The organism is Mesorhizobium sp. M6A.T.Cr.TU.016.01.1.1, assembly GCF_003952585.1.
Lineage (GTDB): Bacteria > Pseudomonadota > Alphaproteobacteria > Rhizobiales > Rhizobiaceae > Mesorhizobium > Mesorhizobium mediterraneum.
This window is the reverse complement of sequence record NZ_CP034452.1, coordinates 571,437-626,831: the sequence shown is the minus strand read 5'-3', so window position 1 is coordinate 626,831 and position 55,395 is coordinate 571,437. Positions and strand designations below refer to the sequence as shown.

Annotated in this window: 57 protein-coding genes and 1 pseudogene (2 of these 58 running past the window's edge); 43 read left to right on the top strand and 15 right to left on the bottom strand. The window is 63.0% G+C overall.

All coding sequences use genetic code 11. The features are described from left to right. Positions 1–1,573, top strand: partial view of a glycine--tRNA ligase subunit beta gene (gene glyS, locus EJ075_RS02880; protein WP_126103276.1) — the 3' portion only. It extends 773 nt beyond the left edge of the window; 1,573 of the gene's 2,346 nt are visible here — the last part of the coding sequence; the start codon falls outside the window, past its left edge; its stop codon occupies positions 1,571–1,573. A gap of 109 nt (positions 1,574–1,682) precedes the next feature. Further along, entirely contained in the window at positions 1,683–2,024 is a 342-nt protein-coding gene (locus EJ075_RS02875) for a hypothetical protein (protein WP_126103275.1), read from the top strand. A gap of 71 nt (positions 2,025–2,095) precedes the next feature. On the opposite strand, the gene EJ075_RS02870 is transcribed toward EJ075_RS02875, so the two are convergent. Beyond that, positions 2,096–2,542, bottom strand: a complete 447-nt coding sequence (locus EJ075_RS02870) for a hypothetical protein (RefSeq protein WP_126103274.1) — start codon at positions 2,540–2,542, stop codon at positions 2,096–2,098. A 159-nt stretch (positions 2,543–2,701) separates the two neighbouring features. Here EJ075_RS02870 and EJ075_RS02865 point away from each other — a divergent pair, with 159 nt between their 5' ends. The 3 genes from EJ075_RS02865 to EJ075_RS02855 all read left to right on the top strand — a co-directional run bounded on the left by EJ075_RS02865 (position 2,702) and on the right by EJ075_RS02855 (position 5,886). Then, positions 2,702–3,682: an L-threonylcarbamoyladenylate synthase gene (locus EJ075_RS02865; protein ID WP_164547030.1), complete on the top strand. Its 981-nt coding sequence runs from the start codon at positions 2,702–2,704 to the stop codon at positions 3,680–3,682. 18 nt (positions 3,683–3,700) lie between these two features. Beyond that, the gene (locus tag EJ075_RS02860) at positions 3,701–5,131 is read left to right on the top strand and encodes an FAD-binding oxidoreductase (protein WP_126103273.1); all 1,431 of its coding nucleotides are present in this window, start codon (positions 3,701–3,703) and stop codon (positions 5,129–5,131) included. Between the two features lie 185 nt (positions 5,132–5,316). Next, positions 5,317–5,886 (top strand): DUF6101 family protein, encoded by a 570-nt coding sequence (locus tag EJ075_RS02855; RefSeq protein ID WP_095483974.1) that lies wholly within the window; start codon positions 5,317–5,319, stop codon positions 5,884–5,886. A 173-nt stretch (positions 5,887–6,059) separates the two neighbouring features. Here the strand turns inward: EJ075_RS02855 and EJ075_RS02850 are convergent, their stop codons facing one another. After that, positions 6,060–7,046, bottom strand: coding sequence for an IS5 family transposase (locus EJ075_RS02850; protein WP_126103272.1), 987 nt, complete (start codon positions 7,044–7,046; stop codon positions 6,060–6,062). Between the two features lie 212 nt (positions 7,047–7,258). Further along, positions 7,259–8,242, bottom strand: a complete 984-nt coding sequence (gene ubiA / locus EJ075_RS02845; protein WP_095486214.1) for a 4-hydroxybenzoate octaprenyltransferase — start codon at positions 8,240–8,242, stop codon at positions 7,259–7,261. A 216-nt stretch (positions 8,243–8,458) separates the two neighbouring features. Here ubiA and purD point away from each other — a divergent pair, with 216 nt between their 5' ends. Further along, positions 8,459–9,736 carry a phosphoribosylamine--glycine ligase gene (gene purD, locus EJ075_RS02840; protein ID WP_126103271.1) on the top strand — a complete coding sequence of 426 codons (1,278 nt, stop codon included), beginning with the start codon at positions 8,459–8,461 and terminating at the stop codon, positions 9,734–9,736. 20 nt (positions 9,737–9,756) lie between these two features. Here the strand turns inward: purD and EJ075_RS02835 are convergent, their stop codons facing one another. Continuing rightward, a complete protein-coding gene (locus EJ075_RS02835) occupies positions 9,757–10,857 on the bottom strand; it encodes a glycoside hydrolase family 25 protein (RefSeq protein WP_164547252.1) in 1,101 nt (366 codons plus the stop codon). Between the two features lie 175 nt (positions 10,858–11,032). Then, positions 11,033–11,269, bottom strand: a complete 237-nt coding sequence (locus tag EJ075_RS02830) for a hypothetical protein (protein WP_126103269.1) — start codon at positions 11,267–11,269, stop codon at positions 11,033–11,035. Positions 11,270–11,479: 210 nt separating this feature from the next. On the opposite strand from EJ075_RS02830, the gene EJ075_RS02825 reads away from it, so the two are divergent. Together EJ075_RS02825 and EJ075_RS02820 are read left to right on the top strand one after the other, a co-directional pair. After that, positions 11,480–13,258, top strand: a complete 1,779-nt coding sequence (locus EJ075_RS02825; RefSeq protein ID WP_126103268.1) for an acyl-CoA dehydrogenase — start codon at positions 11,480–11,482, stop codon at positions 13,256–13,258. 33 nt (positions 13,259–13,291) lie between these two features. Further along, on the top strand, positions 13,292–14,047 hold the full coding sequence (locus EJ075_RS02820) for a crotonase/enoyl-CoA hydratase family protein (RefSeq protein ID WP_126103267.1): 756 nt from the start codon (positions 13,292–13,294) through the stop codon (positions 14,045–14,047). A 41-nt stretch (positions 14,048–14,088) separates the two neighbouring features. On the opposite strand, the gene EJ075_RS02815 is transcribed toward EJ075_RS02820, so the two are convergent. The 3 genes from EJ075_RS02815 to pdxH all read right to left on the bottom strand — a co-directional run bounded on the left by EJ075_RS02815 (position 14,089) and on the right by pdxH (position 15,425). Continuing rightward, positions 14,089–14,382: a type II toxin-antitoxin system RelE/ParE family toxin gene (locus EJ075_RS02815; protein WP_126103266.1), complete on the bottom strand. Its 294-nt coding sequence runs from the start codon at positions 14,380–14,382 to the stop codon at positions 14,089–14,091. After that, a complete protein-coding gene (locus tag EJ075_RS02810; RefSeq protein WP_126107218.1) occupies positions 14,379–14,624 on the bottom strand; it encodes a CopG family ribbon-helix-helix protein in 246 nt (81 codons plus the stop codon). Before EJ075_RS02810 ends, EJ075_RS02815 begins: the two co-directional genes overlap by 4 nt. A gap of 183 nt (positions 14,625–14,807) precedes the next feature. After that, positions 14,808–15,425 (bottom strand): pyridoxamine 5'-phosphate oxidase, encoded by a 618-nt coding sequence (pdxH, locus tag EJ075_RS02805; protein WP_126103265.1) that lies wholly within the window; start codon positions 15,423–15,425, stop codon positions 14,808–14,810. Positions 15,426–15,465: 40 nt separating this feature from the next. On the opposite strand from pdxH, the gene EJ075_RS02800 reads away from it, so the two are divergent. The 6 genes from EJ075_RS02800 (at position 15,466) to EJ075_RS02770 (ending at position 20,517) form a co-directional block, all read left to right on the top strand. Next, positions 15,466–15,939 carry an RT0821/Lpp0805 family surface protein gene (locus tag EJ075_RS02800; protein WP_126103264.1) on the top strand — a complete coding sequence of 158 codons (474 nt, stop codon included), beginning with the start codon at positions 15,466–15,468 and terminating at the stop codon, positions 15,937–15,939. A 99-nt stretch (positions 15,940–16,038) separates the two neighbouring features. Beyond that, positions 16,039–16,959 (top strand): DnaJ C-terminal domain-containing protein, encoded by a 921-nt coding sequence (locus tag EJ075_RS02795; RefSeq protein WP_126103263.1) that lies wholly within the window; start codon positions 16,039–16,041, stop codon positions 16,957–16,959. Positions 16,960–17,344: 385 nt separating this feature from the next. Continuing rightward, positions 17,345–18,094, top strand: a complete 750-nt coding sequence (locus EJ075_RS02790; RefSeq protein ID WP_126103262.1) for a hypothetical protein — start codon at positions 17,345–17,347, stop codon at positions 18,092–18,094. 328 nt (positions 18,095–18,422) lie between these two features. Then, positions 18,423–18,917, top strand: a complete 495-nt coding sequence (locus tag EJ075_RS02780; protein WP_126103260.1) for a DUF1194 domain-containing protein — start codon at positions 18,423–18,425, stop codon at positions 18,915–18,917. 146 nt (positions 18,918–19,063) lie between these two features. Then, positions 19,064–19,882: an enoyl-ACP reductase FabI gene (gene fabI / locus EJ075_RS02775; protein WP_095486201.1), complete on the top strand. Its 819-nt coding sequence runs from the start codon at positions 19,064–19,066 to the stop codon at positions 19,880–19,882. Positions 19,883–19,929: 47 nt separating this feature from the next. Next, a complete protein-coding gene (locus tag EJ075_RS02770) occupies positions 19,930–20,517 on the top strand; it encodes a histidine phosphatase family protein (RefSeq protein ID WP_126103259.1) in 588 nt (195 codons plus the stop codon). 208 nt (positions 20,518–20,725) lie between these two features. Here the strand turns inward: EJ075_RS02770 and EJ075_RS02765 are convergent, their stop codons facing one another. After that, positions 20,726–21,511 (bottom strand): DUF1194 domain-containing protein, encoded by a 786-nt coding sequence (locus tag EJ075_RS02765; protein ID WP_164547029.1) that lies wholly within the window; start codon positions 21,509–21,511, stop codon positions 20,726–20,728. A gap of 336 nt (positions 21,512–21,847) precedes the next feature. Here EJ075_RS02765 and EJ075_RS02760 point away from each other — a divergent pair, with 336 nt between their 5' ends. The 3 genes from EJ075_RS02760 (at position 21,848) to EJ075_RS02755 (ending at position 24,225) form a co-directional block, all read left to right on the top strand. Beyond that, entirely contained in the window at positions 21,848–22,948 is a 1,101-nt protein-coding gene (locus EJ075_RS02760; RefSeq protein WP_245458094.1) for a helix-turn-helix transcriptional regulator, read from the top strand. A gap of 104 nt (positions 22,949–23,052) precedes the next feature. Beyond that, positions 23,053–23,187, top strand: a complete 135-nt coding sequence (locus tag EJ075_RS33920; RefSeq protein ID WP_281033155.1) for a hypothetical protein — start codon at positions 23,053–23,055, stop codon at positions 23,185–23,187. Positions 23,188–23,304: 117 nt separating this feature from the next. After that, complete coding sequence (locus EJ075_RS02755; RefSeq protein ID WP_245458093.1) at positions 23,305–24,225, top strand: LysR family transcriptional regulator; 921 nt, start codon at positions 23,305–23,307, stop codon at positions 24,223–24,225. A 37-nt stretch (positions 24,226–24,262) separates the two neighbouring features. On the opposite strand, the gene EJ075_RS02750 is transcribed toward EJ075_RS02755, so the two are convergent. Together EJ075_RS02750 and EJ075_RS02745 are read right to left on the bottom strand one after the other, a co-directional pair. Continuing rightward, a complete protein-coding gene (locus EJ075_RS02750; protein ID WP_126103256.1) occupies positions 24,263–25,252 on the bottom strand; it encodes an MBL fold metallo-hydrolase in 990 nt (329 codons plus the stop codon). 378 nt (positions 25,253–25,630) lie between these two features. Beyond that, on the bottom strand, positions 25,631–25,894 hold the full coding sequence (locus EJ075_RS02745) for a DUF1344 domain-containing protein (RefSeq protein ID WP_095486233.1): 264 nt from the start codon (positions 25,892–25,894) through the stop codon (positions 25,631–25,633). Positions 25,895–26,174: 280 nt separating this feature from the next. Between EJ075_RS02745 and aroC the strand changes: the two genes are divergently transcribed. From aroC to EJ075_RS02715, 6 genes are all read left to right on the top strand, one after another. Continuing rightward, positions 26,175–27,284 carry a chorismate synthase gene (gene aroC / locus EJ075_RS02740; RefSeq protein WP_126103255.1) on the top strand — a complete coding sequence of 370 codons (1,110 nt, stop codon included), beginning with the start codon at positions 26,175–26,177 and terminating at the stop codon, positions 27,282–27,284. A gap of 90 nt (positions 27,285–27,374) precedes the next feature. Next, on the top strand, positions 27,375–28,475 hold the full coding sequence (gene ribB / locus EJ075_RS02735; protein ID WP_126103254.1) for a 3,4-dihydroxy-2-butanone-4-phosphate synthase: 1,101 nt from the start codon (positions 27,375–27,377) through the stop codon (positions 28,473–28,475). A 496-nt stretch (positions 28,476–28,971) separates the two neighbouring features. Beyond that, on the top strand, positions 28,972–29,625 hold the full coding sequence (gene paoA / locus EJ075_RS02730; RefSeq protein WP_126103253.1) for an aldehyde dehydrogenase iron-sulfur subunit PaoA: 654 nt from the start codon (positions 28,972–28,974) through the stop codon (positions 29,623–29,625). Further along, a complete protein-coding gene (locus EJ075_RS02725; protein WP_126103252.1) occupies positions 29,622–30,569 on the top strand; it encodes a xanthine dehydrogenase family protein subunit M in 948 nt (315 codons plus the stop codon). Before paoA ends, EJ075_RS02725 begins: the two co-directional genes overlap by 4 nt. A gap of 3 nt (positions 30,570–30,572) precedes the next feature. Beyond that, positions 30,573–32,768 carry an aldehyde oxidoreductase molybdenum-binding subunit PaoC gene (paoC, locus tag EJ075_RS02720; protein WP_126103251.1) on the top strand — a complete coding sequence of 732 codons (2,196 nt, stop codon included), beginning with the start codon at positions 30,573–30,575 and terminating at the stop codon, positions 32,766–32,768. Positions 32,769–32,917: 149 nt separating this feature from the next. Further along, on the top strand, positions 32,918–34,135 hold the full coding sequence (locus tag EJ075_RS02715; RefSeq protein WP_126103250.1) for a carboxymuconolactone decarboxylase family protein: 1,218 nt from the start codon (positions 32,918–32,920) through the stop codon (positions 34,133–34,135). Positions 34,136–34,237: 102 nt separating this feature from the next. Here the strand turns inward: EJ075_RS02715 and EJ075_RS02710 are convergent, their stop codons facing one another. Continuing rightward, on the bottom strand, positions 34,238–35,461 hold the full coding sequence (locus tag EJ075_RS02710) for an MFS transporter (protein WP_095486191.1): 1,224 nt from the start codon (positions 35,459–35,461) through the stop codon (positions 34,238–34,240). 119 nt (positions 35,462–35,580) lie between these two features. Between EJ075_RS02710 and EJ075_RS02705 the strand changes: the two genes are divergently transcribed. The 6 genes from EJ075_RS02705 (at position 35,581) to dxs (ending at position 40,894) form a co-directional block, all read left to right on the top strand. Beyond that, a complete protein-coding gene (locus EJ075_RS02705; protein WP_126103249.1) occupies positions 35,581–36,228 on the top strand; it encodes a TetR/AcrR family transcriptional regulator in 648 nt (215 codons plus the stop codon). 131 nt (positions 36,229–36,359) lie between these two features. Continuing rightward, positions 36,360–37,286, top strand: a complete 927-nt coding sequence (locus EJ075_RS02700; protein WP_126103248.1) for a histone deacetylase family protein — start codon at positions 36,360–36,362, stop codon at positions 37,284–37,286. A gap of 3 nt (positions 37,287–37,289) precedes the next feature. Beyond that, on the top strand, positions 37,290–37,541 hold the full coding sequence (locus EJ075_RS02695; protein ID WP_095486188.1) for an exodeoxyribonuclease VII small subunit: 252 nt from the start codon (positions 37,290–37,292) through the stop codon (positions 37,539–37,541). A 109-nt stretch (positions 37,542–37,650) separates the two neighbouring features. Continuing rightward, complete coding sequence (locus EJ075_RS02690) at positions 37,651–37,917, top strand: DUF2277 domain-containing protein (protein ID WP_126103247.1); 267 nt, start codon at positions 37,651–37,653, stop codon at positions 37,915–37,917. Between the two features lie 9 nt (positions 37,918–37,926). Then, the gene (locus EJ075_RS02685; RefSeq protein ID WP_126103246.1) at positions 37,927–38,847 is read left to right on the top strand and encodes a pirin family protein; all 921 of its coding nucleotides are present in this window, start codon (positions 37,927–37,929) and stop codon (positions 38,845–38,847) included. Positions 38,848–38,953: 106 nt separating this feature from the next. Continuing rightward, complete coding sequence (dxs, locus tag EJ075_RS02680) at positions 38,954–40,894, top strand: 1-deoxy-D-xylulose-5-phosphate synthase (RefSeq protein ID WP_206437530.1); 1,941 nt, start codon at positions 38,954–38,956, stop codon at positions 40,892–40,894. Positions 40,895–41,032: 138 nt separating this feature from the next. On the opposite strand, the pseudogene EJ075_RS02675 reads toward dxs, so the two are convergent. Next, positions 41,033–41,431 (bottom strand): annotated as a pseudogene (locus EJ075_RS02675) (GFA family protein). 171 nt (positions 41,432–41,602) lie between these two features. Here EJ075_RS02675 and EJ075_RS02670 point away from each other — a divergent pair. The 4 genes from EJ075_RS02670 to EJ075_RS02655 all read left to right on the top strand — a co-directional run bounded on the left by EJ075_RS02670 (position 41,603) and on the right by EJ075_RS02655 (position 44,599). Beyond that, positions 41,603–42,397 carry a TlyA family RNA methyltransferase gene (locus EJ075_RS02670; protein WP_126103244.1) on the top strand — a complete coding sequence of 265 codons (795 nt, stop codon included), beginning with the start codon at positions 41,603–41,605 and terminating at the stop codon, positions 42,395–42,397. Beyond that, entirely contained in the window at positions 42,394–43,635 is a 1,242-nt protein-coding gene (locus EJ075_RS02665; protein ID WP_126103243.1) for a class I SAM-dependent RNA methyltransferase, read from the top strand. The genes EJ075_RS02670 and EJ075_RS02665 overlap by 4 nt, the downstream gene beginning before the upstream one ends. Before the next feature lie 96 nt (positions 43,636–43,731). Next, positions 43,732–44,100: an antitoxin Xre/MbcA/ParS toxin-binding domain-containing protein gene (locus EJ075_RS02660; protein WP_126103242.1), complete on the top strand. Its 369-nt coding sequence runs from the start codon at positions 43,732–43,734 to the stop codon at positions 44,098–44,100. Beyond that, positions 44,093–44,599, top strand: a complete 507-nt coding sequence (locus EJ075_RS02655; RefSeq protein WP_126103241.1) for an RES domain-containing protein — start codon at positions 44,093–44,095, stop codon at positions 44,597–44,599. The genes EJ075_RS02660 and EJ075_RS02655 overlap by 8 nt, the downstream gene beginning before the upstream one ends. A gap of 39 nt (positions 44,600–44,638) precedes the next feature. Here the strand turns inward: EJ075_RS02655 and tldD are convergent, their stop codons facing one another. Further along, on the bottom strand, positions 44,639–46,051 hold the full coding sequence (tldD, locus tag EJ075_RS02650) for a metalloprotease TldD (protein WP_126103240.1): 1,413 nt from the start codon (positions 46,049–46,051) through the stop codon (positions 44,639–44,641). A gap of 238 nt (positions 46,052–46,289) precedes the next feature. Beyond that, a complete protein-coding gene (locus EJ075_RS02645) occupies positions 46,290–46,844 on the bottom strand; it encodes an invasion associated locus B family protein (protein WP_095486179.1) in 555 nt (184 codons plus the stop codon). A 364-nt stretch (positions 46,845–47,208) separates the two neighbouring features. Between EJ075_RS02645 and coxB the strand changes: the two genes are divergently transcribed. The 10 genes from coxB to EJ075_RS02595 form a co-directional block, all read left to right on the top strand. After that, positions 47,209–48,090 carry a cytochrome c oxidase subunit II gene (gene coxB / locus EJ075_RS02640; protein ID WP_126103239.1) on the top strand — a complete coding sequence of 294 codons (882 nt, stop codon included), beginning with the start codon at positions 47,209–47,211 and terminating at the stop codon, positions 48,088–48,090. A 37-nt stretch (positions 48,091–48,127) separates the two neighbouring features. Then, positions 48,128–49,780: a cytochrome c oxidase subunit I gene (gene ctaD / locus EJ075_RS02635; RefSeq protein WP_095486177.1), complete on the top strand. Its 1,653-nt coding sequence runs from the start codon at positions 48,128–48,130 to the stop codon at positions 49,778–49,780. A gap of 76 nt (positions 49,781–49,856) precedes the next feature. Further along, on the top strand, positions 49,857–50,801 hold the full coding sequence (locus EJ075_RS02630) for a heme o synthase (RefSeq protein ID WP_126103238.1): 945 nt from the start codon (positions 49,857–49,859) through the stop codon (positions 50,799–50,801). Positions 50,802–50,803: 2 nt separating this feature from the next. After that, positions 50,804–50,965, top strand: a complete 162-nt coding sequence (locus EJ075_RS02625; RefSeq protein ID WP_077381685.1) for a hypothetical protein — start codon at positions 50,804–50,806, stop codon at positions 50,963–50,965. A gap of 8 nt (positions 50,966–50,973) precedes the next feature. Then, the gene (locus EJ075_RS02620; protein WP_126103237.1) at positions 50,974–51,615 is read left to right on the top strand and encodes a cytochrome c oxidase assembly protein; all 642 of its coding nucleotides are present in this window, start codon (positions 50,974–50,976) and stop codon (positions 51,613–51,615) included. A gap of 1 nt (position 51,616) precedes the next feature. Beyond that, a complete protein-coding gene (locus EJ075_RS02615) occupies positions 51,617–52,498 on the top strand; it encodes a cytochrome c oxidase subunit 3 (protein WP_126103236.1) in 882 nt (293 codons plus the stop codon). A gap of 82 nt (positions 52,499–52,580) precedes the next feature. Next, positions 52,581–52,967 (top strand): DUF983 domain-containing protein, encoded by a 387-nt coding sequence (locus EJ075_RS02610; protein WP_126103235.1) that lies wholly within the window; start codon positions 52,581–52,583, stop codon positions 52,965–52,967. Further along, a complete protein-coding gene (locus tag EJ075_RS02605) occupies positions 52,964–53,719 on the top strand; it encodes an SURF1 family protein (RefSeq protein ID WP_164547028.1) in 756 nt (251 codons plus the stop codon). Before EJ075_RS02610 ends, EJ075_RS02605 begins: the two co-directional genes overlap by 4 nt. Before the next feature lie 94 nt (positions 53,720–53,813). Beyond that, positions 53,814–54,824, top strand: a complete 1,011-nt coding sequence (ispH, locus tag EJ075_RS02600) for a 4-hydroxy-3-methylbut-2-enyl diphosphate reductase (RefSeq protein WP_095486173.1) — start codon at positions 53,814–53,816, stop codon at positions 54,822–54,824. Between the two features lie 5 nt (positions 54,825–54,829). Continuing rightward, positions 54,830–55,395, top strand: partial view of a homoserine kinase gene (locus EJ075_RS02595; RefSeq protein WP_126103234.1) — the 5' portion only. The gene runs 397 nt beyond the window's last position; the window shows 566 of its 963 coding nt (coding positions 1–566); its start codon is at positions 54,830–54,832; the stop codon falls past the right edge of the window.

Sequence of the window (55,395 nt, the reverse complement as noted above, 5' to 3'; positions counted from 1 at the left end):
ATGGCCGGTCGTGCTGATGGGCGAATTCGAGCAAGACTTTCTCGCCATTCCGGCCGAGGTGATCCGGCTGACCATCCGGGCCAACCAGAAGTGTTTTGTCACGCGGCCGCCGGGCGCCGGTGAAGAGCTTTCCAACCGCTTCATCCTCACCGCCAACATCGAAGCAAGCGACGGTGGCAAGGAGATCGCCTACGGCAACGGCAAGGTGGTGCGCGCCCGGCTGTCCGACGCGCTCTATTTCTGGAAGACCGATCAGGGCGACCTGCCTGACCTCGACCAGTTACAGGCATCGGCGGAAAAGTTCGGGCTCGATCTCAAAAAGCCGCTCGACCAGCGCATGGCCCGCCTCGACCATCTCGGCGTCACCTTCCACGCCAAGCTGGGCACGCAGGGTGAGCGGGTTGAGCGGATCAAGAGGCTGGCTGAAGAATTGGCGCCGCTCGTGGCGAGTTCGATCTCCCCCCTTGAGGGGGAGATGGCCGGCAGGCCAGAGGGGGTTGCCTCGCGTGAAGCGCCGGCATCCTCTGTCCGCGATAGGGCGTCGCGTCAGGACGAACCGACCCCCTCTATCGCCTTCGGCGACATCTCCCCCTCAAGGGGGGAGATTCCCGCGCTCGCACGCCGCGCCGCAGTGCTGACCAAGGCTGATTTGACAACCGAAGTAGTTGGCGAGTTCCCGGAATTGCAGGGTGCCATGGGCCGCAAATACGCGCTGCTGCAAGGCGAGCACTCTTCTGTCGCCGCCGCGATTGAGGAGCACTACAAGCCGCAGGGTCCATCAGATCGTGTGCCGACCGATCCGGTATCGGTGGCCGTAGCGCTCGCCGACAAGCTCGACACGCTTGTTGGATTCTGGGCGATCGACGAGAAGCCAACAGGGTCGAAAGACCCCTATGCTCTCCGCCGCGCGGCGCTGGGGGTGGTGAGGATTCTGGTCGAGAACGGTATCCGACTGGAGCTCACACCCATCTTCGGAAGCGCCTATGAGTGGGCGAACTATCTCGACAAGAATGCAGTTACAACTCTGGAAAGGAAGGCGGAACAAATCTACCGCTCCGACCTCCTCGCCTTCTTCCACGACCGCCTGAAGGTCTATCTGCGCGATCAGGGTGCGCGGCATGATCTGATCGACGCGGTCATCACGCCGCAGTCCGACGACCTCCTTCAAATCGTTCGCCGAGTCGAGGCGCTCGGCTCGTTCCTCGACACCGAGGACGGCAAGAACCTGCTTGCCGGCACCAAGCGCGCGGCCAATATCCTCGCCGCCGAGGAGAAGAAGAAAACAACGGTCGCCGACCGCGTCGAGCCGGCTCTATTCCGGGAATATGCTGAGAAAACGCTGTTTGCCGCGGTGAATCAGGCCGAGAAGGAAGCCGGCCAAGCGATACACAATGAAGACTTTTCCGCCGCCATGCTGGCGCTTAGCGCGTTGCGCGAACCGGTTGATTCATTCTTTGAACGCGTTCTCGTGAATGATGAGGATCAGGCCGTTCGAGCCAACCGTCTGGCACTGCTGGCGCGCATCCGGGCAGCGACTGACCAGGTCGCGGATTTCTCGAACATCGCCGGCTGAGGCTTGGAAATAATTTGTTCCAATAGCCGATTCGAGCCGGCTTACAGTCATATGACGATGATCTCTGCGTGGCACAAGGAGCATGTTCCCCAAACCCACGGAGGCTTCCATGAATTCCGCTCGCGACATCGAAGTGACAGAAGAAACGCCTGCCGAGACGCTTGAGTCGGCTTCCGAAACGACCCTCGACCAGGCCGCCACCACTGCAGTCGAAGCTGCCGACCTGTCGGACGAGGACAGTGACGACGACGAAAGCGAAGCGACGGTCGAGGAAGGCGCTGAAGACGACAAAGCTGCCACCCTCTCGGATGACGATGAGGAAGACGACGAAGACGAAGAAGATGACGACGAAGACGACAGCGTGAAGGCCGAGGCGCCGGACGCTGAGGAAGAGGAAGAAGAGGAAGAGTCGGACGCCTCCGACGACGCGGACGAAGAGGTCGCGGCCTAGGTTTTTTCAAGCGACGGAGTTTTACTCAGTGAACCGGGGCGGCGCGTGAGCGTCGTCCTGGCCTCGAGCGGCTATCTGGCTTGGTCGATCTCGGGAATGGGCGTCGGCTGTGGCGTTGCCGGCTCGCTGTTCGTTTTCCCTGCCTTTTTGTCGGATTTGGTGTCTGCACCAGGTGCTGCGGCAGCGGTGGTCGCGGCAGGTGCGGAACTTGGAGCCGGTGTTGCGAAGGCGTCGCCGACGATGCCGCCGCGAATGATCATCGGGCTTTGCATGAAATCATGCTTGGGCTGGCTCGGGATCGCAGCAACTTTTTCATAGGCGACATCGGGCACTGGTTCGCCGAGCGCCACGATCGACGGTGTCGAGGAACTCTCAGTCACTTTCACCGGTTCGGGCGCGCCGAGCCTGACGACGGACGGCGTCGAGGATGCTGCACCGAGAACGACGAAGGACGAAGCCTGTGCTCCGCCCGCCGCCAAAGTGAGACCAAGCGCTCCCAGGATACGCACCCAGACCATGATAGTTCCCCTTGCCCAACAAGCCGGCACCATACCGTCGGGGAATTGATGCGGGCTTGCGAGGAAAGATAGCATTTTAGCGATTGGTAATTCGCCAACGCCCGGACTTGCTCCGTAAACGTCACCGTATTACGCACCCACATCTGTGAGGTGATGAGAGTGGCTGAGATACTTGCCGCCGGTGAGGCGATGGAGCGGGCGCTGGCGCTGCTCGAAGGCGGCGATGTCGTCGCCATTCCGACGGAAACCGTCTACGGGCTGGCCGGCGACGCCACCAATGGCGTTGGCGTGGCGCGGATCTTCGAGGTCAAGGGCCGGCCACGCTTCAACCCGCTGATCGCCCATGTCGCCGATCTGGCGATGGCCGAGCGTATCGCGCTGTTCGATCCGCTGTCGAAAAGACTGGCGCAGACATTCTGGCCGGGACCGCTGACGCTGGTGCTGCCGCAGCGGCCGGGCAACGGCATTCATCCGCTGGTCACCGCCGGGTTGGATACGATCGCGCTGCGCATGCCGAAAGGCTTTGGCGGCGAGCTGATCGCCAGGCTCGGCCGTCCGCTTGCGGCGCCTAGCGCCAATTCTTCGGGAAGGATCAGTGCCACGACGGCCGAGGCAGTGGCGGCCGATCTCGGCTCAAAAATCAGGCTCGTGGTCGATGGCGGCGCAACGTCCGTTGGGCTCGAATCGACGATCGTCAAGGTCGAGGGCGGAAAGCTGCGGCTGCTGCGGCCGGGCGGCATTGCCGCCGAGGAGATCGAAGCGGCCGCCGGCGTGAAGCTGTCGCGCGGCGCGGCGGGCATCGAGGCTCCCGGCATGTTGGCCTCGCACTATGCGCCGGGCGCTGCGGTGCGGCTCAACGCCGAGACAATTGCCAAAGGCGAAGCCTTGCTGGCCTTCGGTGATCGCCGTGCCGAGGGTTGGCAGAATGCCGCCGCTTTGCGCAACCTGTCCGAGACCGGCGACCTGCGCGAGGCCGCAGCCAACCTCTTTGCCCACATGCAGGATCTCGATCGCAGCGGCGCCAGGACAATCGCCGTCGAGCCCATCCCATTCGATGGGCTAGGCGAGGCGATCAACGACCGGCTTTCGCGCGCCGCCGCCCCTCGTGACCAGGCCGCCCCGCGTGACAAGATCGATTGAGCACCATAGTTTCCATCCATGAACGACATATCCAGGGATATCGACCCCGCCCTCGTCGACCGCTTTGCGGCCATCGTCGGCGACAAATATGCGCTTCGCGACCAGCAGGATATCGCGCCTTACCTCACGGAGAGACGCGGCCTTTGGCATGGCAGGACGGCGCTGGTGCTGAGGCCCGGCAGCGTCGACGAGGTCAGCCGCATCATGCGGCTGGCGACCGAGACGGGCACGCCCATCGTGCCGCAGAGCGGTAATACCGGGCTGGTCGGCGCGCAGGTGCCAGACACATCCGGCCGCGAGATCGTGCTGTCGCTGTCGCGGCTGAACAGCATCCGCGAGATCGACGTGCTGTCCAACACGGTCACCGTCGAGGCCGGGGTCATCCTGCAGACGCTGCAGGAGGCGGCCGATGCCGCCGACCGGCTGTTTCCGCTGTCGCTTGCCGCGCAAGGCTCCTGCCAGATCGGCGGCAATCTCTCTTCCAATGCCGGCGGCACCGGCGTGCTTGCCTATGGCAATGCGCGTGAGCTCTGCCTCGGCGTCGAGGTGGTGCTGCCGACCGGCGAGGTGTTCGACGATCTGCGCAAGCTGAAAAAGGACAACACCGGCTACGATCTGAAGAACCTGTTTGTCGGTGCGGAAGGCACGCTCGGCATCATCACCGCTGCCGTGCTCAAGCTTTTCCCCAAGCCCAAGGGGCGCGAGGTGGCGTTTGCCGGCCTGTCCTCGCCCGAGGCGGCGCTGTCTCTGCTCAGCCTGGCGATGGATCGTGCCGGGGCCGCGCTCACTGCTTTCGAGCTAATCGGACAGAGGCCCTATGACTTCACGCTTCTGCACGCGCCAGGCGCCGTGCGGCCGCTGGCCGAGGATTGGCCGTGGTATGTGCTGATGCAGATCTCGTCGGGCCGCTCAGCGGAAGATGCAAGGGCCCTGATCGAGGAGGTGCTGTCGGAAGGTCTTGAACAGGAGATCGTCGGCGATGCGGTGATCGCGGCAAGTCTCGCCCAAGGCGATGCCTTCTGGAATTTCCGCGAGGTGCTGCCCGACGCACAGAAGCCCGAAGGCGCCTCGATCAAGCATGACATCTCGGTGCCGGTGGCGGCTATCCCGCAATTCATCGAAAAGGCGGCCGGCGTCGTGCAGTCGGTCAGCCCCGGTGCGCGCGAGGTCTGTTTCGGCCATATGGGCGACGGCAACCTCCACTACAATATTTCCCGGCCGGTCGGCGGCGATGATGAAGCGTTTCTTGCGCTCTACCATGCCATGAACAAGGCCGTGCACGATGTCGTGCGCGGCTTCCACGGCTCGATCTCGGCAGAGCACGGCATTGGCCAGCTGAAGCGGGATGAATTGATCGCGACGGCGCCGCCGATGGCGATCGAGCTGATGCGCAGGGTGAAGACGGCCTTCGATCCGGCCGGCATCATGAATCCCGGTAAGGTTATCTGATCCTTTCGATATCTTGTGCCTGGTCGTATTCCGATAACCATCCCTCCGAGATCAGCAAAATTTAACCGACTTTCTTAAGCGCAGCGATAAGAAGCCCGCGCTAATGTTTCCCCACAACGAGGCTGGAAAAACCGGCCCGGAGACCCGGAAAGACCGGCTCTCAGGAGAGACAGGAAAGGCACAATATGAACACTGGACTGAAGCCAGTCTGGGCCGGGCGCAACATGCGCCTCGACCCATTCCGCCTGCCGCAGGTAGTGAGCTACGCCACGCGCGACGACTATGGCGACGTTACCTTCACCATCGACCACCGTGGCGCCGTCATTCGCCGCATGCTGGAGATGAGCGGCGTGCCGGCAATCATCGCTCTGCCCGCCAACGCGTTTCGCGGCGTGGCCGCCCGCGCGATGGAGGACCCGGATGGCAATGTCACAGTGACCTTGGAGCTTCTGCACAATGATCCGATGCTGTCGGTGCCGTTGCTTGTTGCCGACGATCTCGAGGATGTCGCCGCCGACTGGCGCGCCTGGGCCGACGCTTACCGTCTGCCGATGCTTCTGATCGAATCCGACGGCGTCGCCCGCACGCTGGAGGAATCGCTAGGCGCTGCCATCAAGACATTGCCGGCGCAGGACCGTCGCAAGGGTCGGATCTCGAACACGCGCCGCCCGCGCTTCCTCGCGCGCCGCCGCGCCGGCGATCTCGGCCTCAGGCTGGTCATCGGCGGCCAGGAAATCATTTCGCGCGACGAATAGTGCATCTGCGGCTCTCCCTTCTCCCCTTGTGAGGGCTTTGCACGGGGAGCGAAGTGGATTTCGGTGGTCAGTGAGGGCCTTTTTGAAGGCCGGCAGAGCGGTTTTCCGCGGCCCTTGCGGGGCCTTTGTCAGTTTAGGCAGCCATCCTGCCGGATTGTGGACGCACTCCTCCCTCATGTCCGCCTCTCATCGGGTGGATAGAGGACGCCAATCATGGTGCGCAGATTGTAAGCGCAGGCGGCCAGTATGCACTGCGTGCGGTTGGTGGCGAGGTTGAAGAAGCGCAGGCGTCGCATGCCGTAACGCTCCTTGAACACGGCGAAAGGCCGCTCCACTGCCGCCCGCACCTTGGCGATCAGCCGGTTGCGCAGCTTGTGGCGCGGCGGCAACTCGGGGTGATGCTTGTTGGGCCGCCGCATCAGCCGGTCCTTAATGTTGGCGGCGGCGAGCCGGGCATGGCGGGCGTGGGTGTAATAGGCTTGATCGCCATAGGCCGCCTTCTCGTCGCCGCAGATCAACTGGTCGGCCGGCTCGGTGTCGGTGACCGAGGCGTCGCTCGCCTCGACACGCCGGATCAAGGTGTGCTCCTGGTCGACGCCGATGTGCATCTTGTAGCCGAAGGTGCTCTTCTTGCCCTTCTTGCCCCAACGCGCATCCTTGTCGGCCGACGGCTTGACCGGACCTTGGTGGCCCTTTTTCGGCTGCTTGGGCGGACGGCCACGAGCCTGCAGGAACGTGGCATCGACCAAGGTGCCGCGCTTGACGATCAGGCCCTTCTCCTCCAGCTGACGGTTGATCTCCTCAAAGACCTTGTCGATCAGTCGCTCACGCGTCAGCTCCTCGCGGAAGCGCCACAGTGTCGAATGGTCGGGCGTGCGGTCCGAAAGGCTGAAACCGGCAAAGCGGCGGAACGACAATCGGTCCCGGATCTGCGCCTCAAGCGCCGGATCGCTCAGCCCATGCCACATGCCCAGCAAAAGACAGCGCACCAGCGGTTCCGCCGGATAGCTGGTGTTGCCCGAGCCAGGACCGCTGCGCTGACCCAGCAATGTTCGGATCGGCGCCCAGTCCAGTTCCTTCGATACTAGGTCGAAAATCGTCTCATCCGACGCCGCCAGACCGTCCGCCAGACTCAACTGACCCAAAACACGATCCGCCATCCCGAATCTCCCTGCTCCAACCTTCACCACAGAATCACCGTTCGGCTTCTGTGCAAAGGTCTCACAGGGGGAGAAGGTGGCCGAGCGAAGCTCGGTCGGATGAGGGGTGTTCCAGGGAACGCGAACGCCTCATTCCTTCCAACACCCCTCAACCGTCTCGGCGCTGCGCGCCGATCCACCTTCTCCCACAAGGGGAGAAGGGAACAGGCTCCCTAAACCAGCGGCTTCAGCGCCACCCACACAGCGCCGCCGATCAGGCCAAGGAAGACCAGCCAGCCGACCTGGTTGTTCGACCTGAACAGAAGCATGCACTGGTCCGGATCGTCGATGTCCAGCATGGCGATCTGCCTCGTCATATGGGCGCCGGCGGCGACCAGCCCAGCCAGCGCCGGCACTGGCGCCTGTGCCGACGCGAAGGCGATGGCGAAGCAGACCAGCGCCCCGCCATAGAGCCCGACGAGCCAGGCCTTGGTGTTGTCGCCGAACAGGCGTGCGGTCGAGCGCACGCCGACGATGGCGTCGTCTTCTTTGTCCTGATGCGCATAGATCGTGTCGTAGCCGATCACCCACAGGATGGAGCCGATATAGAGCATGACGGCCGGGCCATCGAGATCGCCGAACTCGACCGCCCATCCCATCAGCGCACCCCAGGAAAAGGCAAGGCCGAGAACCAGTTGCGGCCAATTGGTAAATCGCTTCATGAATGGATAAACAGCAACGATGGCAAGCGAGCAGATGCCGAGCAGGATGGCGAAGCTGTTGAATTGCAAAAGCACAGCGAGGCCGGCCAATGCCTGGATGACGAGAAACGCCCAGGCCTGCCGGCGTGTGACCTTTCCCGCCGGCAGCGGCCGCGAACGCGTGCGCTCCACCTGGTTGTCGATGTCCTGGTCGACCAGGTCGTTATAGGTGCAGCCGGCGCCGCGCATGGCGATGGCACCGATCAGGAACAGCACGAGATACCATGGCGCCGGTAGCAGCGAGAGCAGCGGGTCACCGGGGCGAGGGTAGGCGCTTGCCGCAAGGGCTGCCGACCACCAGCACGGCCACAGCAGCAACTGCCAGCCGATCGGCCGGTCCCATCGCGCAAGCTGCGCATAGGGCCACAGCCAGCGTGGCAGAATGCGGTAGACCCAGTGGCCGCTCGGCGCATCGGCGACGCGGCCCTGGGCTGCTTTCGACTGGACGGGTTCCATTGTGCTGGAGTGGCAGCAGAGGCGAACGCCGTCAAGCATCAAGCCAAATCGTCATGGCGTAAATATCGTAGGCGGCGAACCAGCCTTTCCCCCGATATCGGGCATTGATGCCCGACGTTCCCGTGCGCAATTGGTCCCAAATCATCCAAATGTCTTGACCCATCGTCCGAGGCGCAATAGCGCAGTCCTGATCGTGGAATGGCAAGGGATCTGGGCATGCGTGTTTTGTTGATCGGCTCCGGCGGCCGCGAACATGCCTTGGCCTGGAAGATTGCGGCCTCGCCGCTGCTGACGAAGCTTTACGCGGCCCCCGGCAATCCGGGCATCGGCCGCGAAGCCGAACTGGTGACGCTAGATATTGCCGATCATGCGGCGGTGGCCCGGTTCTGCATGGAGGAAAAGATCGACCTCGTCGTGGTCGGGCCGGAAGGGCCGCTGGTCGCCGGCATTGCCGACGACCTTCGCGCTGAGAACATTCGCGTCTTCGGCCCGTCCAAGGCGGCGGCGCGGCTGGAAGGCTCGAAAGGCTTCACCAAGGACCTTTGCGCGAAATATGATATCCCGACCGCCGCCTATGGCCGTTTCGGCGACCTGGCGTCGGCCAGGGCCTATGTCGAAAAGATGGGTGCGCCGATCGTCATCAAGGCCGACGGCCTCGCCGCCGGCAAGGGCGTCACCGTCGCCATGACGCTGGATGAGGCGCTGGCCGCGCTCGACGCCTGTTTCGACGGGTCTTTCGGACAGGCCGGCGCTGAGGTGGTGGTCGAGGAGTTTCTCACCGGCGAAGAGGCGAGTTTCTTCTGCCTGTGCGACGGCGCGACCGCGCTGCCGTTCGGCACCGCGCAGGACCACAAGCGTGTCGGCGACGGCGACATCGGCCCGAACACCGGCGGCATGGGCGCCTATTCGCCAGCGCCGGTGATGACACCGGAGATGATCGACCGCACGATGCGCGAGATCGTCGAGCCGACCATGCGCGGCATGGCCGAACTTGGCGCGCCGTTTTCCGGCGTGCTGTTCGCCGGGCTGATGATATCAGACAAGGGGCCGAAGCTGATCGAATACAACACCCGTTTCGGCGACCCGGAATGCCAGGTGCTGATGATGCGGCTGAAGGACGATCTCTTGGTCCTCCTCAACGCTTCTGCCGATGGCCAGCTTGCACATATGTCAGCGCGCTGGCGCGACGAGGCGGCGCTCACCGTGGTGATGGCGGCCAGGGGCTATCCCGGCACGCCGGAAAAGGGCTCGGTCATCCGCGGCGTCGAAGAGGCCGCGGGCGATTGCGTCGACATCTTTCATGCCGGCACCGCCATCAACAGCGGCGCGCTGGTCGCCAATGGCGGCCGTGTGCTCGACATCACGGCTGTCGGCGGCACCGTCGGCGAGGCGCAGAGACGAGCCTATGCCGCGCTCGACCGGATCGATTGGCCGCAAGGCTTCTGCCGCCGCGACATTGGTTGGCAGGCTGTGGCGCGCGAGCAGGTGCGCTGACCCTTCAACGGCTTTCAGATTTAGCGCAGCCCACGGTCGAACTCGGTCGATGCGGTGCTGACCGGATCGCTGGCGGCGGGCGCCGCTTCAGAGGCCGATGCAGAGCGCTTCTCCTTCCGCGTCCAGGCCACATATTCGGCAACCCCGCGCGGAAGGCGCGGCGCGGCCTTTACAAAAGGCAGTTGAAAGCTGCTGCGGAATTTGGTCCAGCGTGCGCTAAACGCGGCGGTTATTTCGGCGAAGGTCGGTGGTGCCGCCACGGTCGCGTAGGTGATGGCATTGCCGGCTAGCCCAGCCTCGCGCGAGAGAGGCACCGGTATCGAGGCGAGGTAAACCGGCTGCACGTCGATCAGGCCGCCGAAGGGCCATTGCGCGCGCAATGCGGCGGCATCCATCGGTGCGACATTGACATCGATGTCGTTGGGCGTGCCAGCCACCCGGTAAGGGCAGCGGAACCGCCCGCAATTCGCTTTTGCCGAAAACTGCCAGAGTGCGTAGCCTTGCCAGTTGCCCATCGGGAAATGCACGCCGATGTCGGGCTTGTAGCGCGCATACCAGAGCGGTAGCCGCGACAGGAGCCGGTATTTGTACTTGTTGTCGGCGATGTGCTTGGCGGTCTTGCCGTTGGTGTAGAGCACCGGAAAGCGGCCAATCCGCCGATGCACGTGGCGCGCGAACTCCTCGGCATCCTCGAGCGACATCCATTTCGTGGGGTCATCATCCTCGATGTCGAGAGCAAGCAGGTCATCCGGCCCAGGCTTCGCGAAATTGATGAAATTATTCGCCTGTCCCACGGGATTGCCGGGGCGGGCGAGATGATAAGCGCCCCATTTCAGGCCGAGCGCCTTGGCCACCACCTTGCGCGTCTGGAACAGTTCCTGCGCTACCGCATGGCGCTTCCACAGCGACTTGCAGAGCCTTGTCTCGGTCTCGGCACCGAAACAGAAATAGGGTGGCGGCATCCCGTCGGACGCCTTGTTGATGAAGCCGACGATGCGTTTGTCGGTGGCAAGTTCAGCCCAGTCGATGGAATTGTATTCGTAGGCGTCGATCACCAGCGCCCGGTCGGTGTTCTTCCACGGCTCGGAGAAATCCGAGGCTTGTGCCGGCCCCAACGCCATTGTCATCGCGGCCGCGACGACGAGGAGTCCTAGGCGGCGAAGGGGGTGCGCCGGCGGTTTCAAACAGCAGATCCTTGCTGGCCAAAGCCTGATCCTGAACCGCCATGGTTAAGGAAATGTTTTCGGCGGCCCGCGGCGAATGCCGCAATTCTGCCGGTGGCGGCTTCGCTGGCCATCAACGGCGGGAGAGCGGCTGGATTTGGAATGGGTCGGGCGCCGGCGCTTGCGGCAGCGTTCCCTCGGCCTCGCGTTTGCGATGATGAGCCACCGAGCATTGCGGCGAACACAGAATGCCGCGATCCGACCAATAGGCGGCGCCGTCCTCGACCTTGCCCCGATAGTGCCCAAAACCTGCCGCTCGATAGGGCAGCCCGCATTCGAGACAGCGATAGGCGTCAGGTCTGGCGAGCACGGGCGGTCCGATCCGGTGTTCTTGATCCGTCGCCGGTCGAACTTGTCCGGCTTTTGCCGAATTTAGCCTGTGTCGCAGCAATTGCAAAATCTGCGTGACAAATTTTGACGTTTACGTAAAAAGAAGGTGGGAGAGGCGACCCAAAGGCGGATGGTTTTGTGTCGGCACGGATCTTAAGTTGACCTGCCGGACACAGGAGGAGCGAGCGGCATGTATCGGGCACCAGTCGAGGAAATCGCCTTCACGCTGAAGCACGTGGCCGGCCTGAAGCCGGCGCTCGACGCCGGCACCTTTGGCGACCTTGGCGAAGATCTCGTCGACGCCATTCTGGCGGAAGCCGGCCGCTTCGCCAGCGAGGAAGTGGCGCCGCTCTACAAGATCGGCGACGAGCATGGCGCGGTGCTGAAGGGTGCGGCCGTCACCACGCCGCCTGGCTGGAAGGCGCTTTATCGGCGCTGGATCGACGGCGGCTGGAACGCGCTGTCCGCGCCGGAGGAGTTCGGCGGCCAGGCGCTGCCGACCATGCTGGGCGTCGCTGCGCTCGAAATGTGGAACTCCGCCGCGATGGCCTTCGGCATCGGCCCGACGCTGACTATGGGCGCGGTCGAAGCGCTCGACAAGCACGCATCACAGGCGCTGAAAGCCAAGTACTTGGAAAAGCTCGTCTCCGGCGAATGGATGGGCACGATGAACCTGACCGAGCCGCAGGCGGGCTCGGACCTGAATGCATTGCGCGCCCGCGCCGAGTCAGCCGGCGACGGCACCTATCGCATCTTCGGGCAAAAGATCTTCATCACCTATGGCGAGCACGATTTCACCGACAACATCATCCATCTGGTGCTGGCGCGGCTGCCGGACGCGCCGGCCGGCACACGTGGCCTTTCGCTGTTCCTGGTGCCGAAATTCCTTGTCGGCGACGATGGCGCGCCGGGCGCACGCAACGATGTGTTCTGCTCCGGGCTGGAGCAGAAATTGGGCATCCACGCCTCGCCGACCTGCACCATGATCTATGGCGACGGATTCGAAGGGATGGCGCCCGGCGCGATCGGCTGGCTGATCGGCGAGGAAAACAAGGGCCTCGCCTGCATGTTCACCATGATGAACAATGCGCGACTTGCCGTCGGCATGCAGGGCGTGGCGGTCGCCGAAACCGCCACGCAGATGGCCCTCGCTTATGCCAATGACCGCCGGCAAGGCAAGGCTGCAAGCTATGATGACAACGGCATGGCGCCGATCGTCCATCACCCGGACGTGCAGCGCAATCTCCTGACCATGAAGGCGCTGACCCAGGTTGCGCGCGCCATCAGCTATTCCTGTGCGCATGCCATCGACAACGCGCGGATATCCAGTGGCGATGAAGCCATCCACTGGCAGGAGCGCGCCAATCTGTTGACGCCGCTGGCCAAGGCCTTTTCCACCGATGTCGGCGTCGAGGTCGCCTCGCTCGGGCTGCAGGTGCATGGCGGCATGGGCTTCATCGAAGAGACGGGTGCGGCAGCACTTTATCGCGACGCGCGCATCGCGCCGATCTACGAAGGCACCAACGGCATCCAGGCGATCGATCTGGTGGCGCGCAAGCTGCCGCTCGGTGGCGGCGAGCATGTGCACGGCTACATCGTCGAACTGAAAGCGGTCGCCAATCAGGTGCGGACCTCAAATCTTCAGGGGTTTGGCCGCACCGCCGATGGTCTCGACAAGGCGCTCGACGATGTCAGCGAAGCGACACGTTTCCTGCAAGGGCTGCTGGCCGATGGGCAATCGGACGAGGCGCTGGCCGGTGCGACGCCCTATCTGAGGCTGATCTCGCTTGCGGCAGGCGGCGCTTATCTGGCGCGCGGCGCGCTTGCCGACCAAAGCCGCATCGCCCTTTGCCGTTTCTTCGCCGAAAACCTGGTTGGCGAGGCGGGCGCGCTGAAGGAGCGCGTCATCGGCGGCGCCGAAAGCCTTGCCGCTGCCGGCAAGGCACTGATTTCTGCCGGAACTTCCTGACGTTCACAAGCTCACGTCCACAAGGGCCCGACCATGACAGACCATATCCTCGTCGAGCGCCAGGGCGCCATCCAGATCCTCCGCATCAACCGTCCGGAAAAGAAGAACGCGCTGACGCGCGCCATGTATGCGAAAATGTCCAAAACCCTTGCCGAGGGCGATGCCGATCCGGCGGTCCGCGTTCATGTCTTCCTCGGTGTTTCAGGCGCCTTCTCGTCCGGCAATGATCTTGCCGATTTCATGGTCGTCGCCACCGGCGGCGAGGGCGGCACCGAAGTCTGGGATTTCCTGATGGCGCTGGCCAGGGCGGAAAAGCCCATGGTTTCCGGCGTCGACGGCATTGCGGTCGGCATCGGCACAACGCTCAACCTGCATTGCGACCTGACCTTCGCCACGCCGCGCACAATGTTCCGCACGCCCTTCGTCGATCTCGGCCTGGTTCCCGAGGCGGGATCAAGCCTGCTTGCGCCTGAGATTCTGGGCCGGCAAGGCGCCTTCGCGCTGCTTGGTCTCGGTGAAGGCTTTTCGGCCGAGCGGGCGAAGGCCGCCGGGCTGATCTACGCGGTGGTCGAGGAAAACGAGCTCGAAGCCTCCGTGCTGGCAGCGGCCGGCCAGATCGCAGCCAAGCCGCCGCAAGCGCTGAAGATCGCGCGCGACCTGATGCGCGGCTCGCGTGAAGACCTCGTTGCCCGCATCGGCCAGGAGAGCGAGCATTTCCGCGAGCGGCTCAAATCCGACGAGGCTCGCGCTGCCTTGATGGCCTTCCTGACCAGGAAGAAGGTAGGCTGAAGGCGGTGTGGCCTGATGACGGGGCCATGGTGTTGGCGATTTTACAGGGCCTGCGGCCACCGTTGGGCGGCGTGCATGACGGTGAGGATTTCGACAGTCTCGCCGTTGACGCGATAGGGGACGATATACGGAATATCGACCAAAACGAGCTCCCGCGTCGCCTTGATGCGCCCGATGCGCCCCATGGCCGGTTGCTCGGCGAGATGTTCAGCCGCCGTCACGATGCGCGCAATGACTCGGGCGGCCGCCTCGGGGTTGTCCTTCTCGACGTGTGCGCCGATTTCGTCAAGCCGACGCAGCGCTCGCTTGGTCCAGCGGATTCTTTTGCCGCTCATCCTTGGCGGGCGGACTTGACGTATTTTCCGACAACAGCGGCTACATCACGGTCACTGGCAAAATCGCCGCGCTCGGCTTCGGCCAACCCGGCCTCTATCTCGGCGAGTTGCCATTCCTCACGGGCTACAAAGTCCTCAATGGCCTGCGCAGCCACATAGGAGCGCGAGCGGTCGAGCTTTTCGGCAAGCTGGTCAAGTCTGTTTGCGGTTTCGTCCGGGACGCGCACGGTGAAAGCCGTCATGGTCTTAACTTTCGTTTGGTTCACGATGATTATTGGTGAACCAAGGTGGTTCGTCAAGGATTACCGGGGTCCTCCCGGGGGCCTGGTGCCCCTTACTTCAAGGCGCGCCCACCCTATATCGGCGAGGCCATGTTGTCGCGCGCCCAGTTCTCCCGTTGGTGAAGCTGCTTAAGGGCCACCTTATCAGGGATAAAGTCTTGTCTTGTCCCAGCCGCCCTTGGCGTTGCGGGAAAAGACGACGCGGTCGTGCAGCCGGAAAGGCCGGTCGTGCCAGAACTCGATCGTCTGCGGCACGATCCGGAAGCCAGACCAGTGTTTCGGCCGTGGGATCTCGCCGATCGCATAGCGCGCCGTGTATTCGGCAACTGCTTTTTCCAGTGCGAAGCGGCTCTCCAGCGGCCGCGATTGCTTCGACGCCCAGGCGCCGATGCGGCTGCCGCGCGGGCGCGTCGAATAATAGGCGTCCGCTTCCGCCTCGGTGACGATCTCCACCGGCCCGCGCACGCGCACCTGCCGGCGCAGCGATTTCCAGTGGAAGCACATCGCCGCCTTCATGCTGCCGAGAATCTCACGGCTCTTGGCGCTCTCGAAATTCGTGTAGAACACAAAGCCGCTTTCATCGAACCCCTTGAGCAGCACCATCCGCACATTCGGCATGCCTTCGGCATCGACGGTCGCCAGCGCCACGCCGTTGGGATCGTTGATCTCGCTCTTCGTCGCGTCGTCGAGCCATGCGGCAAAGAGGCGGAATGGCTCGGCAGCCTCGGTAAAGTCACCGCTTGTTAACTCAGTTTCGCTCATAGTTTTTCCAAATTCTATTGCCGGCTGGGGAGATTGCCGATTGTCGCGTATCGCGCAACCTTTTGACAGCAGGCAATGGAGCCTTATTGCTTCGGCCAGTGCCCAGGTTGCGGTAAAGGTCGCAATCATGCTGGTCGTCTTGCCGCTTGCCGGCTGCGGTGCCGGCGGCTTCAGCCTGGAGCAGGCGGAGGTCGACCGTACGATCCTGACCAGCAGCACGCCTGCTTCAGCCTCGCCGATCGATCAGGATCGCGCCTCGGACCAGACGACGATCCGCAACGCGGTGTCTTCCGCCGATATCCAGGAACTTGGCGGGCAGGCCGTTCCCTGGGCGAATTCCGATACCGGTTCGCGCGGCTCGATCACGGAACTGGCAGAGTCTAGGGACAACGGCCAGCTTTGCCGCCGCTTCACCGCCTCGCGCGAAAGCTTCGACGGCGTCGCGCTGTTCAAGGGCGAGGTGTGCCTTGCCGGCGCCGGCGCCTGGCGGATGCAGGACTTCAAAGCGCTCTGATTTTCCGCCATCATATGACCGCGCGCCACTGGAATTTCTTCCTATGCGAGCGCATATAGATGGCAATCGTGGACTCACTCCTTCTCCAGGGCAGGAAGCATGCGCGACCCCTATGAGGTGCTGGGCGTTGCTAAGAACGCATCGGCCAAGGACATAAAATCGGCGTACCGCAAACTCGCCAAGGAGTATCATCCGGACCAGAATCCGGATCCCAAGGCGAAGGAGCGGTTTGCCGCGGCCAACCAGGCTTACGAGATCGTCGGCGACGAGAAGAACCGTGCCGCTTTCGATCGCGGCGAGATCGACGCCGATGGCAAGCCGCGTTTCCAGGGCTTCGAAGGTGCCGCGGGCGGCGCCGATCCGTTCGCCGGCTTCCGTCGGCAGCAAGGACCGGGCGGCTCGCGCTTCGAGTTTCGCTCAAGCCGTCCGGGCGGCGATCCGTTCGACGGCAACAGCGACATCTTCAGCCAGATTTTCGGCGAGACCTTCTCTCGCGGTGCCGGCACGGGCGCCGGCCGGCAGGCGCCGTCCGGCGCCGACCTGAACGTGACGCTCGACGTCACCATCGAGGAAGCGGCGACCGCGGAGAAGGTGACGGCGATGTTCCCCGACGGACGCAAGGTCGCCGTCAAGCTGCCAGCCTATGTCGAGGACGGCCAGACCATCCGGCTGAAAGGCCAGGGCGAGCAAGGGCCGGGGCAGCCGGGCGACGCGCTGGTCAAAATCCGCTTCCGCCGCCATCCGCGCTATCGTGTCGAAGGCCGCGACCTCCATGCCGACTTGGCCGTGGCACTGGCGGATGCCGTGCTGGGTGCCAAGGTGGCGGTCGAAACGCCGACCGGCAAGCTTGCGGTCAATGTCCCCGCCTGGTCGAGCTCGGACAAGGTCCTGCGGCTGAAGGGCAGGGGCCTGCCGGAAAAAGTTGGCGGTCACGGCGATCTCTACGCACATGTGCGGCTGATGCTGCCTGAAGGTGGCGACAGCGATCTCGAAGCGCTGATGCGCAACCGAAAACGCTAGCTTGGCGCGTCAAAGGCGGGCTGCGCCGCAAACGCTCCTGTCTCTCACCTGTCCGTTTTGATCGATTGCAGGACTCAGCCGCATTCCGCGACATCGCTCGATGACGAACGCCCGCCCGGAACACGGCCGGCTCGCGCCAGGCGGGTCAGTCGCTCGTCGCCGACAGCGTTTTCTTTTGCGCGGGCGGAATAAACCCGCGGCCGCCCCGTTTCCAGACCATGCCGGAGGCCGATGAAGTCGCGGTCGAAAACCGCCAGGACCGAGCTCAGCCGAGCGGGCTGAACGTCGAGGGGCGGTCCAAGAGCACGTCTTGCCCCAATCTGGATCTTTTGGTTGACTAACGAAATTGTCCGTCAAACGAGTAGCAACGAAGGAGCGCGTTGGATTGCTGGGTCATGCGTTATCGGGTTTGGAAAGTGCGTTCGGAGAAATCCGGGCGATGTATCGAAACGACAGCCTCAGCAGGGTATTCGCGCTGATAGTGATATGCCTGAATATCTTCGTCATCACCGTTCCATTCGCGATCGAGGCGCTTCGATCTGTCGCAATTTCGCGCTACGATTTGCCTGCGCGTTTCAACATCAGCAGGGATGGATCGCTGCCCGAGATGTTCAACTACGGGCAGGCCGCGCTTTGCGCCCTGTTTCTGTTCGGCGTCTGGGTTCGAACCAGGGAGCATATGTTTCTTGCCTGGTCCCTGATTTTCAGTTTTGTGACGCTCGACGACGCCACCCGTTTCCATGAGCGCGGCGGCCTGCTGCTGGCAGCGACATTCGACCTCGTTTCGCTGCCGGGCATGCGGGCTCGCGACACCGGGGAAATCATCACTTGGTCGGTGGTCGCGCTCGGCCTGCTGGCGCCGCTGTTGTGGTCATTCCGCCAAAGCAGACCCAGGCAACAAGCCCTCGGATCGGTGTTTTTGCTGCTGTTCGCGTGTCTTGTCGGCTTTGCCGTGGTGGTGGACATGCTGCACTTCCTGACGGGCTCGAAGCTCGTTGGTTACGCGGAAGACGGCGGCGAGATGCTGTCGATTGCCGTCGCCTGTTGCTGTGCGTTCATCCTCTATCGCGGGCTGGGGCGTGATGCGGATCTTCAGGCAATGGATCCGAGCCTGCCGTTCTCGAAGCGGACATAACCGAATTGCTGAAACGGCCGCGCGAACAGGAGGAATAAGTTTGGCTCCGGCCCGTTACCCCCGGGAACATTCCTGGAGGGCCAATGCTGTCGCACCTGTTTCCGTCCGTTCCAACGCGCAGGTTCTGGCGCCGTTCAGAACACCAGGAGGTGAAGCCGAAGCCTGCTATGCCGGCGAAACCTTGCCGCTGGCGCGCCCTATACCTCGCCCTGCCATTGATGGTCTTCCTGTGCGGCACGTCGCCAGCGGCCAAGGCGGTCGTGCCGGGCACCGACGCCAATGTCGTCACAGCAATCGACGTATCGGACTCGATCGGCCGATATGAGGAATGGCTCCAGCAGGCCGGGCTCGTGCGGGCGCTCGTCCACCCCGACTTCCTGCGCGCCGCACCGCCGGCCCGCGGCGTCGGATCGGGTTCGCCGTCTTCACATGGTCAAGCGATGGCAAGTTCGACCTGTTGGTGCCGTGGACCGTCATCGGCTCGGCCGAGGACGCCGCGCGCCTGTCTCAGGCGCTCGCTTCGGTGACGCTCATCGACCGGACCCATTACGGAGGCGGCGATATGGAGCAAGACCGCGACGGCGACGCTGATCCCGCGGCGATGCACGATCGTCTGACAGACATGTCGGAGGCGATCGACTTTGCTTCGCTCCTGTTGACGTCATCGCCGCACGCGACGGAGCGCGCGGTCATGAACATCTGCGCCAACGGAACCGACAATTTCGCGGGCGGAACAGAATCCTCGCGAGACGCGGCGCTGGAACTACTCTTGCAGAACTGCTGCATGGCATGGCGTGCCGTCTTTTCGTCAATTTTCGCTTGAGCACGCCACAAGCGCTTCGCCCAGGCAATCGATCCTCCGGGCCGGAAGGTCAGGTGGGCGGGCACTGTCCGTTTTTGAGCGCTTGAAGGGACTCTGTGCCTGTGCGATAGGCACTCCACAAAGCAGAAATTGCGGAGAGCGCTCACATGGCGGGTGGACAAGGCATTATGGCCGGCAAGCGCGGGCTTGTGCTTGGCGTCGCGAACAATCGGTCGATCGCCTTCGGCATAGCCAAGGCCTGCGTCGACCACGGCGCCGAGATCGCGTTGACCTATCAGGGCGAGGCGTTCAAGAAGCGCGTCGAGCCGCTGGCGGCGGAACTCAACGCCCATGTCGCCGGCCATTGCGACGTCACCGATCCGGCAACGCTCGATGCGGTCTTCGACGACATCGCCAAGCATTGGGGCAAGCTCGATTTCCTCGTCCACGCCATCGCCTTTTCCGATAAGGACGAGCTGACGGGCCGCTATGTCGAGACGACGCGTGACAATTTCCTGCGCACTATGGACATTTCGGTGTTTTCTTTCACCACCATCGCCAAGCGCGCCGAGGCGCTGATGACCGATGGCGGCTCGCTGCTGACATTGACCTATTACGGCGCGGAAAAAGTGATGCCGCACTACAACGTCATGGGTGTCGCCAAGGCAGCGCTCGAAGCCAGCGTGCGCTATCTGGCGGTCGACCTCGGCGGGAAGAAGATCCGCGTCAACGCCATCTCCGCCGGTCCGATCAAGACGCTCGCCGCCTCCGGCATCGGCGATTTTCGCTACATACTGAAGTGGAATGAATACAATTCACCGCTGAAGCAGACGGTCACGCAGGAGGAAGTCGGCGATTCAGCGGTCTATTTCCTGTCCAACCTTTCACGCGGCGTCACCGGCGAGATCCACCATGTCGATTCCGGCTATCACGTCGTTGGCATGAAGGCGGTCGACGCGCCTGATATTTCGACCGTCAAGGAATAGACTCTCCTCGAACTCTCCCGCTTCCCGCCTACTCCCCGGATGACCTGATGTATCCGCTCGTCTACATCGCGCGCCACGGCCAGACGGAGTGGAACGCCGAGGCCCGGCTGCAAGGACAGGCCGACACCGACCTCAACGCGCTCGGCCGCGAGCAGGCGACCCGCAACGGTCTTCGGCTGGGCGAATTCGTTCATAACCCTGGAGATTTCGACTTTGTCGCCAGCCCGATGCGGCGGACGCGCGAGACCATGGAGCGCATCCGCGCTGCGATGAAGCTCGATCCGCAAGCTTACCGCACCGATCCTCGCCTTGTCGAAATGAGTTTCGGCGACTGGCAGGGTTTCACCTTTCCCGAACTCGAGGCCCGGCATTTGGGCTCGGCCAGGGAGAGGCGCTTCGACAAATGGAATTTCCTGCCGCCCGGCGAGGGCGCCGAAAGCTATCAAATGCTGCTCGAACGGATAAGGCCGTGGTTCGACGCGCTGGACCGCCAGACGGTCTGCGTGACCCATGGCGGCGTCGTGCGGGCCCTGTTCCGCATGGTGCTGGGAATGCCCGAGAAAGAAGCCGCAAACCTGGATGTGCCGCAGGATCGCTTGCTCAGGCTAGAAGGACGACGCCTGGAGTGGCTCTAAGGGGCGAAATCCAATCATTCGGAACGACCGGGGTTTTACTTCTTCTCGGACATTGATGCCAAGTCGGGGACGACGGAAAGTTGACCCGAAGCAGCCCATTGCCAAGCCAGAATGCCGTCTCAAATGCCGCCATTCTGGGGAAACCGCCGGCGGCGGTTGGTACGGCCTTTGCAAAGGGGGATGCGGTCCCGCTCTGCTATGTCTCAGATCAAGGCCCCCAGGCAAACTTGACATCCTGCACGTGCTCAAGCCGATTGTGCGACAAACCGGCAATCTCCGTGACGATCTTGCGGCGGAGGACAGGAAAATAGTCGTCTATCATACGAGCTGTAGTCGCGAAGCTGTTGGGACCGCCGGTAACGTGGCTGTAGAGATAATCGGTTGGGTGCTGCCACGCTCCTTCGTCTGGGTCGAGGCTGGCGGCTAGGTCCCTAAGTGGTAGCACCGGCGCGGGGATGGCAAGCGCATTGATGATGTGGCCCATGGCCAAGGCATGGTCCCGCGCGGCCTCTGGCGCAGGACCATCATTATTGGGTCCATTCGCTGAGATGTCGATAATCGTGCGGTCGGGTGTGGCGGGGCAGTGGGCCAGGCTCTGAGAGGCGTAGGAAATGGCCCAGCTGAGGCTGGTGTGGCCAAGGCGGTCCTGACCGGGCCGGTTGCCCATATCTCGAATAACGTCAGCTGCCTCTCGTGCGCCGCGCGCATTCTCTATGATGCGCCAAGGCAATATGGTGTGGGCGGTACGATGGCTAGACCACTCGACATAGGTAACGGCGATCCGCCCAGTGCGGGTCACGGCTATGGCGGACACAACGTCGGGATGACTCAACGCCTGGGCGTGACCCTCACGCTGCATATGGGCTGTGCCATTGGCGATGCTGGCCGATATATCAGCTGCCAACACGAGGCACACGTCAACTGCAGCGTCGGCCTTCTGCGCGCGGACGGATGCAGCCGGAATAAAAAAGCTTGTGCAGATGATGGTGCGCATGAACGCTCTCCAAGATTTTGATGCGACTGTGGGGGGCGCCGTAGGAGCGCGGAGAGTTCCGTTGTTAGGGACAATGTCGCCACTGATGTGGATGGTGCGTCCGCCGTGCGTTGCAATTTCAGCCACCGATCCCCCCATTCCCAAAGACACTTTCGACCCAGCGACGTTCGCCCGGCTCCCAAAGGCTGTTCTTATAGAAATCCAAATTCTGCGCATGCCCCAACCGGGTCAGACGAGGTACTAGTCCTGCGTATCAGGTGCCCCTCGGCCGCGGACGACTGGAAGTTTCAAGTTCGCTAATATAAGGTCGGATTTCTTCTCGGATGCGGGATGGAGATGGGCGCGTTCGATCTCGACGCAGTGGGCAATGCCATAGCCGAAGCGGCGGCCGACCCGACGCGCTGGGACGCTGCAATGGATGTGGCTGCGGACGCCACTGGAAGCTTTGGCGCAATGCTTTTCGACGCGAAAGGGCATTTCCCCGGCATACCGAAAAGTCGCCGAATGGGTCCCTCGCTCGAGACATACATCAAGGATGGCTGGATCGACCGGGACGACCGATACAAGCTGTTGCCTCTGTTGGTTCGCAGAGGAGCCGTCAGCGAGCTTGACGTCCTGACGCCCGAGGAAATCGCCAGGCATCCCTACTATCAGGAATTTCTCGCGCCATTCGGTCTGCGGTGGTTTGCGGGTGTGAAGGTTGCGGCAGGCGATGACCTCTGGTGCCTGTCGATCCAGAGGTCGATCCAGCAAGGCCCTTTTTCGCCATCAGAGATGCAGAGCTTTGCCGACTTCTCAAGACAGTTGGGTTCCGCGGCCGCGTTCGCGAGAATGCTGAGCTTCGCGCGGGCCGAAGGCGCGATGGATGCATTCAGCGCAAGCGGCACGCCTGCGGTGATGCTTGACCGGAACGCCACCGTGATCCTGGTGAACGAACCTGCAGAGAGACTGTTCGGTCGAGACCTTTGGGTGACCGGCCGCCATTTGGCTTGTGCCGACAAGAACGCCACCGATGCCCTCAAGCGCGCATTTCATGTGCTGCTGCGAAATCCGACCCCGCCAGCAATGGCGAACCCTGTCTCGCTGGCCCGCCTCGGAGGCAGACCTCTGCTAGCCTACCTCATGCGCCTGCCAAGAATTACCACGAACGCCTTTGCATCCTGTCAGAGAGTTGTCTGCTTTGTCGATCCGGACATTCATCCTCAACCGTCGGAGGTTGCCTTGCGGACTTGCTTCGGGCTGACCCCTGCCGAGGCGAGACTGGCTCGCCGGATTTCATCGGGCGCAGAGTTGAAGGCCGTCGCGGATGACCTGGGAGTCTCCTACGAAACCGCCAGGAATCAACTGAAAGCCGTCTTCGCCAAAACCGAGACCCATCGCCAGCCGGAACTGGTCGCGTTGCTCGCGAAAATAGCCAGCACCGCTCAAGCTGATTGACCAGAAAACACGGGCCTGTACCCAAAGGCCGGGACGGGTCAATCATCTGCAGGCAGCGATTGCCGGGCGACGCCGATCGCTCCGAGTATTGAAGGAGAAACGATATGAAGGTCGCGCCCAAGGCATTGCTGCAAATGCTGGGCGATCCCGACAGGGACAAAGCCAGGCGGGTTCTTCAGGCGATGTACGAGATGACGAAGATCATCATCGCGGACCTCGAGCGCGCTTACCGGGGCTAACGAACTCGCAAGCCGGCCAAAGCAGAGGAGGGCAGCGCTTTGCCTGTGAGCCAACAGTGCGATACGAGGGGCCTCTGCAGTGGGTCCATGCTGCTTTAACCTGAGGGACGAGCCCAATTGCGCGAACGTATGCTAGAGATCGACGGGGGGCTGCTCCTAACCCTCGATGCTCTTCTGAAGGAACTGAACGTCACCCATGCCGCAGCTCGGCTCGGCATCACGCAGCCCGCTCTTTCCGCTCGTTTGCTTCGGCTGCGGCAGTTGTTTGGCGACCAACTGTTGATCCCGGCATCATCCGGCCGCGGGATGGTGCCGACACCGCACGCCGCCGCGCTCCAGCCCGAACTCGCCAAGCTGATCGAGCGATTGCGCGAGTTCGCGAACGTAGCGCAGTTCTTCGACCCCGCCACCAGCCGCCGCGTCTTCCGGATCGCCGCAACGGACAATCCAGCCGCCATTCTCGCACCGGAACTCATCCCCTTCCTGAAGGCGAAGGCACCTCACATCCGCCTCGCTTTTGTGCTTCCGGACAAAGCCCGGATCGCCGCCCACCTAGAGCAGGGTGACATCGATCTCTTCATCGGCGCGGCCGAGGACGTAGCGGGTGGACTGATCGGAAGGACACTGTTCGACGAAGCGTTCGTCACGGCACAGCGCAAGGATCATCCAAGGGGTAGCAAGCCCTTCGATCTGGATGAGTTCTGCTCGCTTGACCACCTCCTGATCTCGACCAGCGGAGGCAGCTTCTCCGGCATGATCGACGAGGCGCTGGCCGCCCTCGGACGTGAGCGCCGGGTCTCGGTCTCTATCCAGAGCTATGCGCTTGCCCCTTTGGTGCTGATGGGCAGCGACTGCATCTGCACCCTGCCGCGCCGTTTCCTGCAGCGCTTCACCACGTCGCTCGATCTCTTCGAGCCTCCCCTGGCTCTCGCCAAGTTTCAGATGTCCGCCTTCTGGCATCAGCGCATGAGCGGCGATCCCGCTCATGGCTGGCTACGTGAACAGGTGTTTCAGACGGCGCGGGCCCAAGGCCGCTAAGCGGGCCTGGTGATCGCTTGCCGCCTCGGCCCTTAGTCTACTGCCCTTGGCTTTCTTCACGGTTCCGGTACTCAGCCGGGTGCCAGGTGAACGAGCCGCCGCCCTCGGCGCGGATGTGCCCGACGCCGGGAAACGGGAGATGAGGCGCGGCGACGAGTTGGCGAGCGTCCGCGAAGGCCGAAAAGGTCTTCTGCCGCTCGGCCGCCGCCTCCCCTGGGTTCACGTCATATACGATGGTGACAGCGGGATCGGGAAACTGCACGGCCGCGACGTGGATGACGTCGCCGATAAACGCGATCGAATGCCCCTTGCTTGACACCGTGAAGAAAGCGCTGCCAGGCGTGTGACCGGGATGCAGCGTCGCCACGATTCCCGGCAGGATAGTTTCGTCGTCGGAGAACGCCCTGACCTTGCCCGCCCGCTGATAGACGCCGATCGTCTTTTCGGCTTCGTCGAAGTACTGGCGGGCGTAGCCTGTCCTTTCCGAGTTCGAAGCGTCCAGGAAGAAGGTGAGATCGGGTGCTCCGACGTGAACCGTTGCATTGGCGAAGACGGGCTTGCCGTCGGCGACAAGGCCACCGGTATGGTCGGTGTGGATATGAGTGATGAGGATGTCGGTGATGTCCTGCGGCATGACACCGATACTGGCGAGGCTGTCGCGCAGCTTCCCACCGTTGCCTGGCCCGAAGAGTTGCCCCGAACCGGTGTCGACAAGGATGAGCCGCTCGCCGTCCCGGATCAGGAAGGCGTTGATGGAAGCTTCCACCGGGTTGGACAGGAACGCGTGGTTGAGGTGCTCGTCGACCTCCGCAGGTGACGTCCCTGTCAGGAGAGCGTGCAGGTCTTGCCGAACGGTGCCGTCGGACAAAGCAATGATGCCGAGCTCGCCCAGCGGAAACGCGTAAGTGTCAGTGGTTTGCGAGTAAGCGGCAGTGGCGCTAGGGGCCGCGCTTTCGGACAAAGCCGGCACCGCCGTGCCGAGCAGCAAGCTTATTGCGGTCGAGGCGAGAAGGATACGGAAGGTCATGATTGCTGAGGTCCTTGTGGTTGTCGGTGGACCTTGGTTACGGGTTGTGCGCTTCGGATTGAAATTCGATAGCTGGATCGGACCTATCGACGAGCCTTATACCTCTCGAAGCGGAAGCACTGGGGAGATTGGTCGCGTGGATGCCTTCTGCCGGCGCACGATCACTGAAGCGAGAATGGTGGGCAAGTTGAACCGGACGCTGCTCGGTTGGGCGAACTACTTCTCAGTAGGAGCAACGGCAAGGCGTATCGTCCACTCGACAGCTACACCGCAGTGCGGTGCGCCGGTGGTTGAGCTTCAAACAAGGGAAGGCGAAACAAAGGCGGGTTTAGCCAGGACTTCATCCGCGCCTTTGGGGATGGGGCAGCCGGAAAGGTTCTATTCGGTTGAATCGCTGTCCGGCAATTGCATGTCGGTGATGATGTTCTCGCCGTTTGTCTCGTCATAGGCGATCACGATATCCATGCCGGGTTTCAGCGCCTCGAGATCGGTTTCGGCATTCAGCTTGTAGGATTTGCCGTCGTCGAGTGTCAGCGTCAACGTGTCCTTGTCGACCTCTTTGATCAGGCCTTCGGTTTGGCCGGCGAAGGCGGCGGTCGAAATCAGCAATGTGGCGGCAACGGCGCCGATCAGGATACGCATCATCATCCTCTTATCATTGCGCCGGCACGGTGGCGGCGAGTGTTCAACGGGCAGATGGAGCTGACCAGAAACCAACCGAATGTGTCAAAACTAAATCCGCTGGATCACAGTTTGACCACTGCTGAAAACGCCAATAGAAGGCAGACTACAGCGCCGCGTCCTCTTGGGCGCGCAAAGGACGCTGTGGCACTTTTGATTTTGCGCAGGATCCTTTCCGAAAGTCGCTCCGATTTTCAGGGTCATGCGCAAGGCGGCTCCGACGCCGGCAGGGCTGGTTTTCATGTCTCACAATACGTTTGGCCATCTTTTCCGCGTCACCACCTGGGGCGAAAGCCATGGCGCAGCGCTCGGCTGCGTGGTCGACGGCTGTCCGCCCGGCATCCGCTTCACGCGCGCAGAGGTCCAGGCCGAACTCGACAAGCGTCGCCCGGGTCAATCGCGTTTTGTGACGCAGCGTCGCGAACCCGACGAGGTCAAGATCCTGTCCGGCTTCATCCTGGATGAGGACGGCGAGACCATGATCACCACCGGCACGCCGGTGTCGATGATGATCGAGAATGTCGACCAGCGCTCCAAGGACTATGGCGAGATCGCCCGCCAGTACCGGCCGGGCCATGCTGATTACACCTACGACACCAAATATGGCCTGCGCGATCATCGCGGTGGCGGCCGCTCTTCGGCCCGCGAGACGGCGGCGCGGGTGGCGGCCGGAGCCTTGGCCCGCAAGGTCGTGCCCGGCATGGTCGTGCGCGGCGCGCTGGTGTCGATGGGCGAAAAATCGATCGACCGCGCCAACTGGAACTGGAATTTCGTCGGCGATGCCGAAAATCCGTTCTTCACGCCCGATCCGGCGTCAGTCGCCGTGTTCGCCGCGTATCTCGACGGCATCCGCAAGGCGGGTTCCTCGGTCGGTGCGGTCATCGAGATCGTTGCCGACGGCGTTCCGGCAGGCCTTGGGGCGCCGATCTACGCCAAGCTCGACCAGGATATCGCCTCAGGCCTGATGTCGATCAACGCCGTCAAGGGTGTCGAGATCGGCAACGGTTTCGAGGCCGCCCGCATCACCGGCGAAGAGAACGCCGACGAGATGCGTATGGGCAATGACGGCAAGCCGGTCTTCCTGTCCAACAATGCCGGCGGCATCCTCGGTGGCATCTCGACCGGCCAGGCGATCGTCGCGCGCTTTGCCGTCAAGCCAACCTCGTCGATCCTGACTCCGCGAAAGTCGATCGACAAGGACGGCAACGACGTCGAGATCATGACCAAGGGCCGGCACGATCCGTGCGTCGGCATCCGCGCCGTGCCGATCGGCGAGGCGATGGTTGCCTGCGCGATCGCGGATCACTATCTGCGTCATCGGGGACAGACAGGGAAGGCAGTAGGGCAGTAGGTACGCCGCCCGCCGAGACGGCAAATTTTCCTTTTCCCTACTCCCCTACTGCCTTATTCCCCTACTCCCCTGCGAGTGAAACGAGCGCCTATGTCTTATGACCAGAAGAAAATCGTCGAAGCCCTGCGCGCCTTCGAACGCGGCGAGATCGTCGTCGTCATGGACGACGACGGGCGCGAGAACGAGGGCGACCTGATCGTTGCCGCCGTCCATTGCACGCCGGAGAAGATGGCGTTCATCGTCCGCAACACCTCCGGCATCGTCTGCACGCCGATGCCGCGCGAGGAAGCCAAGCGCCTCAACCTGTCGCCGATGGTCGCCGACAATGATTCGGCCCACACCACCGCCTTCACCGTCAGCGTCGATTTTAAGCACGGCACCACGACAGGCATTTCGGCCGACGACCGCACATTGACCGTGCGCAATCTCGCCAACGGCAATGTCGGCGCTTCCGATTTCGTCCGCCCCGGCCACATCTTTCCGCTGATTGCGCGCGAAGGCGGCGTGCTGATGCGTTCGGGCCATACCGAAGCCGCTGTGGATTTGTGCAAGCTCGCCGGCCTGCCGCCGGTCGGCGTCATTTCCGAGCTGGTCAACGATGATGGCACCGTGATGCGCGGCCCGCAGGTGCAGGCCTTCGCCGAAAAGAACGGTTTGAAGCAGATTTCGGTCGCCGATCTCATCGCTTACCGCCAGCGCAAGGAAACGCTGGTCGAGCGTGTCGCCTGTTCGGACATCGACACGCCTGGCGGCAAGGCGCAGGTCTTCACCTACACGCTGCCGTGGGATTCGATGCACCATGTGGCGATCGTCTTCGGCGACATCCGCGACGGCGAGGAGGTGCCGGTGCGGCTGCATTCCGAAGACGTGGTGACGGATGTTTTCGGCACCAGCCACAGGCTTGACGGCATCATGAAATCGATGGGCGAGCGCCGGCGCGGCGTTATCGTCTATTTGCGTGAAGGCTCGGTCGGCGTCGCCCATCAGGAGCGCAAGCGGCCGGCTGCCGAAGACCGCGAGGACCATGAAGAAGCGCGCCGCCGCGAAAACGAATGGCGCGAGATCGGCCTCGGCGCGCAAATCTTGAAGGATCTGGGCATTTCCTCGATCAACCTGATCGCCTCGCGCGAGCGCCACTACGTCGGCCTTGAAGGCTTCGGCATCCATATCGCCAACACCGAAATTCTCTAGAGGCGGGGCGTCCCGCACTCCCCCTGTTGGCCTCTGCTTGACGGCCTCAGCGCTGTGTGGCTCAGGGGTAAATTGCGGCGTCCCGAACTCGCCGCAGCGCGCGTGAAGCTGCGCTCCTCCGCACCTGCCAGAAAGCCACTCAGGCCGGCAAGCTCCTCATGTCGTATTCATGAAGTTCCGATTTGCGCAATGATCTGGACGCAGTGAGCGGCGCTGCCGGCTTTGACAGGCCCGCGGATACGCCGCGCCTTTCTACGCGTCTGCCTGACGGCCACTTCCGCCAGATGAATGATGAGCCGCGCGCCAGCATTCATGACGCTCACGCATAAGAGCATGCGGAATTGAGCCACTAATCGCGAGCGCTGCTCAAACTATCTTCCTGTTGGGACAGCTCGGTCCCCGATCGCCACGACCAACAGGACGTTGCCGAAAAATCGGCACGCCTTCAGCGGCCATTGATGTGCTCGCTCTGACAGAGAAGAGGATCAAAAGCGACATGACGACCTCCGCAGACTTTAGTATCACCAGACGGGATCTGTTGATGGCAGGAGCCGCCTCCGCGGCAATGACCGCGGCGCCATCGGGGGCGAATGCTCAAGCTGGCAATGGCGATGTGCCTTCCGCCGTCGGCGAACCTGCCATGTCGAAAGTAGCCATCACTGTGAACGGGGAGGCCCGCGAACTGGACCTCGACACGCGGACCACGCTGCTCGATGCGTTGCGCGAGCACCTGCATCTCACCGGCACCAAGAAGGGCTGCGATCATGGCCAGTGCGGCGCTTGCACGGTGATGGTCGACGGCCAGCGGATCAATTCATGCCTGACGCTCGCGGTGATGCACGAAGGCGATGCCATTACCACTATCGAAGGGCTCGGCGCGCCTCAGAACCTGAACGCGATGCAGGCCGCCTTCGTGAAGCATGACGGTTACCAGTGCGGCTATTGCACGCCCGGGCAAATCTGCTCCGCCGTGGCGGTGCTGGACGAGATCAGGGCGGGCATCCCGAGCCACGTGAGCGGTGACTTGACCGCAACGCCGCAAGCCACAGTCGCCGAACTGCGCGAGCGGATGAGCGGCAACATCTGCCGTTGCGGCGCCTATTCCAACATCGTCGAAGCGATCGCCGAGGTCGCCGGGAGGCCGGCATGAGATCCTTCACCTATGAGCGCGCGAGTTCTCCTGCGGAAGCAGCTGCCGCGGCGAGTGCCGAAGGCGCCAAGTTCATTGCCGGCGGCACCAACCTGCTCGATCTGATGAAGCTCGAAATCGAAACGCCGACGCACCTGATCGACGTCAACGACCTCGCGCTCGATAGGATCGAGACCACGCCAGAGGGCGGGTTGCGCATCGGCGCCCTGGTGCGCAACACCGATCTCGCCGCGGATGAGCGCGTGCGACGCGACTATGGCTTGCTCTCTCGCGCGCTGCTCGCCGGTGCCTCGGGCCAGCTGCGCAATAAGGCGACCACCGCGGGCAACCTGCTGCAGCGCACGCGCTGCCCCTATTTCTACGACACCAACCAGCCCTGTAACAAACGCCAGCCCGGCAGCGGCTGCGCGGCGATCGGCGGGTTCAGCCGTCAGCATGCCGTGATCGGCGCAAGCGAGGTGTGCATCGCAATCCATCCGAGCGACATGGCTGTGGCGATGCGGGCGCTCGATGCAACAGTGGAGACGGTGCGCCCCGACGGCACGGCGCGGAGCATACCCATCGCCGAATTCCACCGGCTGCCCGGCGACACGCCGCATGTCGAGAACGCACTCATACCCGGCGAGCTGATCACCGCAGTCACGCTGCCCAGACCGGTGGGCGGAACGCATATCTATCACAAGGTGCGCGACCGGGCTTCCTATGCCTTCGCGCTGGTCTCGGTCGGCGCAATCGTGCAGCGCGACGGCACCGGGCACATCGCTCTCGGCGGCGTGGCGCACAAGCCGTGGCGTGTCGAGGCGGCCGAGGCCGAGTTGCCGCGCGGCGCCAAGGCCGTAGCGGAGCAGCTGCTGGCCGACGCCAAGCCGACGCAAGAGAATGCATTCAAGCTGCCGCTGGTCGAGCGCACGCTCGCCGCGGTTCTGGCGGAAGCAAGGACCTGACCGATGAGATTCGATACCCCCGCCACGACCAATCCGATCGATCAACTCAAGATCGTCGGCAAGCCTACCGATCGGATCGACGGTCCGCTCAAGACCACAGGCACTGCGCCCTATGCCTATGAGTGGCACGATGTCGTACCCAACCAGGCCTATGGCTACGTGGTCGGCTCGGCCATCGCCAAGGGCCGGATCGCCTCGATCGATTTGACCAAAGCCAGGGCCGCGCCAGGCGTGCTGGCCATCGTCACGGCTGAAAACGCCGGCAAACTCGGCAAAGGTGACTGGAACACAGCCAAGCTGCTCGGCGGTCCCGACATCCAGCATTATCATCAGGCGATCGCGCTCGTCGTCGCCGAGACGTTCGAACAGGCGCGCGCCACGGCACAGCTGGTCCGCGTCGACTATATCCGGGCCCAGGGCGCGTTCGACCTCGCGAGCGCCAAGGATCCCGCGAACGTGCCGGATGAGGCCACGCCTGATACCGCGGTCGGCGACTTCGCCGGCGCCTTTGCCAGTGCGCCGGTCCAGCTTGATGCGACCTACACCACGCCCGATCAAGGGCACGCGATGATGGAGCCGCATGCCTCGATCGCCGCCTGGGACGGGGATAAGCTCACGCTTTGGACCTCGAACCAGATGATCGCCTGGAGCACGGGGGACATGGCCAAGACGCTGGGCATCCCCAAGGAGAATATTCGTCTTATCTCGCCGTTCATCGGCGGTGGCTTTGGCGGCAAGCTGTTCGTGCGATCCGATGCGGTGCTTGCAGCCCTTGGCGCACGCGCCGCCCGGCGGCCGGTGAAGGTGGCGCTAGCGCGGCCTTTCATGTTCAACAACACCACGCACCGGCCGGCAACGATCCAGCGCATCCGTATCGGCGCGACCCGGGATGGCAAGATCACCGCGATCGGCCATGAAAGCTGGTCTGGCGACCTGCCCGGCGGCGGCCCAGAAAATGCAGTCCAGCAGACCCGCCTGCTCTATGCCGGCGCCAATCGCATGACCGCCACACGGCTTGCTGTGCTCGATCTGCCCGAAGGCAATGCGATGCGTGCGCCGGGCGAGGCACCGGGCTTGATGGCGCTGGAGATCGCGATGGACGAGATGGCGGAAAAGCTCGACATCGATCCGGTCGAATTCCGCATCCTCAACGACACCCAGGTCGATCCTGAGAACCCGGATCGCCGGTTCTCGCAGCGTCAGTTGGTCGAGTGCCTGCGCATCGGCGCCGAACGCTTCGGCTGGAAGACGCGCGACATCCGGACCGGCCGGGTCCGCGAGGGGCGCTGGCTGATTGGTGTGGGTGTCGCCGCGGGGTTTCGCAACAACCTCCTGACGACGTCTGCCGCACGTGTCCGGCTCGATCATCGTGGCGTCGTCACGGTCGAGACCGACATGACCGACATCGGCACCGGCAGTTATACGATTATCGCCCAGACGGCGGCGGAGATGATGGGCGTGCCGCTCGACAGGGTGGTGGTGCGGCTTGGCGACTCGATCTTCCCGGTTTCGGCCGGCTCAGGTGGACAATGGGGCGCCAACAACTCGACATCAGGCGTTTATGCCGCGTGCGTCAAGCTACGCGAGGCGGTGACGCAAAAGCTTGGATTCAACTCTGCCGAGGCCCTCTTTGAGGATGGCAACGTCCGCTTGGGCAGTCGCAGCGTTTCGCTCGCCGAGGCCGCAGGTGAAGCAGGCCTCGTCGCCGAGGACGCGATAGAATATGGCAACCTCGCCAAACAATACCAGCAATCGACCTTTGCTGCTCACTTCGTTGAAGTCGGTGTCGACGCCGCAACCGGGGAGATCCGCGTGAGGCGAATGCTCGCGGTCTGTGCGGCCGGTCGTATCCTCAATCCCAAATCGGCGCGCAGCCAGGTCATCGGCGCCATGACCATGGGCGTCGGCGCGGCGCTGATGGAGGAGCTTGCAGTCGACAAGCGCCACGGCTTCTTCGTCAACCATGATCTCGCCGGCTATGAGGTGCCGGTCCATGCCGACATCCCGCGCCAGGAGGTGATCTTTCTCGACGAGACGGATCCGATTTCGTCGCCGATGAAGGCCAAGGGCGTCGGCGAGCTCGGCCTCTGCGGGGTCGGCGCGGCCATCGCCAACGCGGTCTACAACGCTAGCGGCGTGCGCGTGCGCGACTATCCGGTCACACTCGACAAGCTTCTTTCGGGTTTGCCCGAGATATGACTGTCCTCCCCGCGGCCACGCCTCGCGAGCTTCTGTCCCTCGCGATGCCTCTCTTTCGCTGGGCGCTGCCAAGCGCCACCGACGACGAACGGTCGCCCCAAGCGCCCGCCTTCGAATGACAAGTCTCTATCCGGAATGGAGAATTCCTCATGAAGAAACTCGCGGCTTCCCTGGTGATCTCGTCGCTCGCCACCTCCGTCGGAGAGGCGCAGGAGCGGCCCGCAGGCCGGATCGCGCCGCCGGACGTCTATGTCGTGGCGCCTGGTCTCGGAGAGTATACGGACGAGCTGCTGTTCGGCGATGTCTGGCTGCGCGACGAGCTCAAGCCTCGTGATCGCAGCATCATCACCGTCTCGGCCCTGATTGCGTCGGGGCGCATTGCGCAGGTGGGTGGGCATGTCGGTCGGGCGCTCGATAACGGCGTGACCCCAAGCGAGATCGGTGAGATCATCACCCATCTCGCCTTCTACTCCGGCTGGCCGAACGCCATTTCCGCCGTCAACGCGACGAAGGAGATCTTCGATAAGCGCGGCATCGAGCCGGTTGCGGCCGAGGCGGGGCAGCCACTGGAACTCGATCCAGCTTCCGAGGCGGCAAGGGCGGCGAGCGTGGATACATCGACCGGCCCGGTCGTTCCGGCGCTTGCGGAATACACCAACCGCGTGCTCTTCGGCGATCTCTGGCGGCGGCCGCAGCTCTCGGCGCGCGACCGTAGCCTTGTCACCATCGCCGGTCTCATCGCAACGGGCAAAGCCGAGCAACTGCCTTTCCATCTAAGTCGCGGGATGGACAACGGCCTGACACGAACCGAGGTCGCGGAGGTTCCGACGCATCTGGCCTATTATGCTGGCTGGCCCCATGCGATGTCGGCTGTGCCGGTCCTGCGCGGGGTTTTTGAGGCTCGCAAAGCTGCTGCGCCAGGGGAAGCCGGTGCCGACGCGCTTTCTGTGCAGAAACACGACCCAGAGGCCGCCGCCACGGGATCACCTGAAAACTTCACCGGCTCCGTGCGGGTTGAGTCGCGATTTCAAGCCGAGGACCCGGCGCGAGTCGGCGGGGCGACGGTGAGCTTCGAGCCGGGTGCGCGCACGGTCTGGCATACGCATCCGCTTGGCCAGACGCTGATCGTCACCTCGGGCTGTGGCTGGGTACAAAGCGAAGGCGGGCCGATCGAGGAGGTGAGGCCTGGGGACGTGGTGGATATCCCGCCAAATGTCCGCCACTGGCATGGCGCCTCGAAGGGAGCCTCCATGACCCACGTGGCCGTGGCGGAGTCTCTCAATGGCAGTGCCGTCACCTGGATGGAGCAGGTGACGGACGACCAGTATGCCCGCGGCCCCGAAGCCGCCGATCAGTGCCGCGGCTGATTTGCCGTGTCGGCCCCTCAGGCCGTCGCACCAGAGGCGGACGGCCGTAGACGCCTTCGAGAGGAGGACGTCCGGCCCCGCTCGGGACCGGACGCATAGAGACTATTCGGCAGGAACCGCGGCTGCGTCGCATGCGGAGGTTTCGCAATCCGCGGTGGCAAGGCTGCGCTGGCCGGCGAGCACGATGACCAGCGCGATTGTGCCCGCCGCCACCGATACCAGGAACCCGCTCTGTGCGCCGAAGGCGTCCACCACCCATCCGGCGGCGAAGGAGCCAAGCGCCATGCCGATGCCTATGCCGGTCATGACCCAGGTGATGCCCTCGGTCAGCATTGCCTCCGGCACGCGCCGCTCGATCAGGCCGAATGCCGTGATGAAGGTCGGCGAGATCGCCACGCCGCTAACGAAGACGGCCAGTGCCAGAAGAGGCACCGTGTCGGCCACGAGCAGCGGCAGCGTGGTGAGCGCGATGATGGCGACCGCGATGGCAAGCTGAATTTGCAGCGGTGTTTTCAGGTTCATGGCGCCGATGATGATGCCGACGACGAACGATCCGAGCGCGTAGACGCCGATGACGAGGCTGGCAGCGCCTGGCTGGCCAAGCTCCTTGGTGATCGCCACGGTGCTCACCTCCGTGGTCGCGAAGGTGGCGCCGATGAAGATCAGGGCCAAGGTGATGATTTGGACCGGCCGCAGGCGGATTGCCGAGCCGCTCGAGCCCTGGTCGATCGGTCGCACTCGCGGCTCGGTCGAGCGCTGCAGGATGAAGGCTGTCGAGCCGAAGGCGAGGAACAATGTGCTCGCCAACATTCCCGCTTCTGGGAAAAGAGCGACGCTCAGGCCCACCGATAGCGATGCCCCGGCGATGTAGACCAGCTCGTCGGCCGCCGACTCGAACGCAAACGCGGTGTTCATCTCGGGGCGATCCCGGAAGAGTTCTGTCCAACGCGCGCGCACCATTGCCGGGATGCTGGGCATTGCAGCGGCCAGCAGCGCCGACACGAATAGCGTCCATATCGGCCAGTCCTGATTGGCCGCCGCAATCAGCACCACGAAAGCGAGCACGGAAATGACAGTGGTGGGCACCACAATCCGCGCTTGGCCGAGGCGGTCCACCAGCCGCGATATCTGCGGCGCGGCGAAAGCATTGGCCAGCGCATATGTCGCGGAGACGGCGCCGGCCAGCCAGTACTCGCCATGTGTCTGCGACAGCATCGCGACGATCCCGATCGGAGCCATGGCCATCGGCATCCGGGCAACGAAGCCGGCTGCGGCGAAGCCCTTGGCTCCCCTCGCCTTGAAGATTTCGCGATAGGGATTGGGCATGTGAATACTCCTGGATTTTTGAGGCCGGGCCACTTATATACGTGGCGTATGCAAATTAGATAATAGCATACGAGACGTATGTCAATTAATATACGAGACGTATGTGAAGGAATGGGCGAATGGCGCACAAACCACGCAAGGAGATGATCGCGGAGACCCGCGCCAAACTGGTCGCTGCGGCGCGCCATGCCTTTGGCACTGTCGGCTATGCCGAGGCCTCGATGGACGACTTCACCGCATCGGCCGGGCTGACGCGTGGCGCGCTTTATCACCACTTCGGCGACAAGAAGGGCCTTCTCCAGGCGGTCATCGCCGAGATCGACGCGGAAATGTTGGCCCGGCTGAAGATCGTTTCGGCCAGGGCGGACACTCTCTGGCAGGGCTTTGTCGACGAATGCACCGCCTATATCGAGATGGCGCTGGAGCCGGAGATCCAGCGTATTGTCCTTCGCGATGGACCGGCGGTGCTCGGCGATCCTTCGCAATGGCCGAGCCAGAACGAATGCATCCGCTCGATGAGCGAGAACCTTCAAAAGCTGAGGGACGAGGGAACCATCGTTGCCGTCGATCCCGAAGCCGCGGCAAGGCTGGTCAGCGGCGCCTCGCTGCATGCGGCGCAGTGGATCGCAAATTCGGAGGATCCCGAAGCGACGTCGAAAAAGGCGGTGAAGGCATTCAACGTGCTTTTGGAGGGGCTGCTCAAACAGGGCCGCAGGACTGGCCGTCCGCAAGTGATGGCTGAGATTGGAGAAGAGGGCCGTCCCTAAGGGAGAGGTCGGGGCATATAGGACGGCTTGCGCTGGACCCAACCGGGGCCCAACATCTAAACCCTGTTGAACGTCTGCCTTTGGTGGCTCCAAAACATGGTCAAAGCCGCCGGGCGCGCCTATATCGGGGCATGGTCACAAGGCTTTATACCCACCCGATCTTTCTCGAGCACATAACGCCGCCCGGTCATCCGGAGCGGCCCGACCGGCTGCGCGCCATCGAACGCGTGCTCGACGACGAGGCCTTTGCGGCCCTTGACCGTGCCGAGGCGCCGGATGGCGACGAGGCCACCATCCTCTACGCACATCCGCAGGAATTCGTCGATCGGGTCCGCGCAGCGATACCGGATACCGGTATCGCCCGCGTCGACGCCGACACCACCGCCAGCCCGAAAAGCTGGCAGGCGGCTGTGACGGCGATCGGTGCCGCCAACGCGGCGGTCGACGATGTCTTTCGGGGCAACGCCGCCAATGTCTTTGTTGCCGCCCGGCCACCCGGCCACCATGCGGAAAAGACGACGTCCATGGGCTTCTGCCTGTTCAACACCGCGGCGATCGCGGCGCGCTACGCGCAAAGGCAGCACCAGGCCGAGCGCGTCGCCATCGTCGACTGGGACGTGCACCACGGCAATGGCACGCAGGACATTTTCTGGGACGATCCGTCGGTGCTCTATTGCTCGACGCACCAGATGCCGCTTTACCCAGGGACCGGGGCCGTGAGCGAAACCGGCGCCGGCAACATCGTCAACGCGCCGCTGGCGCCGCAAACCGGCAGCGAGGTTTTCCGCGACGCTTTCCTGTCGCGCATCTTGCCGGCGCTCGATAATTTCGCGCCCGACCTCATCGTAATTTCCGCCGGCTTCGACGCGCACCACCGCGATCCGCTGGCCGAGATCAACCTGACCGAGGACGACTTCGACTGGGCGACCGGCCAGTTGATGCAGCGTGCCGGTCGCTACAGCGACAATCGGCTCGTCAGCCTGCTTGAGGGCGGCTACGATCTGCAGGGATTGGCATTTTCGGTCGCCGCCCATGTCGGGCGACTGATGAAAGGATAGACGATGGCTGGTGAGACCAACGAAGACGTCAGGGCGATGAGCTTCGAGCAGGCGCTCGACGCGCTGGAGAAAATCGTCGATGATCTGGAGCGCGGCGACGTGCCGCTCGACCAGTCGATCCGCATCTATGAGCGCGGCGAGGCGCTGAAGGTCCATTGCGATCGGCTGCTCAAGGCGGCCGAGGACAAGGTCGAGAAGATCAGGCTTTCGCGCGACGGCAAGCCGGTGGGGACAGAGCCGCTGGACGCGGAGTAAGGCACGGCCCCGAAAGAAGAGTTCGCCTTGCCGGCTTTGACATGATGATGATTGAGGACAAAACTCATCCCGATTGAAATGGCTCCAGGACGAGAGGAGATTGCGAAAGATGTGCAGAAACATCAAGACCCTGTTCAATTTCGATCCGCCGGCAAGCAATGACGAGGTCCGCGACGCCGCACTTCAGTTTGTCCGCAAGCTGAGCGGAACGACGCGGCCATCGAAGCAGAACCAGCATGCGTTCGACCACGCCGTCGAGGCAATAGCGGCGTCAGCGCGCGAATTGCTCGACAGCCTCGAGACGACGCAGCATCCGCGCAATCGCGAAGAGGTGGCGGCCAAGGCGAAAGCCAAATCTGCACTCCGCTTCGCCTGAGGAGACCGCATGAGTTTCTTCCCCGGAAATGACCCGCAGGCCGGCGATGCCTTCGCCAGCGACCAGATCGAATTGATGGTCATTCCGAACGCCAAGGACATCGGCGGCTTCCAGGTTCGCCGCGCTTTGCCGACCGCGAAGCGGCGGCTGGTTGGGCCGTTCATCTTCTTCGACCGCATGGGCCCGGCCATCTTGCGGGCCGGCCAGGCGCTCGATGTCCGTCCGCATCCGCATATCGGCCTGTCGACGGTCACTTACCTATTCGACGGCAAGATCCGGCACCGCGATTCGCTCGGCACCGAAATGGTAATCCAGCCCGGCGACGTGAATTTGATGACCGCCGGCCGCGGTATCGTCCATTCCGAGCGCACGCCACAGGAGCTGCGCGGCGCACCGATGTCGGTGTCCGGCCTGCAGACATGGCTGGCGCTGCCCGACGATAAGGAAGAGGTCGATCCAATCTTCGAGAATACGGCGGCCATGCGTCTTCCCGAGATCGACGCCGAAGGCGTCAGCGGGCGTGTCGTCATCGGTGCCTTTTCCGGGTTGCGGTCTCCGGTCGCGACCGCTTCGGACACGCTCTATGCTGACCTCAGCCTGGCGCCTGGCGCCAGTGTGAAAATCCCTGCCGATGCCGAGGAGCGCGCCATCTATACGTTGGAAGGCGAGGTTTCGATCACCGGCGACCGCTTTCCAGCGGAGCGGCTGCTGGTATTCCGGCCCGGCGACGAGATCGTCGTGTCCTCGGAGGGTGGAGCGCATTTTATGCTGTTCGGCGGTGCCTCGCTCGGCTCCAAGCGCTACATCTGGTGGAATTTCGTGTCATCTTCGAAGGAACGCATCGAGCAGGCGAAAGAAGAGTGGAAGACAGGCCGCTTCGATATCGTTCCTGGGGATGAAGAAGAGTTCATTCCGCTGCCGGACAATTAGAGCGCCGCGCGCCCTTTTGGACACGCAAAGGAAACCCTAACACTTTGAATCTACGCCGCGTCACTCACACGCATTTACATTCGCCGGCCAGCAGCCTATTTCGCAGATGAATAAAAAGCAGGCCCTACCACCAGTGAACGCAAAGCTCCATACACCGCTTCTCGACAAGGTCCGCATCCCGGCCGACCTCAGGACGCTCGACGAAGGTGATCTGCCGCAGTTGGCATCGGAGCTTCGCACCGAGTTGATCGACGCTGTGTCCCACACCGGCGGACATCTCGGTGCTGGCCTTGGCGTGGTCGAACTGACGGTCGCATTGCATTATGTCTTCAACACGCCCGACGACCGGCTGATCTGGGATGTCGGTCACCAGGCCTATCCGCACAAGATACTGACCGGCCGCCGCGACCGTATCCGCACGCTGCGGCAAGAGGGCGGCCTGTCCGGTTTCACCCAGCGCGCCGAGAGCGAATACGATCCGTTCGGCGCCGCCCACTCCTCGACCTCCATTTCCGCCGGCCTCGGCATGGCAATGGCACGCGATCTCTCCGGTGGCCGCAACAATGTCATTGCCGTCATTGGCGACGGCGCCATGTCGGCCGGCATGGCCTACGAGGCGATGAACAATGCCGGCGCGCTCGATGCCCGTCTGATCGTCATCCTCAACGACAACGACATGTCGATCGCTCCGCCGACCGGTGCGATGAGCGCCTATCTGGCTCGCCTTGCATCGGGCAAGGCCTATCTGGGCCTGCGCGATTTCGGCAAGAAGCTGACCTCCTATTTGGGCGAGCGCGCCGATCGCGCCATCAAGCGGGCGGTCGAGCATGCGCGCGGCTACGTCACCGGCGGCACGCTGTTCGAGGAAATGGGTTTCTACCACATCGGCCCGATCGACGGTCACAATCTCGAGCACCTGATCCCGGTGCTGAAGAACGTCCGCGACAATGCCGACGGCCCGGTGCTGATCCACGTCGTGACCCAGAAGGGCAAGGGCTATGCACCGGCCGAGGCGGCGGCCGACAAATATCACGGCGTCAACAAGTTCGACGTCATCACCGGCGCGCAGGCCAAGGCGCCGGCCAACGCGCCGAGCTACACGAAGGTCTTTGCCGAAAGCCTGGTCCAGGAGGCCCGAGAGGACGACCGCATCGTCGCCATCACCGCCGCCATGCCGAGCGGCACCGGTCTTGACCTGTTCGGCGAGGCGTTCCCGGCGAGGACCTTCGACGTTGGCATCGCCGAGCAACATGCGGTGACCTTTGCCGCCGGACTTGCCACGGAAGGCTTCAAGCCTTTCGCTGCGATCTATTCGACCTTCCTGCAGCGCGCCTACGACCAGGTGGTTCACGACGTTGCGATCCAGAAACTGCCGGTGCGCTTTCCGATCGATCGCGCGGGCTTCGTCGGTGCCGACGGCGCGACCCATTGCGGCGCCTTCGACACGACCTTTCTGGCGACGCTGCCTGGTTTTGTCGTCATGGCCGCAGCGGACGAGGCGGAACTGCGCCACATGGTGCGCACGGCAGCAAGCTATGATGACGGGCCCATTGCCTTCCGCTACCCGCGCGGCAACGGCGTCGGCGTCGACATGCCGGAGCGTGGCTCGGTTCTCGAAATCGGCAAGGGCCGTATCGTCAGGGAGGGCACCAAGGTTGCGCTGCTTTCCTTCGGTACGCGGCTGCAGGATTGCCTGGCTGCGGCCGAGGAGCTCGGCGCGGCAGGGCTTTCCACCACGGTCGCTGATGCTCGTTTCGCCAAGCCGCTCGACGAGGATCTGATCCGGCGGCTGGCCCGCTCTCACGAGGTGCTGGTAACGGTGGAAGAGGGCGCGGTCGGCGGCTTCGCCAGCCATGTGCTGCAATTCCTGGCCCATGAAGGACTGCTGGAAAACGGCCTGAAGGTACGCCCGCTTGTGTTGCCGGACGCATTCACAGATCACGCCAAGCCCGAAAAGATGTATGCCGACGCCGGACTGGACGCCGCCGGCATCGTGCGCACCGTCTTCGTGGCGCTGGGACACACCGCCAGCGCGCAAAGCGCCTGAATCAAAATCTCAACAGCTTGACCCAGTTTGCCGACGGGCGGCCGTAACCGACTGTTTACGCTGCGATTTGGCGTTTGCTTATCGTGTCTCTTGGCACCGTCGGTCGAACGTCGGGTTTCGCGGCCAATCTTCTAGAAGCTAGAACCACATATCGCGCACACATCGACCATCGCTCGGCAGATCCTCGAATTTGTAGAGACCATCGAAATGGTCGATTGGCAGGTCGGCGACTGCTTCAGGCGCAAGCCTCACATTGACGGCGATTCGAATGCGACCGGTGGCGCTAGAGCGCAAACCACGCCAGGCCAGAACACAGGCGCATGTCGGACAGAACAGAATCTCGAGCGACGGGGCATCCTTTCCGGCGCGCGTATAAGACCTTGTCGGCCCCGCAAGACGGATGCGTTCGTCAACATAATCGTAAGCCTACAGCGCGCCATAGCGGCGGCAAAGCGAGCAATTGCAGGCTGTGATCGAGCCGGGATCGCCCTCCAACGTCCAGTGGGCCGCGCCACAATGGCAGGTTCCGGTCAGCATTCGCCCTCCTTCGCGTTCGGCAGCAAAACGCATTTCGTCCCTGACATTGTGCCGGACGTGGTGCGATATTCAACAAGCTGTGGCAGCTTGATACGTTCGCTGCTTTCCGAAGATGTTCGTTGTCCCCCCCAATATCCTTGCCATCATCGTCGGCTTTCGCCATGAAGGCCGATGAACTTCCCTTTGCCAGCCAGCACACGCCAGCGGCTCGACGAACTGCTCGTCGCTCGCGGCCTGTTCCCCAGCCGCTCTCGCGCCCGCGACGCGATCGAGCGCGGTACGGTCACAGTCGATGGCGTCATTGCCCGCAAGCCCGGCCAGTCCGTCTTGGTTGATTGCCTCATCGCCATCGATGATCCGGCGCAAGGTTACGTGTCGCGCGCTGCGCTGAAGCTGATCGCCGGGCTCGACCATTTCGGTCTCGATCCCGCCGGCAGCGAAGCGCTCGACGTCGGCGCCTCGACCGGCGGTTTTACTCAAGTGCTGCTCGAACGCGGCGCGGCGCATGTCACGTCGATCGATGTCGGGCATGGCCAGATCCATCCGGATATCGGCGGCAATCCGCGCGTGACGGTGATCGAGGGACTGAACGCCCGCGATCTCTCGGCCGCCGATCTTGCCGGTTGCATTCCGGATTTCATCGTCTCCGATGTCAGCTTCATCTCGTTGAAACTGGCGCTGCCGCCGGCGCTCGCCATTGCCAGGAGCGGCGCCAGGGCAATATTTCTGGTCAAGCCGCAATTCGAGGCAGGCCGCGAGGCGATCGGCAAGGGCGGCTTGCTGAAAGACCCATACGATGCCGCGCGGGTTGCCGGCCTGCTGCAGGACTGGCTCGACGGCGTCCCCGGCTGGCGCGCGCTGGGACTGCATCTGTCGCCGATCGAAGGCGGCGACGGCAATCGCGAATTCCTGCTCGCCGGGATCAAGGACGCCGGCGTGAAGAACGGCGGGATCGGCGACCGATGAACGCGCGCTTCACGATCACAAGACTGGGATCCCAGGGCGACGGCGTCGCCGAGACCGAAACCGGCGAGCTTTTCATTCCGTTCACGCTGCCCGGTGAAATCGTCACCGCCGCGCGCGAAAAAGATCGCGCCACGCCGATGGCGGTGCTGGAGGCTTCGCCACTTCGTATCGATCCCGCCTGCCGGCATTTCACCGAATGCGGCGGCTGCGCCATCCAGCATCTCGAGGCCGAAGCCTATCATCGGTGGAAGCACGACAAGGTTGCGCATGCGCTGAACAGCAAGGGCATTGTTTGCGACGTTGACCCGCTACTGCCGTGCGCGCCGCAGACGCGTCGGCGCGTCGTGTTCACCGCCCGACGGAGTGAGGCCGGCATGCAGCTCGGCTTCGTTCGTGCGCTGTCGTCGGAAATCATTTCCATCGAGGAATGCCCGATCTCGCTGCCCGAGATCGTCGCAAAGCTCGACCGTCTGAAAACACTCGCCGAATTGGTTTGCGCAACGACGAAATCGTTCCGCATGACGGTCACGGTGACCGGTTCCGGCCTCGATGTCGCGGTTCACGAATCCGGCAAGCTCGGCGAGAACCAGCGCCGCGTCGCCTCCAACTTCGTCATCGCTCATGGGCTGGCAAGGCTTTCGATCGACGGCGAGATCATCATCGAGCCCAAGAAGCCGGTTGTCACGTTCGGCAGCGTCGCTGTCGCGGTGCCGCCGGGCGCATTCCTGCAGGCCACCGAGGCCGCCGAGCAGGCGATGGCGGAGATTGTCGGCCGGCACCTCGCGCGCGCCAAAAAGGTCGCCGATCTCTTCGCCGGCTGCGGCAGCTTTGCGCTACGCCTCGCCGCGAAGTCGGAAGTCCATGCGGTGGAGGGCGACGCGGCAGCGCTTTCGGCGCTCGACCGGGCGTTCCGTTTCGCCAGCGGTCTGAAGCGGGTCACCAGCGAACGCCGCGACCTGTTCCGCCGGCCGCTCACTTTCAAGGAGCTGAATGCCTTCGACGGCGTTGTCTTCGATCCGCCCCGCGCCGGCGCCGAGGACCAGTCGAAGCAGATCGCCCGTTCCGATGTGCCGCTCGTCGCCGCGGTGTCCTGCAATCCGGTGACGCTGGCGCGCGACCTGCGCATCCTCATCGACGGCGGTTATGCGCTGAAAAGCGTGACGCCGATCGACCAGTTCCTGTGGTCGCCGCATGTCGAGGCCGTCGCGCTATTGGAGAAGCCGAGGCGAAGGCGATAGCTGGCAGGAATGCAGGTTGGCGTCCGTTGAGCTTGAATTGCGCGTCGATTGAGCATATTTTGATGAGATGTTGTCAAAGTGTGGTAGGAAATCGCCATGGCTGTAGCCCTCGACATTCCAGCGTCGCGCTTCGGCGAGGAGCGCACGCCATTTCTCTCGGCAAGACGGGTCGCCGAACTGCTCGGCGTCAATCTCACGGAGCTGGCCGGCCTGATCGGTGTCGCGCGCAACACGCTTGCCGCCAAGGCCGGCGCGCGCAAGGTCGACGCTGCACTTAGTCCGGTCGTTCGCATTCTGGCGATGGCGGGCGAAATGGCCGGCAATGAGCAGCGTGCGGCGATTTGGTTCAAGCATCAGCCGATCCCCGGCTGGGCGGGAAAGACCGCCTACGATCTGGTTCGGGAAGGCAAGACGGATAAGGTGCTTGCCTATCTGGAGGCAGTCCGCTCCGGCATCTATGCCTGAAACCAGGCTGAGCCTATGGCGTGCCTTCGTGCCGCGCTGGGCGCATTTGCCGCTTTCCGGTGAGGGTGCTGCCCGCTTTGGCGGCCGCTGGAATCCTGTGGGCGCCCCGGCGATCTATGCGGCGCGGGAATTGTCCACTGCCTGGGCCGAATACAATCAGGGCTTCGTCCAGCATCCGGCGTTGATCGCCCAACTCGAGCTTTCAGGCGCGCGGCTGGCCGACCTGACCGACGCCGATACGCTGACCGAACTCGGGGCAACTACGGACATTCATCGGTGTGAGTGGCGCGACATGCTGGATCGAGACCTTGTGCCAGAGACGCACAGGCTAAGAGATCGCTTGCTTGCCGATGGACTACATGGCGTGATCTATCCATCCTTCATGTCGCCCGGCGGCACATGCGTCGCGCTCTGGCGCTGGAACGAGGACGACGCCCCGCGCCTCGGTGTCGTCGATCCCGATCATCGCCTGCCGAAAACACCGGCTTCATGGCTATAACGGGAGTTTCGAACAGGCCTACCTCGACAGGCTGGCCGCTCAAACCCTGGTGCCACCCACCGTCATCTGGTTCATCCTGAGATGTGGCTGGCCGACGCCTACCGGCACGCCCTGGCCGGCCTTGCCGCACATGCCGATGCCGGTGTCGAGCTTCATGTCGTTGCCGATCATCGAAACGCGGTGCATGGCGTCAGGCCCATTGCCGATCAGCATGGCGCCCTTGATCGGCTGCGTCACCTTGCCGTTCTCGATCATGTAGGCCTCGGTGCAGCCGAACACGAACTTGCCCGAGGTGATGTCGACCTGGCCGCCGCCGAAGGAGACGGCATAGATGCCGTTCTTGACCGAGGCGATGATTTCGTCCGGCTCCATGTCGCCTGAGGTCATGTAGGTGTTGGTCATGCGCGGCATCGGCTGATGCGCGTAGCCTTCGCGCCGTCCGTTGCCGGTGGCGTTCATGCCCATCAGCCGGGCGTTCTGGCGGTCCTGCATATAGCCGACAAGCTTGCCGTCTTCGATCAGCACGTTGCGGGCCGAAGGTGTTCCTTCGTCATCGACGGTCAGAGAGCCGCGCCGCTCGGCCATGGTGCCGTCGTCGACGACGGTGACACCTTTCGCGGCCACCTGCTGGCCCATCAGCCCGGCGAAGGCCGATGTCTTCTTGCGGTTGAAGTCGCCTTCCAGCCCGTGGCCGACGGCCTCGTGCAGCATGACGCCCGGCCAGCCGCTGGACAGCACGATGTCGAACGTGCCGGCCGGCGCCGGAATGGCCTCGAGGTTGATCAGCGCTTGCCGCAGCGCCTCCTTGGCCGCGTGCTTCCAGCTCTCCTCGACCAGGAACTCGCCAAACGCCTTGCGCCCGCCCATGCCGTAGGAGCCGCTCTCCTGGCGGTCGCCATTGCCGACCACCACCGACACGTTGATCCTGACCAGCGGGCGGATGTCGCGCACCACCTGGCCGTCGGCGCGCACGATCTCGACATGTTGCCAGGAGGCGGCGAGCGAAGCCGTCACTTGTCGCACGCGCGGATCCTCGGCTCGCAGCCACGAATCGATTTCCTGAAGGAGCTTGGCCTTGGCCTCGAAGGAGGGCGAGGGGATCGGGTTCTCGTCGCCGTAGAGATGACGGTTGGTGCGGGCAGGCGCCGCGGCAAGCGTGCCGGAATAGCCGCCCTTGACCGTTGAGACCGCGTCGGCCGCGCGCAGCAGCGATGCTTCGGAAAGATCGCTGGAATGCGCGTAGCCACTGGCTTCGCCGGCGACGGCGCGTAGCCCAAAACCCTGGTCGGTGTTGAAATTGGCGGTCTTCAGCCGGCCATTGTCGAACATCAGCGCTTCGCTCTCGCTGTATTCGAGGAACAATTCGCCGTCGTCGGCGCCGTTGATGGTCTCGGCGACGATCTGCTTGATGCGATCGTCGGAAATGTCGAATTGGCCGATCAGGCTGTTCATGGCAGGTCCGTCCGTGGAAAGAGATTGTCCTCACGATGTAGGCGCGAAGGCGCGTCCAGACAATCGGCAATGACCATTGTCTGCGCATGACCCCGAAAATCGGAGTCGATTTTCGGAAAGGATCATGCGCAAAATCAAAGCGCTACAGCGTCCTTTGCGCGTCCCTGGACGCGCGGCGCTGTAGCTAAAGGCCGGTCACAATCTCTTTCATTGGTAAGGATTTGGGCGTCTGACCGGTTCAAGGCAGGGCGGCGAAACCGTCGGCAAAACCCTTGAGCTCTACCGGAATGCCGATGCCTTCCTCCGGCGTCTGGAAGACGATGAAGGTGGCCGACGTTCCGGTCTTCAGCGTGTCGAGCAGCGGCTTTTCGAGAATGACCTCGGCATAGCAGCCGTCCTGGAAGCAGCGCACGAAATAGGCCCGGCCGATGTCCTTGCCGTCGACATTGAGGCCAAGCCCGTTGGGCAATAGAACGCCGAGCGGGGCCAGCACGCGCAGGATTTCGGCCTTGTTGTCGGCGGTGCGCAGCACAACGACCGAAAGCCCCATCTCGGGACGGTCCTCAGCGACGACGTTCTGCATCATCACGCATTGTTCTGATGTGGCGCCGGCCGGCGTGTCGCAGATAATCGACCACGCGCCATGCGTCGACCGCACCTTGCCGCTTGGCTGCGCGGCATTGACCTGGCTGACAACGGACAGGCCAGACAAGCCAACGAGAAAGATGACCTTCGCCAAGGTCCTCGAAATCCTAAGTCTCGAAAGCCCAAGTCCCCAAAGCCAAGAGTTCATGACGGCTCCATTGCGAATCACGGCACTTTAAGCCGCGCCAAGGGCAAGTAAAGGATGAGACCACTGCCGGCCTGCTTCGACCAAGGCAATTGTGCGCTTTTCCGTGCCAAATTCGCCCGAATTGCGACCGGCCGGCGCATTTTGCCAGGACACTCCGCCGCTCGGGCTTCCACCGCCGCGGCCGCCGCCAAAATGTGCCGCCGCGCTTGCGCGCAAAAATGCCGCACGGTTTCCTCCGCTCCTTTCTTGCAGAGGCAAATAGAGTATGGTTTGAACCAGCCTCGGGACTGTCCGGGATTCCCGTCCCGGCGTTGTTCGATATTCTTGCGGTCCGATCGCGAGGAACTGGGAGATAATGACGGCAATGAGAAAATTCCTAGCAGGCGCCAAACTCCTAGCAAGCGCTTGGGCTGCCACACTGTTCACCGGTGCATCGGCCCATGCCGCCCAGCCTGCGCCGTGGGAAGTGACCTTCCAGCCTGCCGCCACCGAGATGATGCGGCAGATCGCCTGGTTCGAGCACTACACGCTGTGGTTCATCGTGCCGATCACCCTCTTCGTGCTCGCTCTTATCGCCTATTGCATCGTGAAATTCCGCGCCAGCGTCAACCCGACCCCCTCGCGCACCAGCCACAACACGCTGATCGAGGTGATCTGGACGGTTGGGCCGGTCGTCGTCCTGCTCTGCCTCGCCATCCCGTCGTTCCAGCTTCTGACCGCGCAATACACGCCGCCGGAAGAAGCCAAACTGACCATCAAGGCGACCGGCAACCAGTGGAACTGGGATTACGAATATCAGACCGACAACACGCTTTCCTTCAATTCGGCGATCTTGGCGGATTCTGACCGCGCTGCGGCCGGTAAGGAAGATCGCGGCGTTTATCCGCGCCTGCTCGCCGTCGACAACGAGATGGTGGTGCCGGTCAATACCATGACCCGCGTGCTGGTGACGGCGGCAGACGTGATTCACGCCTTTGCCATGCCGTCCTTCGGCATCAAGACCGACGCGGTTCCGGGCCGCATCAACGAGGTCTGGTTCAAGGCGGAAAAGGAAGGCCTCTATTACGGCCAGTGCTCGGAGCTTTGCGGCAAGGACCACGCCTTCATGCCGATCGCGATCCGCGTCGTCTCCGACGCCCAGTACAAGACCTGGCTGGCGGCAGCCAGCTCCGACCTTCCTGGCGCCAACAAGGCGTTGATGGCCGAGGTCGACAGCAAAGATAAGGTAGCGGCCGCCGGCAACTGATGCCGCGACCAGAAAAGATCAGGGAACGGAGCCGAACATGGCAGACGCTGCAGCTCACGACGATCACGACCATAAGCCGTATCATGGCTGGGTCCGGTGGGTGTATTCGACCAACCACAAGGATATCGGCACGCTCTATCTGATCTTCGCGATCATGGCGGGCTGCGTCGGCGGTGCCCTTTCTGTCGTGATGCGCATGGAGCTGCAGGAGCCGGGGATCCAGATTTTCACCGGCCTGGCGCAGATGGTCTACGGCTTGAACGCCGACGCCGCGCTCGACGGTGGCAAGAGCATGTACAACGCCTTCACCACCGCGCATGCGCTGATCATGATCTTCTTCATGGTCATGCCGGCTTTGATCGGCGGCTTCGCCAACTGGATGGTGCCGATCATGATCGGCGCGCCCGATATGGCCTTCCCGCGCATGAACAACGTCTCGTTCTGGTTGCTGCCGCCGGCTTTCATCCTGTTGATCATCTCGGCCTTCGTGCCGAGCGCGCCTGGCGCTTACGGCGTCGGCGGTGGCTGGACGATCTATCCGCCGCTATCGACATCGGGCCAGCCCGGACCGGCGATGGACCTTGCGATCCTGTCGCTGCACATCGCCGGCGCATCGTCGATTCTCGGCGCCATCAATTTCATCACCACCATCTTCAACATGCGCGCGCCTGGCATGACATTGCACAAGATGCCGCTGTTCGCCTGGTCGGTGCTGATCACCGCTTTCCTGCTGCTGTTGTCGCTTCCGGTTCTGGCCGGCGGCATCACAATGCTTTTGACCGATCGCAACTTCGGCACCACCTTCTTCGCGCCGGACGGCGGCGGCGACCCGATCCTGTTCCAGCACCTGTTCTGGTTCTTCGGGCACCCGGAAGTCTACATCCTGATCCTGCCGGGCTTCGGCATCGTCAGCCATATCGTCTCGACCTTCTCGAAGAAGCCCATCTTCGGCTATCTTGGCATGGCTTATGCCATGGTCGCGATCGGTGCGGTCGGCTTCATCGTCTGGGCGCACCACATGTACACGACCGGCCTGTCGCTCGACACGCAGCGCTATTTCGTCTTCGCCACCATGGTTATCGCGGTGCCGACGGGCGTGAAGATATTCTCGTGGATCGCCACCATGTGGGGCGGATCGATTTCGCTCAAGACCCCGATGCTGTGGGCGATTGGCTTCATCTTCCTGTTCACCGTCGGCGGCGTTACCGGCGTCCAGCTTGCCAATGCCGGTCTCGACCGCCCGCTGCACGACACCTACTACGTGGTCGCGCATTTCCACTATGTGCTGTCGCTGGGCGCGGTCTTTGCCATCTTCGCCGGCTGGTACTACTGGTTCCCGAAGATGACCGGCTACATGTATTCGCCTGTCATCGCCAACACCCACTTCTGGGTCACCTTCGTCGGCGTCAACCTCGTCTTCTTCCCGCAGCATTTCCTCGGCCTCTCCGGCATGCCGCGCCGCTATATCGACTATCCGGATGCGTTTGCCGGCTGGAACATGGTGTCGTCCTACGGCTCGTATATTTCGGCCGTCGGCGTGGTCATCTTCCTCTATGGCGTGTTCGAGGCTTTCCAGAAGAAGCGGGTGGCCGGCGCCAACCCATGGGGCGAGGGTGCGACGACGCTTGAATGGCAGCTGCCTTCGCCGCCGCCCTTCCACCAGTGGGAACAGCTGCCGAAGATCAAATAGGCGGCTGCCTGGCGAATACGGAACCGCCGGTCCGCCCGGCGGTTTTGGCCAACGGAATGATGGACTTTAAGTACGCATGGCCCTTGTCGACGACACATTGACTGACGAACCGGGCTTTCGCATGTCGGAAGCGACGGCGGGCGATTTCTTCGCCCTGTTGAAGCCGCGCGTCATGTCGCTGGTGGTGTTCACCGCTTTTGTCGGCCTGGTCGCGGCGCCCGTGACCATCAATCCGCTTCTGGCGGTGATCGCGATCCTGGCTATTGCCATTGGCGCCGGTGCGTCCGGCGCGCTCAACATGTGGTATGACGCCGATATCGATGCGGTGATGACCAGGACCGCCGGCCGTCCGGTGCCGGCCGGCCGCATCCGGCCCGGCGAGGCGCTGAGTTTCGGCCTGGTGCTGTCGGTGCTGTCGGTGATGACGCTCGGCGTGCTGGTCAACTGGCTGTCGGCGACGCTCCTGGCCTTCACCATCTTCTTCTATGCCGTCGTCTACACGATGTGGCTGAAGCGCTGGACGCCGCAGAACATTGTCATCGGCGGTGCTGCCGGCGCCATTCCGCCGGTGATCGGCTGGGCCGCGGTGACCGGAACGGTCAGCCTGGAAAGCGTCGTCCTGTTCCTGATCATCTTCCTGTGGACGCCGCCGCATTTCTGGGCGCTCGCTCTCTTCAAGTCGCAGGACTATGCCAGGGCCGGCATCCCGATGATGCCGAATGTCGCCGGCCAGGCTTCGACCCGACGCCAGATCTTCGCCTACGCGCTGATCCTTGCGCCGGTTGGCGTGCTGCCATGGATGCTCGGTTTCACCACGCCCGCCTATGGCGTCCTTGCGGTGCTGCTTGGCGCCGGCTTCGTCTGGTATGCGTGGAAGGTGCTGCAGATGGCGGACGAGGACCATGTGATGAAGCCGGCCAAAGCATTGTTCGGTTACTCGCTGCTCTACCTCTTTGCCATTTTCGCCATCTACCTTGCCGACTGCGTTGTCGGGCGCGTGCTGGCCATGGGCGGAGCATGATCATGGCCGACAAAAAGCTTGAACTCGTCACGCTGACGGAGCGCCAGCAGAAGGCTCGGCGCAACCGCTCGGTAGCCATCGGCCTGGCGCTGGCGGTGCTTGTCGTCATCTTCTATATCGCGACCGTGGTGAAATTCGGTCACAACCTCACCGGAACGATGTGAGGCTCAAGATGAACCGCCAAACAGTGACCTATCCCCAAAAGAAGAACACCAACCGCATCGTCGCCGGCGTCTGCATCGCCTTTTTTGGCGGCATGATCGGCATGGCCTATGCCGCGGTGCCGCTCTACGCGATGTTCTGCCAGGCGACCGGTTACGGCGGCACCGTGAAACGCGCAACGCAGCAATATGCCGACCGCGTGCTCGACCGCGACATCACCATCCGTTTCGACGCCAATACGGCCGGCGTGCCATGGCAGTTTGAGCCGGTCGCCCGCTCGGTCACCATCAAGATAGGCGAGACGGCGCAGGCGCATTATAGCGCGACCAACAAGTTCGTCCGCGCCACCACCGCCCGCGCGACTTTCAACGTGCAGCCGGAACTGGCGGGATCCTACTTCAACAAGGTCGAGTGTTTCTGCTTCACCGACACGACGCTGAAGCCTGGCGAGACGCTGGATATGCCGGTCGTGTTCTATGTAGATCCCGACATCGTCAATGCGCCGGAGCTGAAGGACTTGAAGACGATTACCCTGTCCTACACGATGTTCCCGGTCGAGAAGAACGAGAAGAACAAACCGGTCGCGTCGTCGGCGCCGGCCGAAGGCACAAGCAACAAAGTTTCACACACCGAACGAAGCCTCGGGGGTTGATATGGCAGACGCGCACGCAAAACCACAACATGACTACCATCTCGTCGACCCGAGCCCGTGGCCGTTCCTAGGCTCGGTCGGCGCGCTGGTCACTGCGATCGGCGGCGTCTGTTACATGCAGTACCTCAAGGGCGGCGATTTCCCGATTTTCGGCTTCAACATCGCCAATCCGTGGCTGTTCTACATCGGCCTCTTGATCGTCATCTACACCATGTACGCCTGGTGGTCGGACACCATCAAGGAAGCGCATGAAGGCCACCATACGCGTGTAGTGTCGCTGCATCTGCGCTACGGCATGATCATGTTCATCGCTTCCGAGGTGATGTTCTTCGTCGCCTGGTTCTGGGCATTCTTCGACGCCAGCCTGTTTCCCGGCGAGGCACAGCAATACGCCCGCGCCGCCTTCACCGGCGGTGTCTGGCCGCCGAAGGGCCTCGAGGTTCTCGACCCCTTCCACCTGCCGCTCTACAACACCGTCATCCTGCTTTTGTCGGGCACCACGGTGACCTGGGCGCACCACTCGCTTATTCATGGCGACCGCAAGGGGCTGATCAACGGCCTGGTGCTGACCGTCGGTCTCGGCATGCTGTTCACCATGGTGCAGGCTTACGAGTACATGCACGCGCCGTTCGGCTTCAGGGATTCGATCTACGGCGCCACCTTCTTCATGGCGACCGGCTTCCACGGCTTCCATGTCATCATCGGCACCATCTTCCTGCTGGTCTGCCTGGTTCGCGCGATGAAGGGCGATTTCACCCCAAAGCAGCATTTCGGCTTCGAGGCGGCCGCCTGGTACTGGCACTTCGTCGACGTGGTCTGGCTGTTCCTGTTTGCGTCGATTTATGTGTGGGCATCGAGCGGCGCGGTGATCGAAGGTCACTGAAATCTTTTAAGGGAATGTGACGAGGCGGCTGCGGCGACGTGGCCGCCTTATCTTTTGGGGCGAACGGCACTAAGATATTGCAATGAGCGACGACAAGGCGATCTGGCCACCAATCGATCCGATTTCGGCCGGCCTGCACGGCCGCTGCCCGCGCTGCGGCGAGGGGCGGCTGTTCTCCGGTTTTCTCACCGTCGGCAAACGCTGCGCCAATTGCGGCCTCGACTATTCCTACGCCGATGCCGGCGACGGTCCGGCGGTGTTCGTCATCCTGATCATCGGCTTCATCGTCGTCGGGCTGGCGCTGTGGATGGAGGTGACGCTTAGTCCGCCGCTTTGGCTGCATCTCATGCTGTGGATACCGCTGACGCTGGTGCTATGCCTTGGGGCGCTTAGGCTGATCAAAGGCGTGCTTTTGACGCTGCAGTACCGCAACAAGGCGGCCGAGGGCAGGCTGGACCTCGGCGAATGAGCACGACATCCGGTTCGGTCGCAGGCCGTTCGCGGCCGAAGACGGCATTGCTGCTTGGCTTCGGCCTCGTGCTGTTCTTCATCTTGCTGGCGCTCGGCACCTGGCAGGTCCAGCGCCTGTACTGGAAAGAGGGTCTTCTCCAGACAATCGACCAGCGCACGCACTCGGCGCCCGTGCCGTTGGCCGAGGTCGAAAAAAGGTTCGCCGCCACCAGCGATGTCGACTACACGCCGGTGACGGCATCAGGCACTTTCCTGCATCAAGGCGAGCGGCATTTCTTCGCGACCTGGGAAGGCCAGTCCGGTTTCAATGTCTTCACACCCTTGCATCTGGAGGACGGCCGCTTCGTCCTGATCAATCGCGGCTTCGTGCCCTACGATCTCAAGGATGCGGCCAAGCGCCCGCAAAGCCAGGGTGCGGGCCAAGTGACGGTGACGGGGCTCGCCCGCAACCCGCTGCCGGCGAAGCCCTCGATGATGCTTCCCGACAATGATCCGCAGAAGAACATCTTCTACTGGAAGGATCGCGATGCCATGGCGGCGAGCGCGGGTCTGCCGGCCGGCGCGGGGCTGGTGCCATTCTTCATCGACGCGGACGCCACCCCGAACCCGGGTGGGCTGCCGGTCGGCGGTGTTACCGTTATCAACCTGCCGAACAGCCATTTGCAATACGCCGTAACCTGGTATGGCCTTGCCGCTGCCCTTGCCGGCGTCCTCATCTTCAGGCTTCGCCGCCCGGCGAAAGAGAAATGATCGCCGCTGGCGCCCTTGACAGGGCAGGGGTGCGCACCTCATTTCGCGCCTTGAGCTCACCTGGGTTCACGATACGACCAACCGGCCGGGAATCATGCTTCACACGACCACAAAGCCACCGCTGACGATAAGGCTCTGCCAGCCGCGAGGCTTCTGCGCCGGCGTCGACCGCGCCATCCAGATCGTCGTTCTGGCGCTGAAGAAATACGGCGCGCCGGTCTATGTCCGCCACGAGATCGTGCACAATCGCTACGTCGTCGAGGGGCTGCAAAGCCTGGGTGCGGTGTTTATCGAGGAACTCTCCGAGATACCGGCGGAGCATCGCCAGAGCCCGGTCGTCTTTTCGGCGCATGGCGTGCCGAAGTCGGTGCCGGCGGATGCCCAGGCGCGTAGCCTCTTCTATCTCGACGCCACCTGCCCGCTGGTGTCGAAGGTCCACAAGCAGGCGATGCGCCATCAGCGGCTTGGCCGCCACGTGCTTCTGATCGGCCATGCCGGCCATCCTGAAGTGATCGGCACGATGGGGCAATTGCCGGACGGCGCCGTCACCTTGATCGAGACCGAAGCTGACGCCGCGAAATTGGTGCCCGCCGACCCGCAGGCACTCGGTTTCGTCACTCAGACGACGCTTTCGGTCGAGGATACCGCCGGCATCATCCGCGTGCTTAAGGATCGTTTTCCCGATTTACATGCGGCGGCCGCGGAATCGATCTGCTATGCCACCACCAACCGTCAGGAGGCGGTCAAGGAGACCGCCGCTGGTGCCGATCTCTTCCTGATCGTCGGCGCCCCCAACTCCTCCAATTCGCGGCGTCTTGTCGAAGTGGCCGAACGCGCCGGCGCCTCGATGTCACTCCTCGTGCAGCGCGCCTCCGAAATTCCGTGGACTGACATTGCCGGCATCTCGACGCTCGGCCTGTCGGCAGGCGCTTCGGCGCCGGAAATCATTGTTGACGAGATCATCGACGCCTTCCGGCAGCGCTTCAATGTGACGATCGAACTGGCGGTGACGGCCACTGAAACGGAGGATTTTCCGGTGATGCGGGTCCTGCGCGATGTCGAACTGACGGCGGCCGACATGGCCTTCGTCAATGGGGCCGCGTAAGGTCCATGGCGGTCTACACCGACGTCAATGAAAGTGAGCTCGGCGCGTTCCTGAAGCCCTATCCGGTCGGCGATCTCCTGTCCTACAAGGGCATCGCAGAAGGCACCGAGAACTCGAATTTCCTGCTGCACACCACCAGCGGCTCCTACATCCTGACGCTCTACGAAAAGCGCGTCGACAAGGCCGACCTGCCGTTCTTCCTCGGCCTCATGGGCCATCTCGCGAGAAAAGGCATTTCGTGCCCGCTTCCGGTCACCGCGCACGACGGCACCGTCATCGGCGCGCTTGCCGGCCGGCCGGCGGTCATCATCACCTTCCTCGAAGGCCTGTCGCTGCGGCGACCGACGGCAGCGCATTGCGGTGAGGTCGGCAAGGCGCTGGCGCAACTCCATCTCGCGGGTCAGGACTTTCCCATGACCCGCCCGAACGCCCTTGCCATCGATGGCTGGCGTAAGCTGTGGAACGCGTCCCACGCGCGCGCCGACGAGGTCGAGCCGGGACTAGCGGCCGAAGTCGATGCCGACTTCGCCGATTTCGAGCGGAACTGGCCCAAAGGCCTGCCGGAAGGCAT

Excerpts from the sequence above, each read along its gene's own strand:
- EJ075_RS02655 (WP_126103241.1), top strand. The coding sequence starts at position 44,093 with ATGCCTGAAACCAGGCTGAGCCTATGGCGTGCCTTCGTGCCGCGCTGG.
- dxs (WP_206437530.1), top strand. The coding sequence starts at position 38,954 with ATGAATAAAAAGCAGGCCCTACCACCAGTGAACGCAAAGCTCCATACA.
- EJ075_RS02875 (WP_126103275.1), top strand. The coding sequence starts at position 1,683 with ATGAATTCCGCTCGCGACATCGAAGTGACAGAAGAAACGCCTGCCGAG.
- ispH (WP_095486173.1), top strand. The coding sequence starts at position 53,814 with ATGCTTCACACGACCACAAAGCCACCGCTGACGATAAGGCTCTGCCAG.
- paoA (WP_126103253.1), top strand. The coding sequence starts at position 28,972 with ATGACGACCTCCGCAGACTTTAGTATCACCAGACGGGATCTGTTGATG.
- EJ075_RS02645 (WP_095486179.1), bottom strand. The coding sequence starts at position 46,844 with ATGAACTCTTGGCTTTGGGGACTTGGGCTTTCGAGACTTAGGATTTCG.
- purD (WP_126103271.1), top strand. The coding sequence starts at position 8,459 with ATGCGTGTTTTGTTGATCGGCTCCGGCGGCCGCGAACATGCCTTGGCC.
- EJ075_RS02625 (WP_077381685.1), top strand. The coding sequence starts at position 50,804 with ATGGCCGACAAAAAGCTTGAACTCGTCACGCTGACGGAGCGCCAGCAG.
- EJ075_RS02700 (WP_126103248.1), top strand. The coding sequence starts at position 36,360 with ATGGTCACAAGGCTTTATACCCACCCGATCTTTCTCGAGCACATAACG.
- EJ075_RS02610 (WP_126103235.1), top strand. The coding sequence starts at position 52,581 with ATGAGCGACGACAAGGCGATCTGGCCACCAATCGATCCGATTTCGGCC.
- EJ075_RS02820 (WP_126103267.1), top strand. The coding sequence starts at position 13,292 with ATGACAGACCATATCCTCGTCGAGCGCCAGGGCGCCATCCAGATCCTC.
- EJ075_RS02620 (WP_126103237.1), top strand. The coding sequence starts at position 50,974 with ATGAACCGCCAAACAGTGACCTATCCCCAAAAGAAGAACACCAACCGC.
- EJ075_RS02855 (WP_095483974.1), top strand. The coding sequence starts at position 5,317 with ATGAACACTGGACTGAAGCCAGTCTGGGCCGGGCGCAACATGCGCCTC.
- EJ075_RS02715 (WP_126103250.1), top strand. The coding sequence starts at position 32,918 with ATGAAGAAACTCGCGGCTTCCCTGGTGATCTCGTCGCTCGCCACCTCC.
- EJ075_RS02825 (WP_126103268.1), top strand. The coding sequence starts at position 11,480 with ATGTATCGGGCACCAGTCGAGGAAATCGCCTTCACGCTGAAGCACGTG.
- EJ075_RS02670 (WP_126103244.1), top strand. The coding sequence starts at position 41,603 with ATGAACTTCCCTTTGCCAGCCAGCACACGCCAGCGGCTCGACGAACTG.
- EJ075_RS02605 (WP_164547028.1), top strand. The coding sequence starts at position 52,964 with ATGAGCACGACATCCGGTTCGGTCGCAGGCCGTTCGCGGCCGAAGACG.
- EJ075_RS02710 (WP_095486191.1), bottom strand. The coding sequence starts at position 35,461 with ATGCCCAATCCCTATCGCGAAATCTTCAAGGCGAGGGGAGCCAAGGGC.
- tldD (WP_126103240.1), bottom strand. The coding sequence starts at position 46,051 with ATGAACAGCCTGATCGGCCAATTCGACATTTCCGACGATCGCATCAAG.
- EJ075_RS02765 (WP_164547029.1), bottom strand. The coding sequence starts at position 21,511 with ATGCGCACCATCATCTGCACAAGCTTTTTTATTCCGGCTGCATCCGTC.
- EJ075_RS33920 (WP_281033155.1), top strand. The coding sequence starts at position 23,053 with ATGAAGGTCGCGCCCAAGGCATTGCTGCAAATGCTGGGCGATCCCGAC.
- EJ075_RS02725 (WP_126103252.1), top strand. The coding sequence starts at position 29,622 with ATGAGATCCTTCACCTATGAGCGCGCGAGTTCTCCTGCGGAAGCAGCT.
- EJ075_RS02780 (WP_126103260.1), top strand. The coding sequence starts at position 18,423 with ATGGCTCCAGCAGGCCGGGCTCGTGCGGGCGCTCGTCCACCCCGACTT.
- EJ075_RS02835 (WP_164547252.1), bottom strand. The coding sequence starts at position 10,857 with ATGGCGTTGGGGCCGGCACAAGCCTCGGATTTCTCCGAGCCGTGGAAG.
- aroC (WP_126103255.1), top strand. The coding sequence starts at position 26,175 with ATGTCTCACAATACGTTTGGCCATCTTTTCCGCGTCACCACCTGGGGC.
- EJ075_RS02795 (WP_126103263.1), top strand. The coding sequence starts at position 16,039 with ATGCGCGACCCCTATGAGGTGCTGGGCGTTGCTAAGAACGCATCGGCC.
- EJ075_RS02630 (WP_126103238.1), top strand. The coding sequence starts at position 49,857 with ATGGCCCTTGTCGACGACACATTGACTGACGAACCGGGCTTTCGCATG.
- pdxH (WP_126103265.1), bottom strand. The coding sequence starts at position 15,425 with ATGAGCGAAACTGAGTTAACAAGCGGTGACTTTACCGAGGCTGCCGAG.
- ubiA (WP_095486214.1), bottom strand. The coding sequence starts at position 8,242 with ATGGAACCCGTCCAGTCGAAAGCAGCCCAGGGCCGCGTCGCCGATGCG.
- EJ075_RS02615 (WP_126103236.1), top strand. The coding sequence starts at position 51,617 with ATGGCAGACGCGCACGCAAAACCACAACATGACTACCATCTCGTCGAC.
- EJ075_RS02760 (WP_245458094.1), top strand. The coding sequence starts at position 21,848 with ATGGGCGCGTTCGATCTCGACGCAGTGGGCAATGCCATAGCCGAAGCG.
- EJ075_RS02815 (WP_126103266.1), bottom strand. The coding sequence starts at position 14,382 with ATGAGCGGCAAAAGAATCCGCTGGACCAAGCGAGCGCTGCGTCGGCTT.
- EJ075_RS02660 (WP_126103242.1), top strand. The coding sequence starts at position 43,732 with ATGGCTGTAGCCCTCGACATTCCAGCGTCGCGCTTCGGCGAGGAGCGC.
- EJ075_RS02705 (WP_126103249.1), top strand. The coding sequence starts at position 35,581 with ATGGCGCACAAACCACGCAAGGAGATGATCGCGGAGACCCGCGCCAAA.
- EJ075_RS02860 (WP_126103273.1), top strand. The coding sequence starts at position 3,701 with ATGAACGACATATCCAGGGATATCGACCCCGCCCTCGTCGACCGCTTT.
- EJ075_RS02685 (WP_126103246.1), top strand. The coding sequence starts at position 37,927 with ATGAGTTTCTTCCCCGGAAATGACCCGCAGGCCGGCGATGCCTTCGCC.
- ribB (WP_126103254.1), top strand. The coding sequence starts at position 27,375 with ATGTCTTATGACCAGAAGAAAATCGTCGAAGCCCTGCGCGCCTTCGAA.
- EJ075_RS02690 (WP_126103247.1), top strand. The coding sequence starts at position 37,651 with ATGTGCAGAAACATCAAGACCCTGTTCAATTTCGATCCGCCGGCAAGC.
- fabI (WP_095486201.1), top strand. The coding sequence starts at position 19,064 with ATGGCGGGTGGACAAGGCATTATGGCCGGCAAGCGCGGGCTTGTGCTT.
- EJ075_RS02850 (WP_126103272.1), bottom strand. The coding sequence starts at position 7,046 with ATGGCGGATCGTGTTTTGGGTCAGTTGAGTCTGGCGGACGGTCTGGCG.
- EJ075_RS02770 (WP_126103259.1), top strand. The coding sequence starts at position 19,930 with ATGTATCCGCTCGTCTACATCGCGCGCCACGGCCAGACGGAGTGGAAC.
- EJ075_RS02665 (WP_126103243.1), top strand. The coding sequence starts at position 42,394 with ATGAACGCGCGCTTCACGATCACAAGACTGGGATCCCAGGGCGACGGC.
- coxB (WP_126103239.1), top strand. The coding sequence starts at position 47,209 with ATGAGAAAATTCCTAGCAGGCGCCAAACTCCTAGCAAGCGCTTGGGCT.
- EJ075_RS02870 (WP_126103274.1), bottom strand. The coding sequence starts at position 2,542 with ATGGTCTGGGTGCGTATCCTGGGAGCGCTTGGTCTCACTTTGGCGGCG.
- EJ075_RS02745 (WP_095486233.1), bottom strand. The coding sequence starts at position 25,894 with ATGCGTATCCTGATCGGCGCCGTTGCCGCCACATTGCTGATTTCGACC.
- paoC (WP_126103251.1), top strand. The coding sequence starts at position 30,573 with ATGAGATTCGATACCCCCGCCACGACCAATCCGATCGATCAACTCAAG.
- EJ075_RS02750 (WP_126103256.1), bottom strand. The coding sequence starts at position 25,252 with ATGACCTTCCGTATCCTTCTCGCCTCGACCGCAATAAGCTTGCTGCTC.
- EJ075_RS02810 (WP_126107218.1), bottom strand. The coding sequence starts at position 14,624 with ATGACGGCTTTCACCGTGCGCGTCCCGGACGAAACCGCAAACAGACTT.
- EJ075_RS02695 (WP_095486188.1), top strand. The coding sequence starts at position 37,290 with ATGGCTGGTGAGACCAACGAAGACGTCAGGGCGATGAGCTTCGAGCAG.
- ctaD (WP_095486177.1), top strand. The coding sequence starts at position 48,128 with ATGGCAGACGCTGCAGCTCACGACGATCACGACCATAAGCCGTATCAT.